The sequence below is a fragment of the Kitasatospora sp. NPDC089913 genome (genome assembly GCF_044748625.1).
In the GTDB taxonomy this organism is placed as follows: Bacteria; Actinomycetota; Actinomycetes; order Streptomycetales; family Streptomycetaceae; genus Kitasatospora.
Window position 1 is genome coordinate 1 of sequence record NZ_JBIVGI010000041.1, and the last position, 57,671, is coordinate 57,671.

Consider the following 57,671-nt stretch of genomic DNA (forward strand, 5'->3'; position numbering starts at 1 on the left):
CCGCTCGCCCGTCCGGGGGGGGGGGGGGGGCCGCCCCGGCGCGGGGGGGGGGCGGGGCCCCGGGCCCCCCCCCCCCCCGGCCGGCGGGGCGGGGGGGGGGGGCCCCGCCCCGCCGCCCCCGCCACGTCAGCACGAAAGCACGTCACCGCGTCACCGCGTCACCGCGTCACCGCGTCACCGCGAGGCAGTACGCCGGATCGGTGTCCAGCAGCACCCGGTGGGTGCCCTCCGCCTTGACCACGCCGCCGTCCAGGACGAGCACCCGGTCGGCGGCGTCCAGCAGCGCCGGACTGCTGGTGATCACCACGGTGGTCCGGCCCCGCCGCAGCGCCGCCAGCCGGCGGGCGACGAGCTGCTCGGTGACGGCGTCCACCGCCGTCGTCGGGTCCCGCAGCACGAGCACCTCGGTGTCGGCGGCCAGCGCCCGGGCCAGGGACAGCCGTTGGCGCTGGCCCCCGGAGAGGTTGGAGCCGCGGTCGCGGACCTCGTAGTCGAGCCCCTGCCGGTGCAGGGCCACCACGTCGGTCAGCATCGACGCCTCGACCGCCTCGGGCACCGTCGTGCTCGTCCCGGACGGGTCGATGTTCGAACGGAGCGTGCCCGCGAAGATCTCCCCGTCGTAGGGATTGACCAGGAGGTGCGCGCGGAGCGACTCGACCGACAGCTGCGCGAACGGCCGGCCGCCGACCCGCACCTCCCCCTCGTAGGACTCCGGCGGGACGGCCAGGGCCAGCACCGCCGCCAGGTCGGCCGCCGCCCGCGGCTGGTAGGCCGTGATCGCGGTGAACTCGCCGGCCGGGACGTGGAACTTCACCCCCTGCAGGGCGCCGTACCGGACGCAGTCGATCTCCAGACCGCCGTCCGGCTCCGGACGCTCCTCCCCCGGCACCGTCACCGGCTCGGCCGACAGCACCAGGGCCATCCGCTCCGCCGAGGCCCGCGCCATCATCACGTACTTCGGCATGTCGGAGAACAGCCGCAACGGCTCCATGACGAACTGCGCCAGGCCGACCGCCATCACCAGCTCCCCGATGTCGATCTGCCCGTCGAAGGCCAGCCAGCCGGCCGTCAGGGTCACCGAGACCGCGAGGACGGCGTTCAGGCCCAGGGCGGTGCCCGCGTAGACGCCGTTCACCCGGGCCACCGTGACCGCCTGCTCCTTCGCCTCCGTGCTGACCCTCCGGTACGACCGGAACGCCGCGTGGTTGCCGCCGAAGCCGTGCAGCGGGCGGAGGCCGGTGATCAGGTCGGCGACCTTCGCCCCCGCCCGTGCCACCCGGGCCTGCTGCTCCTTGGTGCTGCTGCCGATGCGCCGGGACATCACGCTCAGCACCGAGAGGATGGCGACGGTGCCCACCACGACCAGCAGCCCGAGCCACAGGTTCGCCGTGCCCAGCGCGACCGCCGCGATCAGCACCGCGACCATGGAGCTGAGCAGCATCGGCACCACCTCGACGATGTCGGCCGTCTGGTCCGCGTCCTCGGTCGCGATGGTGAGCACCTCGCCGGACTTGAGGCCGGTGTCCCGGGCCACCGGCTGGAGGCCGCACTCGGCCACCCGCACCCGCCAGCGGTGCGCCTCGGTCGTGTTGGCCTTCTGCAGGACGCGCATGCCGAAGCGCCACGACAGGGACACCGTGGTGATGATCACCGCCAGCGCCCCGACCGCCAGGGCGAGCGACCCCGGGGAGCGGTCGCGCAGGGTGTGCTCGACGATCAGGCCGAGCGCGATCGGGAACGCCGTCTCACCGGCCTGGTAGAGGCCCATGAGGACGGTGCCGACGACCATGGCACGGGTGTTGCGGCGGACCGCCGTCCGGAGGATCGCGGATCCGGGACGGCGGGACCGCCGGTTGTCAGGAGTTTTCATCGATGTGGCGCGCAATCGCTTCCGGGGTTCGCAGGGTGAAGAGATCACGGATGGTGATCACAGGGCCGAACTCCCGGCGCAGGAGTCCGGCCAGACGTACGGCCAGCATGGAGTGTCCCCCGAGGGAGAGGAAGTCACCCACCGCGCTGACCTCCTCGTCGTCGAGGTCGAGGGTCTCCGCGAAGTAGCCGCAGACCGTGCTCTCGGTCCCGGTCCGCGGGCCGCGCTCGCCCGCCGTGGTCAGCGCCCCCAGCGGCCGGGGTTCGGGCAGGGCCCTGGTGTCGGCCTTGCCGTTCACGGTGAGCGGGATCCGGTCCACCCGGGCGTAGTGCGTCGGCCGCAGGAAGTCCGGCAGTGCGGCACCCACCTCGGCGGCGACCGTCGCCAGGTCGGAGCCGTCCAACAGCACCAGGTAGGCGGCGAGCCGATGGGCGCCGTCGACGTTCGGGTCCGGCTGGGCGACGGCGGCGGCGAACCGGACCGCCGGGTGCGCCTCGAAGGCGGCCTCCACCTCGCCCGGCTCCACCCGGTGGCCGCGGATCTTGACCTGCTGGTCGGTGCGGCCGAGGTAGCTCAGGTTGCCGTCGGGCCGCCGCAGGACGAGGTCGCCGGTGCGGTACATCCGCTCGCCGGGCGCGCCGAACGGGCAGGCGACGAAGCGGTGCGCGGTCTGGCCCGGCAGACCCAGGTAACCCCGGGCGATGCCGACGCCCGCGACGTGGAGCTCCCCGGGCACGCCGTCGGGCACCGGGCGCAGCCACGGGTCGAGCACGTACACGTCGGTGTTGTCGATGGCCACGCCCACCACCGGGTCCTGGCAGTCGAAGGTGCCGACGCCCAGGGTGTTGATGGTGTACTCGGTGGGGCCGTAGAGGTTGTAGCCGACCGTGCCCGGCGTCTCGGCGAGCCGCCGCCACAGGGTCGGGGTGACGGCCTCGCCGCCGAGCAGGACGAGCGCCGGGCGGCGCTCCGGATGGTCGAGCAGGCCCTCGGCCAGCAGTTGCTGCGCATAGGTCGGGGTCACGTTCACCACGTCGATCGCGTGCTGGTGGCAGTACTCGACCAGGGCGGGCGCGTCGCGGCGGAGCTCCTCGTCGCAGATGTGCACCTCGTGGCCGTCGGCGAGCCACAGCAGCTCCTCCCACGACATGTCGAAGGCGAACGACACGGTGTGGGCGATCCGGAAGGTCCGGTGGCCGTGCTCGGCCAGGACCGGGGCGAAGATCCGGCGCTGGTGGTTGATCAGCATGTTGGTGAGGCCCGCGTACTCGGTCACCACGCCCTTGGGCTTCCCGGTCGAGCCCGAGGTGTGGATGGTGTAGGCGGGGTGGCGCAGGCGCCGCGGGTCGTCCGGTGCGAAGGTCGTGAACGGCGCGGCGGGCGGCAGCGGGCGGTCCAGTTCGACCAGGTCGGCGTGCCCGCCGGCCAGCCTCGGTGCCACCGCGCTCACGGTGAGGACCACGTCGGGGCGGACGTCCGCGAGGATCGCGGCGATCCGCTCGTCCGGGTGGTCCAGCTCCAGCGGTACGTACGCGGCCCCGGTGCGCAGCACCGCGAACAGGGCGGTGATCGAGTCCAGGGAGCGCGGGAGCGCCAGCCCGACCGTGCGGCCGGGGCCGATCCCGCGCCCGGCCAGGACGCCGGCCAGGGCGCGGCTGCGGTCCCTGAGCTCGCCGAAGGTCGTGCTCGCGCCGTGCGAGACGAGGGCGGTCCGCTCCGGGGCGCGGTCCGCCGCGAGGTCGAAGCGGTCGACCACGGTGTCCGTGCCGATGTCGGTGCGCACGCCGGGCACGGGGACCGGTCCGAGGCCCGGCAGGGCGCCCACCGGCCCGGTCGCGTCGGCGAGGTCGGCGAGCACCCGCAGGTAGTCGTCGAGGAGGCGGTCCTCCGCGGCACTGTCGCCGTGGCGGTGCTCCAGCTTGACGGTGAGCCGGTCGCCGGGGGTGACGACCCAGGTGAACGGGTAGTGGGTGGAGTCGTCGGCCTTGACCTCGGTGATGCCGTGGCGGGTGTTCATCTCGGTGAAGGCGTCCGGGTCCAGGAAGTTCTGGAGCACGAAGAGGTTGTCGAACAGGGTGTCGTGGCCGCCGGCGCGCTGGATCTCGCCGAGCCCGAGGTGCTCGTGCTCCATCGCCTCGACCCTGGCCCGCTGGACGGCGGACAGGTACGCCCCGACGGTGTCGCCGGGCCGGGCGCGGGTCCACATCGGCACGGTGTTGAGCAGCACGCCGACGACCTCGGACAGGCCCTCGCCCTCCCGGCCGGAGACGGTGACGCCGAACACCGCGTCGGCGCGGCCGGTGCGGGCGCCGAGGAGCAGCCCGAAGGCCGCGGTGAGGACGGTGTTCAGGGTGACGCCGTGGGCCTTGGCCGCCGTTCGCAGGAGGTCCGAGCGCTCGGCGGAGAGGGTGCGCAGCAGCACGGGCGGCAGACCGTCGGTGAGGGCGGGTGCCGGTCCGGCGAGCAGGGTGGGACCGGGGAGGCCGGCGAGGTGCTCCGCCCAGAAGCGTTCGGCGCCGGTCCGGTCGCGGGCGGCGAGGGCCCGGGCGCAGTCCTCGAAGGCGGGCACGGCGGGTCGGGTGTCGGGCCGCTGCCCGGCGAGCACGGCCTCGTAGGCGGCGAACAGGTCGCGCAGCACGATCTCGCGCGACCAGCCGTCCCACAGCAGCAGGTGGTAGCTGAGGAGCAGTCCGTCGCGTCCGCCGGGCAGCCGGACCACGGTGAGCCGGAGCAGCGGCGGTTCGGCCGGGTCGAAGCCGGTGCCGCGGTCCCGGGCCCGGAGGTCGTCCACCTCCGCCTCGGTGGTCAGCTCGACGGTGCGGATGCCGACCCGACCGCCGGTGCCGAGCAGCTGGACCGGGTTGCCGTCCTCGTCGGTGGTGAAGCCCGCGCCGACGACGGGGTGGCGGGCGGTCACCGCGGCCACGGCCTCGGTGAGGGCGTCGGGGTCGAGGCGCCGCTCGAAGCGGAACCAGCTCTGCGCGACGTAGTGTCCGGCCGGGCCGGCCAGCTGGGCCTGGAAGTACAGTCCCCGCTGGAGCGGGGTGACCGGTGCCGTGCGCCCGGCCGTGCGGGCGGCTTCGGCGACGGCCGTCAGGGCCCGCAGCCAGTGGCCGGTGATCGCGTCGGGGATCTCCTCGGCGAGGGTGAAGGCGGCGTGCAGGGCGCCGGTGCCGGCGTCGGTCCAGGCGTTGACCTCCACCGCGTAGGGGCTGTCGCCCTCGTCGCCGGTGACGGGCAGGGCCTCGGACTCGTCGCCCCGGCCGAGGTAGTTGAAGAGCACCTGCGGTCGGGCGGTCAGCAGCGGTGCGGTCTGCGGGTTGAGGTACCGCAGCCGGCCGTAGCCGAGGTGCCCGGCCTCGTCGGGCTGCCGTTCGGTCAGCTCGCGGGCGGCGGCGACGGGGTCGGTGTGCGGGCCGAGCCGGACCGGGGCGACGGCGGTGAACCAGCCGACGGTGCGGGAGTAGTCGTGGTGCTCCAGCAACGGGACCCGGCCGTGCCGCTCGAGGTCGACCGCGAGGTCGGTGGGCTCGGGCTGGACGGCGGTCAGCGCGGTCCGCAGGGCGCCGCAGAGCAGTTCGGTGAGGCCGAGGCCGAGGGCGGCGGGCGCGGTGCGGGTGACCGGGTCGCCGAGGTCGGGCGGGAGCACCACGGTGCGCTCGCGCCGTCGGCCGGGGGGTGCGGGCAGCAGCGGGGGTGCCTGGAGGGTGTCGGCCCAGCGGCCGAGGTCGCCGGTGTCGGCGGCGGCCCGCAGGGTCAGCGCCGCGGCGTACTCGGCGTAGGAGGTGGTGGCCGGGGCGAGGGCCTCCCCGCGCAGGGCGGCGGCGAGGTCGTCCAGCAGGATCAGCCAGGACACCGCGTCGACCGCGAGGTGGTGGACGGTGACCACCACCGTCCCGGTCGGGGCGAGCCGGGTGAACACGACGACCTCCCCCGCCTCGGGGTCGAGCCGGTCGGCGGCCGCGTCGGCCGCGGCCGCGGGGTCGTCGGTGTCGGCGGTGACGACGGTGGCCGGGCGGGCCGGACCGGTGCGCAGGGTCCACACGCCGTGCCCGGTGTCGAGCCGCAGTCGCAGCACGGGGTGGGCGGCCAGGACCTCGGTCGCGGCGCGTTCGAGGTCGGCGAGGGTGGTGCCGCCGGGCGGCCGCAGGGCCCGGGCCTGGGCGAAGCGGGCGAGGGGGCCGCCGAGTTCGCGCCGGCGCAGCACGATCGGCGTGGGCGGCACCGGCCCGGCCCCGTCGGAGGCGGCCACGAGGACGGCGGAGGGGGCCGGGACGGGGGCGGACGCGGGCGCGGAGGCGCCCGGGAGCCCGGCGAGCGCCCGCGGCGTCCGGTGCAGGAACACGTCCCGGGGCGCGATCCGCAGGCCCAGCGCGCGGGCCCGGTTGATCACGGTGATGGCGACGATGCTGTCGCCGCCGGCCCGGAAGAAGTCGGTGTCCGCGTCCGCGCCGGGGAGCTTCAGGACCTCGGCGAAGATACCGACGAGCGAGGGCAGCACGGAGCCGCCGGCCACCACGACGGCTTCCGCCCCGGCCTCCGCGACGGCCTCAGGGGCGTCGTCCCGCGCCGCCCGGGCGACGAGGGCCGCCCGGTCCAGCTTGCCGTTGACGGTCAGCGGCAGGGCGTCGACCGTCAGGAACCGGCCCGGCACCATGTGTGCGGGCAGCCTGGCCGCGAGTCGCGCGGCCGGGTCGGCGGGTGCCCGGCCGACGAGGTGCGCGACCAGGTGGTCCCCGCTGTCCGCGACGGTGACGGCGGCGTCGACCACCCCGTCGAGGTCGCGGAGCGCCGCCTCCACCTCGCCGGGTTCGATCCGGAACCCCTTCAGCTGGACCTGGTCGTCGGCGCGGCCGACGAACTCCAGCTCGCCGTCGAGCCTTCGGCGGGCCAGGTCGCCGGTGTGGTACATCCGGGAGCCGTCGCCGGTGAACGGGTCCGCCACGAACCGGCCCGCGGTGAGGCCGGGCCGTCCCAGGTAGCCCAGGGAGACCTGGTCGCCCGCCACGTAGACGGCGCCGGTCCGGCCCGGCGGCACCGGCCGCAGCCGCTCGTCCAGCAGATGGGTGACCAGGCCCGGGATCGGGCCGCCGATCGGGCTGACCGGACCGTCGGGGCCGAAGTCCTCGTCGGTCAGCACCCGGTGGGTGACATGGACGGTGGTCTCGGTGATGCCGTACATGTTGACCAGCTCGGGCGAGGCGGTGCCGTGCCGCCCGACCCAGCCGCGCAGCCGCCCGAGGTCCACCGCCTCGCCGCCGAGGACGACCAGGCGCAGGGCGGGCAGGGGCGCGCCGGAGTGCCGGTCGGCCTCGACGAACCGGTGGAAGGCGGAGGGGGTCTGGTTGAGCACGGTCACCCCGCGCTCGCGGACCAGCCGGTGGAAGTCCACCGGGGAGCGGGTCAGCGCGTAGTCGGGCACCAGCAGTTCGGCGCCGTGCAGCAGCGCGCCCCACAGCTCCCAGACCGCGAAGTCGAAGGAGTAGGAGTGGAACTGCACCCAGACGTCGTCCGGCCCGAAGCCCATGGCCGGCCGGGTGTTGGCGAGCAGCGCCACCACGGCGGAGTGCGGGACCACGACACCCTTGGGGCGGCCGGTGGAGCCGGAGGTGTGGATGACGTACGCGGGGTCGTGCGGGCCGGGCAGGGGGGCGGGGCTCCCGTCGCCCTGCGGCAGCTCCTCGCCCCGCACCAGGACCGCGGCCGGGACGCCGGCACGCTCCAGCAGGGCGGTGAAGCGCTCCCGCTGCTCCGGGTCGACGAGGACGACCTGCGGGGCGGCGTCGGCGAGCACGTACGCCAGTCGCTCGTCCGGGTAGGCGGTGTCCAGCGGTACGTAGGCGCCACCCGCGCCGACGATCGCGACCAGCGCGACCACCTGTTCCACCGAGCGCGGCAGGGCGACCGCCGCCGACCGGCCCGGCCGGACCCCGGCCGCGCGCAGCCCGGCCGCCAACTCGTCCTTGGCCCGGGCCAGTTCACCGTAGGTCAGCGACCGGGTGGCGCCGTCGAGCGCGCACTGGGTGACGGCGGTGGCGCCCGGGTCCCGACGGGCCGCGGCGTCGAACAGCTCGCCGAGGGTGACCGGGGGGACCGGTGCCGGGCGCGGCTCCCCGGTCGGCACCAGCGCGCCCACCGGGGCGTCCGGGCGGGTGAGCAGGCCGGTGAGGGTGCGGGTGAACCGGTCCAGGATGTCCCGGGCGCCGGCCTCCCCCAGCAGCTCCCGGTCGTGGATGAGGGTGAAGCGCGTGCGCCCGTCGGGCGAGCGCTCGACCACCAGCGTCAGCGGGTAGTGCGGCGCGCCTTCGTTGGCCACGCCGGTGAGGACCAGGGTGTCGCCGGGCCGGCGCAGGGCGGCGGTGTCGGTCGCCACGTCGAACACCACCAGGGTGTCGAACAGGGAGCCGTGGCCGGCCAGCCGGGAGGTCCTGGCCAGCGAGACGTGCTGGTGCGGAAGGACGGCGCCCTGGTGTTCGCGCACCGAGGCGAGCAGTTCGCCGGCGGTGGTGCCGGCGTTCCACCGGGCCCGCACGGGGACGGTGTTGATGAACAGGCCGACCATCTCCGCGATGCCCGGCAGCTCGGCGTCGCGGCCGGAGACGGTGGAACCGAGGACCACGTCCGCGGAGTGCAGGATCCCGCCCAGGGTCAGCGCCCAGGCGCTGTGCACGGCCGCGCTCGGCGTCGCGCCGGCGGACCGGGCGGCCGCGTCGAGGTCGTCCGCCGCCGCCGAGGTGTCGGCGAACCGGCCGGAGGAGGTGTGCCCCTCGGCGACCAGCGAGGGGCCGGGCAGGTCGGCGAGTTCGGCGCGCCACACCCGGTCGCTCTCCGCGGTGTCGAGTGCGGCGAGCCGGGCGACCCAGTCGGTGAAGCCGCCGACCGGGTAGGCCGCCCCCGGGGCGTGGTACTCGGCGAGCAGCGCGCGGAGCATCGGCGGCACGGACCAGCCGTCGGCCAGGATGTGGTGCACGGTCTGCACCAGGACGTGCCGGCCGGGCTCCCGGTCCCGGAACAGCGTGTACCGCATCAGCGGGCCCGCGGCCAGGTCGAAGCCGGCCCTGCGGTCCAGCTCGGCGAGGGAGCGCAGTTCCTCGTCGGTGATGCCGGGCCGGTCGAGTGTGGTGAACGGGACCGCCGCCCCGCTCTCCAGGACGGAGACCACCCGCCCGTCGGCGAGGGCGGTGAAGCGCGCGGCCAGGTTCGGGTACAGGGTGAGCAGCCGGGTGGCCGCGGCCGCGAGCCGGTCGGCGTCGAGCTCCCCCTCCAGGGTGAGCAGCTGCTGTTCGACGTAGCTGCCCGCGGAGTCGTCGTCGAAGACCGAGTGGAAGTACAGCCCTTCCTGCAGCGGGGTCAGGGGCAGGACGTCGTCCAGGGCGGGGCCGTCCAGGGCGTCGACGTCGGCCTGGGTCAGCCGCACCAGCGGGAAGTCGCTCGGCGAGTGGCCGCCCCGGTCGAGGGCGGCGATCCCGGCGAGGGCGGTCCGGAAGCGACCGCCCAGCGCCTCCACGTCCTCGTCGGTGAACATCCCCTCGGGCCAGGAGACGGTGGTGACCAGCCGGTACCCGCCGGACTCGGCCGGTTCGGCGATCGCGTTGAACTCCAGGGCGCGGGGCAGCCGCATGCCCGGGTCGCGCCGCTCCCCGAGCTGGCCGGTCGGCCCCGCGAGCTGCCAGTCGCCGGCGGCGCCCGCCTCGAAGCGGCCGAGGTAGTTGAACAGGACCTGCGGTGCGGGGGCGGCGAAGGCGGCACCGTGCAGGTGGCGCAGCGCGCCGTAGGAGAGGCCGTTGCGCGGGACGCGGGCGAGGTCCTCCTTGACCGCCTTGAGGGCCGCGGCGAGGTAATCGGGCGCGGTGAAGTCCTCGGCGGGGCCGGGGTCCACGGTCACCGGGAACAGTGTGGTGAACCAGCCGACGGTCCGGGAGAGGTCCGGCTCGGTCCCGGCGGCGCCCGCCAGGTGGCGGGCCTCGCGCCCGTGGCCCTCCAGCTCGATGTGCGCGAAGGTCTGTCGCCCGCCCCGGTCGCGGCGCCAGCCGGCGAGGGCGACGGCGAGCGCGGTCAGCAGGACGTCGTTGACGCCGGCGTGGAACCGCGCCGGGACCTCGCCCAGCAGCGGGCCGGTGAGCCCGGGACCGACCGTGAAGGTCCGCCGGCGTTCCCGCGCGACCGTGTCGTCCGCGGCGAGCGGCCGCCGGCCCAGTGGCGCGTCCGGCCCGGGCAGGGGGCGTTCGTAGTGGGCGCGGTCGGCGTCGAAGTCCGCGCCCTCCAGCAGTTGCGTCCAGCGACGGAACGAGGTGCCGACCGCGGGCAGGTCGACCGGCTCGCCCGCGGTGTACCGGCGCCAGGCGGTGGCGAGGTCCTCCCGCAGGACGTGCCAGGACACGCCGTCGATCACCACGTGGTGGACGACGAGGACGAGTTGGCGGGCCTCCCGGCGCCAGACGGCCCGCAGCATCACGCCGCGGTCCGGGTCCAGCCGCGCGGCGGCGAGGGCCGCGCACGCGTCCGGCGGCAGGTCGCTCTCCTCCCAGCCGACCGCCGTCGCACCGGCTGTCGCGGCCGCCCCCGCTGCGACCCCCGCTGCCGCCTCCGGTGCCGTCTCCGGGACCTCGAAGCCCCAGGGCCCGCCCCGGACGAGCCGGGCGCGCAGCATGTCGTGCCGGGCCACGACGGCGGTGAGCACGGCGTCCAGGGCGGCGGCGGTCAGTCCGGCCGGCGTGGTCAGCACGACCGACTGGACGAAGCCGTCGACCGCGTCGGTGGTCCCGCCGAGCCACCGCAGGACGGGCGATCCGGTGACGGCGCCGGTGGCGACGTCCTGGTGGTCCGCCGGGGTCGTCTCCTCGCGGCTCGCCACCGCCGCGAGGGCGCCCAGCACGCTGTTGGCGAAGAGCTGACGCGCGGTGACGTGCAGGCCCGCCCGGCGCAGCGCGGTCAGCAGCGAGATCGCCAGGATACTGTCCCCGCCGAGCCGGAAGAAGTCCTGGTCGACGCCGACGTGCTCCAGCCGCAGCACCTCCGCCGCGGCCGCGCACACGGCGCGTTCGTCGTCGGTGACGGGCCGGGCCGCGGAGACCGCTCCCAGGTCGGGCTCGGGCAGGGCGCGCCGGTCCAGCTTGCCGTTGGGGGTGAGGGGGAACTCCGGCAGCACGACGACGTGGGCGGGCACCATGTACTCCACCAGGTGCCCGGTGGCCCACTGCCGGACCTCCTCGGCCCGCAGATCCTCCCGGCCGGCGGCCGGGATCACGTACCCGACCAGGTAGGTGCCGCCCGCGCTGTTCTTCTTCGCGACGACGCAGGTGTGCCGCACCCCGGGGTGCTCGGCGAGGCCGACCTCGACGTCCTCCAGTTCGAGCCGCATGCCGCGGACCTTGACCTGGTTGTCGGCGCGGCCGAGGAAGTCCAGCGAGCCGTCCGGGGCGAACCGCGCGAGGTCGCCGGTCCGGTAGAGCCGTGACCCGTCGTCCGCGAAGGGGTTGGCGACGAACCGGGCGGCGGTGAGTGCGGGCGCGCCGACGTAGCCGCGGCCCAGCAGGAAGCCGCCCACGTAGAGTTCGCCGCCGACGCCGACCGGGACCGGGCGCAGCTCGTCGTCCAGGACGTACAGCTGGGTGTTGGGGTTGGCGCGGCCGATGGAGGTCGACAGGCGTTCCGCCTCGCCCCGGTAGACGACGTGGGAGACGCCGATCGTGGTCTCGGCCGGACCGTAGCCGTGGTACATCGGGATCCCGAGCCGGGTGCGGAACCGCTCGTACAGCTCGGGGGTGAGCACCTCGCCGCCGCACCAGACGTGGCGCAGGCTGTCGAGGCGCGCGGTGTCGCCGGCGATCTCCAGGAGGACGTCCAGCATCGACGACACCAGGTAGGTGAAGGTGACGTGCTGCTCGGCGATCACCTCCAGCATGTGGTGCGGGTCGCGCTCGCCGCCCGGCTTCAGGACCACCAGCCGGGCGCCGCACACCAGGGGCAGGAAGATCTCGTTGACGGAGATGTCGAAGGAGAGCGGCGCCTTGAAGAGGGAGGCGTCGTCGTGGCCGAAGCCCAGGATCTCGTGGACCTGCCACAGCAGGCGCTCGCTGATCGCCTCGTGACGGATCATCGCGCCCTTGGGCCGTCCGGTCGAGCCGGAGGTGAAGATCACATAGGCGAGCGAGTCGCCGCGGACGGTGACCCCCGGGTCCTGGACGGGGTGGTCGCCGTAGCGCCAGTCGTCGAGGTCCACCGCGAGGGCGTCCGGTTCGGCGGGGTCCGGCCGGCCCGCGCGGTCCAGCTGGACGGCGATCCGGGCGTCGGCGATCACGACGGCGCGGCGCTCTGCGGGCCAGCGCGGGTCGAGGGGGACGAACGCGCACCCGGCCCGGAGCACGGCCAGCAGGCCGATCACCATCTCGGCGGAGCGGTCGAGGGAGATGCCGACGGTCTGCTCGGCGGTCAGTCCGCGGGCGAGCAGGTGGTGGGCGAGCTGGGCGGAGAGTTCGGACGCCTGACGGTAGGTCAGCGACCGGTGCTCGTCGACGAGGGCGACGGCGTCCGGCCCGAGCCGGGCCTGCTCGAGGAAGAGTTCCACCACGGTCGGCCGGACCCGGTCGGCCGCGGTGTCGTTCCACGCGGTCAGGGCCGCGAGCCGCTCGGCCGCGCCGGACGGGCCGATGGTGCCGACGGGCCGGTCGGGGAAGTCCGCCAGGTCGTCGAGCGCGCGCTGCGCCTCGTGCGCCGGGACGCCTTCGGGCACGGTGATCCGGATGCCGTCCGGGGCGGCCTCGCCGACGCTCCAGCCGGGGGGCGGGCCGCCGCCGTCGGCGACCCAGCCGAGGACGTCCGCGAACCGGGTGCCGGGGGCCAGGTCGAGACCCTCGGGGCCCCGGCCGGTCGCCCAGTAGGACAGGCCGACGGCCACCGCCTCGGCCATGGTCCGGTCGGACCAGTCGCCCGAACGCCGGCGCAGGCCGGCCAGACGGGCGGGAGAGAACAGTACGGGACGAGCACTCGGTTCCGTCATCAACGACTCACCCTCCCCGGGAACTTAGGTCAGCCTAACCTAACCGAGCCTCATCCGGCTGTCTCCCCTCCAGGCCAGCCAGAGATCCGCGTAACGGCCGCCCAGGGCCACCAGTTCCTCGTGGGTGCCCTGCTCCACGACCCGCCCCGCGTCCAGCACGGCGATCCGGTCGGCCGCCATCGCCTGGGTCAGCCGGTGGGCCACGAACAGCGTGGTCCGCCCCGCGCAGGCGGCCCGGACCGCCCGCTCCAGCTCGGCCGCGCCCTCGCTGCCGGCCTCCGCGGTCGACTCGTCGAGCACCACCACCGGCGCCCGGCCCAGCACCAGCCGGGCCAGCGCCACCTGCGCGACCTTGGTGCCGTCCAGCCGCTCGCCGCCCTCCCCCACCGGTGTGGCCGGCCCCTCCGGCAGGGCCTCGACCCACTCGGCGGCACCCACCGTGCGCAGCGCCTCGGCCAGTTCGGCGTCGGTGGCCGTCGGCGCCGCCAGCCGCAGGTCCTCGGCCAGCGGGCCGGAGAACACGTGGGTCTCCTGGGTGAGCACGCTCACCAGCGCCCGCGCCGCGACCTCGTCCAGGTCGGCGAGATCGCTCGACCCGATCCGCACCGATCCGGCCTGCGGGGTCTCGATCCCGGCGACCAGGGCGGCCAGCGTCGACTTGCCCGCGCCCGTCGCCCCCACCAGTGCCAGCGAACCCCCCGCCGGAACGGTCAGACTGACGTCCCGCAGGACCGGTTCCTCCGCGCCGGGATAGCGGAAGGTCAGCCCCTCCACCGTCACCGGGCACGCAACCACACCCCGGGGGGCCGCCTCCGGGTGGCCCACCAGCCGCTCCGCCTCGGACTCGGTCAGCACTCCGACCAGCCGGGTCAGGCTCGCGCCCGACTTCTGCGCCTCGTCGAAGGTGAACATGATGGCGCCCAGCGGCGTGAACAGACGGTGGAACACCAGCGGGGCCGCCGACACGTCGCCCAGGCCGGCCGACCCCGTCTCCAGCAGGACGTAGCCCACCAGGAGGATCAGGACCAGTCCGATGAACTCGGCCCGGTTCTCCCGGCCGACGAACCGGCCGAACAGCCGGAACACCTCGATCCCGTGGTCCCGCACCCGCCGCGAGTCGGTGGCGACCTTCTCCCGGAACGCCTCCTCCAGCCGGTACGCCCGCACCGTGCCGATGCCGTTCAGCCCGCTGATCAGCGCCTGCGCGCGGTCGGCCTGGGCGGCCCGCTGCTTGCGGTAGAGCGGGGCGGACCGGGGCAGGTACCAGCGCAGCGCCAGCCCGTAGGCGGGCAGCGCGCAGGCGCCCGCCAGGCCGAGCCGCCAGTCCAGCCCGAACATGCCGATCGTGGCCACGGCGACCAGCACACCCGCGGAGAACACGGTGGGGATGGCCGCCCGGATGCCCCTGGACAGGACGGCGACGTCGTCGCCCACCCGGGAGAGGACGTCACCCCGGCCCACCTGCTCCACCCGGCCGACCGGCATGCCCAGCACGGCCCGGACGGCGCCCTCCCGCAGGTGGGCGAGCAGTTCCGCGCCGAGCCGCCCGATCAGGTAGGTGGAGGCCGCGGTGGCCGCCGCGCCGAGCAGCGCGGAGACCACCATCAGGACCCCGGTGCCCAGCAGGGCCGAGCGCGGCTCGCCCCCGACCACCCCGTCGACCACCCGGCCGAGCAGGAGCACCGGGAGCATCTGGAGCGCCGCGCCGGCCACCGTGCTGAGCACGGTGGCCGCCGTCAGCCACGGGGTCTCGCGGCAGCGGGAGAGGACCCACCGGGCCGCCTCCCGGCCGCTCGTGGTGCGCAGGACGGTGGCGGCGGCCGGAGCGACGCGCTCCTCCGTGGTGGTCACACCCGGGTCCTTCCTCCGGACGGGGGACCGGCCGGCCCGGGGCGGATCACCCCTGGCCGACCGACTTGACGAGCTCGTCGATGGCGTACGGCAGGGAGAGCAGGGTGGCCTGGGACATCGCGGCGCCGACCGCGGGGCCCTCGCTGTCCAGCAGGTAGGACACCTTGCCGGCCTTGGTCACCTTGAGGTTGGCGAAGAGGTCGAACTTCTTCAGCGCGTCGGTGTCGGCCTTGTCGTTGATGACGAAGACCCGATCGACGTCGATCAGGTCCATCCGCTCCGGGGAGAGCTGGGTGGAGAAGTCCTTGCCCGCGATCCTGTCGATCTCGGTCTGGCCCTTGAAGCCCATGCCGGACAGCAGCTGGCCCCGCACGTCGGTGGTGGTGAAGGGGGTCACCGAGTCCTTGTACCACGACAGCGAGACGGCGGTCTGGTTGGCGAACTCCGGGTGCGCCGTCTTGACCGCGGCGAGCTTGTCCTGGATGCCCTGGACCAGCTTCTTGCCCTCGTCGGCCCGGCCGAGCGCGTTGGCGATGTGCAGGGCGTTGTCCTGCCACGGAGCGCTGAACGGCTCCTTCTCGGCCTTGGTGCGGCCGACCGTCGGGGCGATCTTCGAGAGCTTGTCGTAGGCGGCCTGGTCGATCTCGGAGTAGACCGCGACGATCAGGTCGGGCCGCAGGGCGGCGATCTTCTCGAAGTTGGGGCCGGCGTCGCCGTTGTTGAGGACGACCTCGGGCTTGGCATCGCCCCACTGGGCCTTCACCCACGGCCACTGGGTGTTGATGTCGGGGCTCTGGCCCGCCGGGTTCGGGTACTGGTCGACCATGCCGACCGGCTTGATGCCGAAGGCCAGCACGGCCTGGTCGTCCGTGTAGCCGACGGTGACGACCCGCTTGGGGGCCTTGTCGACCTTCGTGGATCCGAACGCGTGCTCCACCGTCACCGGGAACGAACCCGCCGAAGTGCCGTTGGCGGCACTGTCGTTGGTGGACTTGCCGGTCGCGTCGGACCCGCACCCCGCGAGCAGGCCCGCACCGAGCGCCGCGGCGGCCACCGTCGCCGCCAGCCGCTGCCGGCGCCCGGTACGCGTCGAACGCGGCGTTCTGTCGAGGAGCATGCGAAATCCCTTGCTGTCGTACCGTCAGCCGAAGTCCCCTCAGCGGGGAGGCAAACGCTATCCCTGGTTTGTGAGGTAAGCCTAGCCTAAGTCGCGCTTTCTACGTCCCGTTTCATCCCGCTCCGGACGTGCGTCCGGCCGATCGGCACGATGAGCGGCCGGTCCCCCACCGGATCGTCGATCACCTCGGCCCGCAGGCCGAACGCCTCGTGCAGCAGCTCTGGAGTCACCACGTCGCGCGGGTGACCCTGCGCCAGCACCGCGCCCGCCTTCATGACGATCAGGTTGTCGCTGTACCGGGCGGCCAGATTGAGGTCGTGCAGCACCATCACCACGGTGCACCCCGACTCGTGCAGGTCGTCCACCAGGTCGAGCACGTCGATCGCGTGCGCCAGGTCCAGATAGGTGGTGGGTTCGTCGAGCAGCAGCAGATCGGTGCCCTGGGCGAGGGTCATCGAGATCCAGACCCGCTGCCGCTGGCCCCCGGAGAGCGAATCGACCGGGCGGTGGGCCAGGTCGGCCACCCCGGTCATGGCCAGGGCGCCCTCCACCACCGAGGCGTCGTCGGAGGACCACTGCCGCAGCCAGCTCTGGTGCGGGTGCCGCCCCCGGGCGACCAGGTCCGCCACCGTCAGGCCCTCCGGGGCGACCGGCGACTGCGGCAGCAGGCCGAGCTTCTTCGCCACGTCCCTGGTCCTCAGCGTGGCGATGTCCTCGCCGTCCAGCACCACCGCTCCCCGGCTCGGCCTGAGCAGTCGTGACAGGGTGCGCAGCAGGGTGGACTTGCCGCAGCCGTTCGGGCCGATGATGGTGGTCACCACCCCGGTGGGGATCGCAACGTCCAGCGAGTCGATCACGGTCCGTTCGCCGTACCCGACGCTGACGCCCCGGGCCGCGAGCCGCGGGACCTTCGCGGCGCCGGTCCCGGTCCCGGTCCCGGGACCGGCTTCGGTCGTTCTTCCGGGGTGGCTCCCGGTGATGGAGTCGGCGACCATGGCTCCCCCTCAGTTTAGGCTTACCTTACTTTCTTATCACCTAACGGCGGTTCGCCCGAACCAGGAGGTACACCAGGAAGGGGCCGCCGATCGCGGCGGTGACCACGCCGACCGGCAGGGTCACCGGCAGCGCCGTCCGGGCCACCAGGTCCGACCCGATCAGCAGCAACGCCCCCACCGCGCCGGACGCCACCAGCGGCGGCGTCGGGTACCTGGTCAGACGCATCGCCACCTGCGGCGCCACCATGGCGACGAAGGGGACCGGACCGGCCGCGCTCACCGCGAACCCGGCCAGCAGCACCGCGCACAGCAGCAGCACCGCCCGCACCCGGGTGTGCCGGACGCCCAGGCCCGCGGCCACGTCGTCGCCGAAGTGCATCGGCTTGAACTGGAAGGCGGCGCCGGTCACCACGGCCAGCACGGCCAGCACGCCCCAGAGCGCCGTCCCGACCTCGTCCCAGGAACGGTTGTCCAGCGACCCGACCAGCCACGCCTGGGCCCTGGCCACGTCCCTGATGTCGGCGGTGGCCAGCAGCCAGGTCGTCAGCGCCTCCATCACCGCGCTCACCGAGATGCCGATCAGGATGAGCCGGAAGCCGTCCACCCCGCGGCGCCAGGCCAGGAAGTACACCAGCAGTCCGGTGCCGAGGCCGCCCAGGAGGGACGCCCCGGAGAGGCCGACCGAGCTGACGACCGCGGCGGCCGAGCCGCCCGACACCGTCACCAGGAACACCGCGACCGCGCTCGCCCCGCCGGTGATCCCCAGGATGTCCGGGCTGGCCAGGGGATTGCGGGCGATCGACTGGGTCAGTGCCCCGGACACTCCCAGGGCGACCCCGACGACCAGGCCGGCCATCGCCCGCGGCAGCCGCAGGTCCATGATCACGAACTGGTCGACCCGCTCGCCCCCGCCGAAGAGGGTGGCGACCACCTGCGGCAGGCCGATGGGGAAGTCCCCCAGGGCGATGGACAGGCAGAACAGGAGGAAGGTCGCCGCCGCCAGCAGCAGCGTGACCAGCACGACCCAGGGCCGCCAGACGAAGGACATGCCGCCGAAGCGCACACCCGGAGCCACGGCCGGCTTCACCACTGTCACGTTCATGCGCTCCTGAACTTTCCTCGCCACACCAGGACCGCGAAGAACGGGGCGCCCAGCAGGGCGACCAGCACGCCGGCGTCCAGTTCGCCCGGCCGGACCACCACGCGCCCCACGATGTCGCACACCAGCAGGACCACCGCGCCGAGCAGTCCCGCGTACGGCACCAGCCAGCGGTAGTCGGGTCCGGCGAGGTACCTCGCCACGTGCGCCACCATCAGGCCGAGGAACGCGATCGGACCGCAGGCCGCGGTGGCCGCGCCCGCCATCAGGGTGATGGCGACGATGCCGACCGTCCTGATCAGGGTGATGTTCACCCCGAGGCCCCGGGCCACGTCGTCCCCGAGGTTGAGCAGGTTGACGGAGGGCAGCACGGCCAGGGCCATGACCAGGCCGACCACGATGAACGGTGTCACCGGCCAGACGACCCGGAACGGGACGCCGGCCAGCGAGCCGGTGTTCCAGAACCGCAGGGCGTTCAGGGCCGTCTTGTCCGACAGCGCGATCGCGGTGGTCATCGCCGCGAGGAACACCGCGACCCCCTGGCCCGCCAGGGCGAGCGTCAGCGGATTCCCGGCGCCCCGGCCGATGCTCGACAGCCCGAACACGACCGCCCCGGCCAGCCCGGCACCGAGGAAGGCGAACCAGACGTACTGGGCCGGGTCGGTGAGGCCGAACAGCGAGATCGCCGACACCACCGCGAAGGAGGCGCCGGTGTTCACCCCCAGCAGGCCGGTGTCCGCGATCGGGTTGCGGGTGAACCCCTGGATCAGCGCCCCGCCGACGCCCAGGGCGATGCCCGCCAGGACCGCGAGCACCGTCCTGGGCAGCCGCACGGTCCGCACGATCAGCCGGATCTCGGTGGCCCGCTGGTCCGGGTCCGGCCCGGCGAACAGTCCGTGCCACACCTCGGCCGGACTCAACGCCCGCGCACCGACGGCGACCGAGACCACCGCGGCGACCAGGAGGAGCGCGGCGACCGCCACCAGCCCGGTGATCCGCCGCCGACGGGCCGCCGCGGCCGCGGTCGGCACCGGGCCTCCGGCCGTCGTCGTGGCCGGGGCCGGGCGGGGCCTCCCTGGTCTGCCGGCGGGCTGGCCGTCGGGGCGACGGCTGGTGCCGAGGGGCACGGGCGTTCCTCTCTCCTGCGTGGTGCTCACACACCGCCGCCGTGCCGTGCGGTGCGACGGCACGGCAGCGGACGGCGGCGGGTGCGGTGGTGCGGTGGTGCTGAGCCTAGGCGGTCGGCTGGCGGACCCCGGCCTCCTCGCTGACGGGCGGGACCTCGACCGGTCCGGCCGCGCGGCCGCGGTCGACGATCGAGTCCAGGATCTCGCCGACCCGGACCGCCGTGTTGGACAGCAGGGAGGAGGTGATGCCGTGGGTGTGCTCCGTGCCGCCCTGGAGGTAGATGCCGCAACGGAGTCCGGGGTCGGTCGCCACCCGGTAGTCGCGCTCGACCCGGACCCGGCCCAGCTCGTCGCGCTGGCACCGGTCGGCGACCGCGCCGAGGACCCCCAGGCCGTCGGCCGGCAGGTATCCGGTGGCGCAGACGACGACATCGGCCTCCAGCGCGGCCGCCTCGCCGGTGACCAGGTTCTCGACGGTCGCGCGGACCGCACCGGGTATCTCCTCGGCGGCCGTGAGGCGCGAGACGTTCAGGAAGCGCAGCCGCTCCGTACCCAGCACCTTCTCCTGGTACGCCTGCCGGTAGAGGTCGTCGATGAGGTCGATGTCCACCACGGAGTAGTTGGTGTTCCCGTGGTAGTCCATCAGCCGGCGCTTCACCTCCTCCGGTGCGGTGAAGTACGCGTCGACGGCCTCCGGGTCGAAGATCCGGTTGGCGAAGCTGCTGTCGTCCGCCGGGCTGTAGCCGTAGCGGGAGAACACCGCGCAGACCTCCGCGGCCGGGAAGCGGCGGTGCAGGTAGGCGACCGCCTCGGCGGCGCTCTGGCCGGCGCCGACCACGACGAAGCGGCCGGGCTCGGTGCCGTCGAGGGCGCCGATGTTGCGCAGCAGGTCGGAGTTGTGCCAGACCCGCTCGCCCCGCTCGACGCCCTCGGGCATGACCGGGCGCAGCCCGGTGCCGATGACGAGGTTGCGCGCGCGGTGGACCACGGTCTCGTCGCCGGACCGGGCCGTGACGTCCAGGTACTCCACCACGCCGTCGCGCAGGACGGGTTCGACGGAGACGACCCGGTGGCCGTAGGAGACCATGTCGTCGACCTTCGCCGCGGCCCACTCGAAGTAGTCGTGGAACTCGACCCGGAGCGGGAAGAGGTTCTTGTGGTTGACGAAGTCGATCAGGCGGCCTCTGCTCTGCAGGTAGCAGAGGAAGCTGTACTCGCTCGCCGGGTTCCGGAGCGTCACCAGGTCCTTGAGGAAGGACACCTGCATCGTCGCGTCGTCGATGAGCATGCCCCGGTGCCAGCCGAAGCCGGGTTGCTGCTCGAAGAAGTGCGCGGTGACGGCCTGGTGCCTCCCGACGCGCTCGTTGTGCTCGCTCAGCGCGATCGCCATGGCGACGTTCGACGGCCCGAAGCCGATACCGATCAGGTCGTGGATCAGTGCTGCGTCGCCGGGAAGGGCCCGAGGCATGTCACTCCCATTCGTGCGCCGGTTTGAACTTAGGCAAGGCTAACCTGATCAATCTTGAGTGTCGACCGGGCGGACGGTCAAATCCTTCGCCGCCGGTCAACTCCGCCTCGGAGGGGAGCCGTTGCACGGTTAGGTAAGCCTTGCTTTACTTTCCGTGTCAGTTCGCCAGCCCGAGGAGGAACGCTGATGCGGGTCGTCATGTTCGGTTATCAGACCTGGGGCCACCGCACCCTGAAGGCGCTCCTGGAATCCGAGCACGACGTCGTGCTGGTGGTGACGCACCCCCGGAGCGAGCACGCCTACGAGAAGATCTGGAGCGACTCGGTCGCCGACCTCGCCGAGGAGCACGGCGTCCCGGTCCTGATCCGCAACCGCCCGGACGACGACGAGCTGCTGCGGCACCTGGAGGAGGCCGCCCCGGACATCATCGTCGCCAACAACTGGCGGACCTGGATCCCGCCCCGGATCTACACCCTGCCGAAGCACGGCACCCTCAACATCCACGACTCGCTGCTGCCCAAGTACGCCGGTTTCTCGCCGCTGATCTGGGCCCTCGTCAACGGCGAGTCCGAGGTCGGCGTCACCGCGCACCTGATGGACGAGGTGCTCGACGCCGGCGACATCGTGCGGCAGGAGGCGGTCGCCGTCGGTCCGACCGACACCGCCACCGACCTGTTCCACCGGACGGTCGAGCTGATCGCCCCCGTCACCATCGGCGCCCTCGACCTGATCGCCGGCGGCCGCACGGACTTCACCAAGCAGGACCGCTCGCAGGCCAGCTTCTTCCACAAGCGGGCGGAGGAGGACATCCGGATCGACTGGGGCTGGCCCGCCGACGTGCTGGAACGCCTGGTCCGCGCCCAGTCCGCCCCCTATCCGGCGGCCTTCACCTTCCACCGGGGCAGGCGCCTGGAGATCCTCGCCGCCGTCGTCTCCGAGGGCCGCTACGGCGGCACCCCCGGCCGGATCTTCTACCGCGAGGGCGAGGGCGTGGTGATCGTCGCGGGCGCCGACGCCCGCACCGGCCGCAACCACGGCCTGGCCGTCACCCGGGTCCGCACCGAGGACGGCCGGGAGCTGGCGGCCACCGAGTACTTCACCGCGATGGGCGGCTACCTCACCGCCCGGCCCTGACCACCGGCGGGCCCCGGGGCCCCGCGCCGCGCGGGCGGTGCGGGGCCCCGCCGTCAGGGCCGCCGTCAGGGCCGCCGCCGGAACCGCGGTCGGGCCCGCCGCGAGGACCGGTGCCAGGACCGGTGCCAGGACCGCGGTCAGGCCCGCCGCGCGGGCGGCCTCCGCACCGGCCGCAGACCGAAGTGCTCGGCGTCCAGGTGCTCGGAGAGCAGCGCGAGAATGTCCGCGAGCCGCTCCCGGTCCGCCGTCGAGAGCGGGGCGAGCACGTCGTCGTCGACGGCCGCCAGCTCCACGTCGACGGCGGCCGCGACCTCGCGGCCCGTGCGGGTCAGCCTGGTCAGCGTCCGGCGGCGGTCCGCCTCGTCGCGGGCGCAGGTGACATGACCGGCGGCCACGAGGTCCCCGACCACCCGGGCCACGTCGGCCGAGGACAGCCCGAGCCGCTCGGCCAGTTCGGCCTTGGAGAGGCCGGGCGTGTCCCCCAGGGCGCAGAGCACCATCACGTGCCAGAGCTTGAGCCCGCGGCCCGCCGCCTCCTCCGCGAGGAGCCGCCGGGCGGCCCGGCCGACGAGCGCCATCAGGAAACTGCTGCGGGCCAGCAGGCCCGGTGGACCCTCCCGCCCGATGTGCGAGCAGCCGGCCGGCGCGGCGGACCCGCGGGAGCGGGCCGGGCGTCCGGGGGCGCCCTCGGGCGCGGTCGCGCCGGAGGCGCGCTGTGCGCCGGGCATACGGTTCGTCATGGAACGTGCCTCCCCTGTCGATCGATCGTGCGTCGTCGCACCGCACAGGCCGGTGACCGACCCTCGGTGTCCCCCCGATCGCGTCTTCGATTTAGGATAGCCTTACCTAAGTTGACAGTGAAGGCGGTGCTCCGCCCGACCTCCCGGGGGACTGTGGCGTGCTACCCGCCCGACCGAAGACCCGACCCGCCGCCCACCCGCCGGGCGGCCCCGCCGAACGGACCACCACCCGGCCGCCGCGGCCCGACCGGCACCGCGCCGCCCGGTGGCGCGCGGCGGGACTCTGCGCGGCCCTGCTGCTGCTCCTCCTGATCACCGTGCTCAGCGTGTCGGTGGGCGCGCGCTCGATCCCCTTCGGCACCGTCCTGCGCGGCCTGTTCTCACCGGACGGCACCGAGAACGCGGTCATCGTCCAGGACTACCGGCTCACCCGTACCCTGCTCGGACTCGCCGTCGGCGCGGGCCTCGGGCTCGCCGGCGCCCTGATGCAGGCGCTGACCCGCAATCCGCTCGCCGACCCCGGACTGCTGGGCATCGAGTCCGGCGCGTCCGCCGCCGTGGTGGCCGCGATCGGCTTCCTCCACGTCACCAGCCCGAGCGGCTACGTCTGGTTCGCCATGGCGGGCTCCGCGCTGACCGCGGCGGCCGTCCACACCCTCGGCACGGCCGGGCGCGGCGCGCCCTCGCCGATCCGGCTGGTCCTCGCCGGAACCGCCGTCAACGCCTCGCTGATCGCCGGGATCTCCACCCTGACCTTCCTCGACCGGGACTCCTTCGCCGCGCTGCGGATCTGGTCGGTCGGCACCCTCGCCGGCCGCGGCGACGACGTCCTGGTGCAGGTCCTACCGTTCCTGCTGGTCGGCGTGGTGCTGGCGCTGGCACTGGCCGGCCCGCTGAACGCGCTGGCGCTCGGCGACGAACTGGGCAGCGCGCTCGGCGCCCGGCCGGTCCGCACCCGGGTGCTGGTCGCCGTCGCGGTGGCGCTGCTCTGCGGGGCGGCCACCGCGGCGGTCGGGCCCGTCGGCTTCGTCGGCCTGATCGTGCCGCACGCCGTCCGGCTGGTCACCGGGCCGGACCAGCGCTGGCTGCTCGGCTACTGCCTGGTGCTCTCCCCCGCGCTGCTCCTCGGCGCCGACGTGCTCGGCCGGCTGCTGGTGCGCCCGGACGAACTGGCGGTCGGCATCGTCACCGCCGCCCTCGGCGCCCCCGTGCTCGTCGTCCTGGTCCGCCGCCGGAAGGTGCCCCAGCTGTGACGTCCCGTCCGGAGGACCTCGCCCTCCCCCTCCCCCCGTTGTCCGCCGCGCCGGGCGCGATCGACCCGGGCGCGATCGACCCGGCCGGGCTCGTCCCGGGTCTGCGGATCCGCCTCGGCCCGCTGCGCCTTCGGGTCGCCCGGCGCCCGCTGGCCACCGGTCTCGGCCTGCTCGCGGCCCTGCTCGTGGTGGGCGTCGCCGCGCTGGGGACGGGCGACTTCCAGGTCTCCCCCGCCGATGTGCTCCGGACCCTGGCCGGCCACGGCACCGGCACCACCGACTTCGTGGTGAACGATCTGCGACTGCCCCGGCTGGCGCTCGGCACCGTGGTCGGCGCCGCGCTGGGGCTCAGTGGCGCGGTGTTCCAGAGCCTGGCCCGCAACCCCCTCGGCAGCCCGGACCTGATCGGCTTCGAGACCGGTGCGGCGACCGGCGCCCTGCTCCAGATCCTGGTCCTGGGCGGAGGCCCGTTCGCGGTCGCGCTGGGCGCCGTGGGCGGCGGCTTCGCCACCGCGCTGGTCGTCTACCTGCTGGCGTACCGGCGCGGGGTGCAGGGCTACCGGCTGATCGTGGTCGGCATCGCCGCCGGCGCGCTGCTCAGCTCGGTGAACGCCTATCTGATGACGGAGGCCTCGATCGACGAGGCACAGGCGGCGGCGGTGTGGCTGACCGGCTCGCTGAACGGCCGGGGCTGGGAGCAGTTCGCCCCGGCCGCGGCGGCGGTCGGACTGCTCCTCCCCGCCGTGCTGCTGATGGGCCGCCACCTGCGGCTGATGGAGTCCGGCGACGACAGTGCCAAGGCGCTGGGCGTCCCGGTGGAACGCTCCCGCGCGCTGCTGGTGGTGTGCGCGGTCCTGCTGGCGGCGGTCGCCACCGCGAGCGCCGGGCCGGTCTCCTTCGTGGCACTGGCCGCGCCGCAGCTGGCCCGGAGGCTGTCCGGCGCGGCCGGGGTGAGCCTGCTGCCGTCGGCGCTGATGGGCGCGGTGCTGCTGTGCGCGGCGGACCTCGCGGCGCAGCGGGTGCTGGCGCCGGTCCAGCTCCCGGTGGGCATCATGACGGCGGCGATCGGCGGGCTGTACCTGGTCTGGCTGCTCTCGCACGAATGGCGGTCGGGCCGGCGCTGACCGGGCGCCGGGCGGGGGCGGAGAACGGGCGGGGCGGGGAACGAGCGGGGGCGGGGACGACGGCGGGGCCCGTCCGGAGCGGTCCGGACGGGCCCCGACGCACGGCCCGCGGTTCAGCCGGCGGCCGCCTCCTCCTCGTCGTCCTCGTCCGGCTCGTGGTGGTCGAGGTTGACGGTCCCGCGCTTCCAGTAGCCGTCGACGTCGGTGATGTCGCGGTCGAAGCCCAGCGCCCGCAGGTGCCGCCGGATCGGCCTCAACTCGCCCGCCTCGCCCGCGATCCAGACGTAGGGCACGCCGGGCGGGTGCTCCAGGTCGCGGATCGCGGTGTACAGCCGGTCGCTGTCGCCGTGGGCGCGGCCGTCGCGGTGCAGCCAGACGATGTCGGCGTTCGCGCGGGTCTCCAGGTGGTGCTCCTCGGCCGCGTCGTCGACGAGCACGAAGACCTTGGCCACCGCGCCCTCGGGCAGGATCTCCAGGTACCGGGCGACGCCGGGCAGCCCGGTCTCGTCGCAGCCGAGCAGGTACCAGTCGAAGTCCAGGTCGGCCAGCACGGAGCCGCGCGGCCCGGCCAGGCCGAGCTTCTGCCCCGGCGCGGCCTGCTCGGCCCAGACGGAGGCGACACCGCTGCCGTGCAGCACGAAGTCGAGGTCCAGCTCGCCGGCCTCGCGGTCGAAGCGCCGGGTGGTGTAGTCGCGGGAGATCGGGTACGGCGGGGAGTCGGGGAAGATCAGGCCCTCGTCGTCGTCCCCCAGCAGGGGCAGCACCGGCTCGGTCTCGCCGGGCGCCGGGAAGAAGGCCTTCACGTGGTCGGCGGGCGCCTGGTCGACGAAGCCGGCCAGTTCGGGTCCGCCGAGGGTGACCCGGACCATCCGGGGCGTGATCCGGGTGACCCGGAGGACCTCCAGGGTCCGCAGCGCGAGGTCGTGGTAGACGGTCTTGATCCGGTGGGCGTTGTCGCTCATGGGTGTCCTCGTTTCGGGCCGGGGGAAGCACGGAGCCCCCCGGGAAGTGCGGCCGGACGGCGGCAGCCGGTCCGGCGGTACGGCGGCGCGGCGCCCGGCGGGGCCCGGGCGGCGCGGCGACCGCTCACACCCCCTCCGCCAGCGCGCGCTGCACCAAGGGACCGATCCGGTCCAGGGCGGGAGGGTCCATCAGCTCGTCGTGGGAGACGTCGAGGACGTGCTCCACCAGCCGGCCGCGCAGGTACCCGGGCCAGACCAGGCCCGGGGCGTCCCCGGGGGCGGTGGTGCGGGCCGCCGTGACGAACAGGGCGTCACCCGTCCACTCCGGGGTGCGGCTTCGCGCCAGCAGCCGCACGCAGTGGAGGTTGGTGTCGACCACGGCCTCCAACAGCTCGCGGTCGAAGCCGGCGAGGAGACCCCGGCTGTCGCGGACCGCGGCGATCGCCCGCTCCCGGTCGACGGCGCCCCCGGCTCCCTCCCCCTCGTCCCCGCCCGCCGGGGCGATCCCGGCGACACCGAGCAGGAAGCCGCTCTCCTCCTCGGCGAGGCGCTCGCGGAACGCCGGGTCGTCGGCGAACGCCCAGTCCTCGGTCTCCGGCGGGTAGGCGTCCAGCAGTCCGAGGAAGGCCACCTCCTCGCCGTCCCGCTGGAGCAGCGCGGCCATGGTGTGCGCGACCGTGCCGCCGAAGGAGTAGCCCAGCAGGTGGTACGGGCCGTGCGGACGGACCGCGCGCAGCTCGGCGAGGTAGAGCTCGGCGAGCCCGCGGACGTCGTCGACGTCCGGGAGTTCGCCCCGCAGACCGGGCGACTGGAGGCCGTAGAGCGGGCGCTCCGGGTCGAGGTGGCGCAGCAGCCCGGCGTACTGCCAGCTGAAGCCCGAGGCCGGGTGGACGCAGAACAGCGGTGGCAGCGATCCCCGTTCGCGCAGCGGCAGCAGGGTGCGCAGCGCGTCGGCGCGGGCGTCGGTGCCGATCCGGGCGGCGGCCTCGGCCACGGTCGGCGCCGTCATCAGGGTCGCCACCTGGACCGGGGTGTTGAGTTCGGCGCGGATCCGGCCGGCCAGGCGCATGGCGAGCAGGGAGTGGCCGCCGAGTTCGAAGAAGTTGTCGTCGACGCCGACGGCGGGCAGGCCCAGCACCTCGGCGAAGAGCCGGCAGAGCAGTTCCTCGCGGGTGTCGGCGGGCGGGCGCCCGGCCGGGCCGGCGGCGGGCGGGGCGGGCAGCGCCGCCCGGTCGAGCTTGCCGTTGACGGTGAGCGGCAGCGCGGGGAGGGTGACGAAGGCGGCCGGCACCAGGTACTCGGGCAGGGTGGCGGCGAGCCCGGCGCGCAGTTCGGCCGGCCCGGCCGGGTGCCCGGGCACGGGCACCGTGTAGGCGACGAGGCGGTGCCCGGCCGGGCCGGGCCGGGCGACGACGGCGGCGGCGGCCACCGCGTCCAGGGCCAGCAGCGCCGACTCGACCTCGCCCGGCTCGACCCGGAAGCCGCGGATCTTCACCTGCTGGTCGGTGCGGCCGAGGTAGTCGATCGGGCCGTCCGGGCGGCGGCGCACCAGGTCCCCGGTGCGGTACATCCGGCCGCCGGGCGGGCCGTACGGGTCGGCGACGAAGCGGGCGGCGGTCGGTCCGGGTCGGTCGTGGTAGCCGCGGGCCAGGCCGTCGCCGGACAGGTACAGCTCGCCGGGGGTCCCGTCCGGCACCGGGCGCAGCGCGTGGTCGAGCACCAGGGCGCGGGTGTTCATGATCGGGCGTCCGACGGTGGCGGTGCGGCTCTCGTCCACACCGCTGCCGAGTGCGTTGATGGTGTACTCGGTCGGGCCGTAGAGGTTGTAGCCGGTGGTGCCGTCGGTCCGGGCCAGCAGCTGCCAGAGCGACTCGGGGACGGCCTCGCCGCCGAGCAGCACCAGCAGCGGCCGGTGCCGGCCGGAATCGAGCAGTCCGGCCTCGACCAGCTGCTGGGCGTAGGAGGGCGTGACGTTGAGGACGTCGATCCGCTCGCGCCGGTAGTGCTCGACCAGGGCCTGCGGGTCGAGCCGGAGCCGCTCGTCGATCACGTGCACCTCGTGCCCGTCGACCAGCCAGAACAGCTCCTCCCAGGACATGTCGAAGGCGAAGGAGACGGTGTGCGCGATGCGCAGCCGGCGGCCGTCGGCGCGTTCCTCGACCGGGGCGAAGATCCTGGCCCGGTGGTTGACCAGCATGGTGGTCAGGCCGCGGTGCGGGACGACGACGCCCTTGGGGCGGCCGGTGGAGCCGGAGGTGTGGATGACGTACGCCGGGTGGTCGAGGTGCCGGGGGCCGGGCAGGTCGGCGGCGGTGACCGGGGCCGGGTCGGCGGGGCCGGGCGGACCGGCCGGGTCGTCCAGCAGCAGCCGGTGGGTGCCGGGGTCCTCCGGCAGCCGGTCCGCGACGGCGGCGACGGTGACCAGGCAGCACGGGCGGACGTCCTCGACCATCGCGGCCAGCCGCTCGTCCGGGTGGTCGAGGTCCAGCGGCAGGTAGGCGGCGCCGCTGCGCAGCACGGCGAACAGCGCGGCGACGTAGTCGGCCGACCGCGGCAGGGCGAGCGCGACCACGGCCTCGGGTCCGGCGCCGCGGGCGAGCAGGGCCCGGGCGAGCCGGTCGGCGCGGCGGTCGAGTTCGGCGTAGCTCAACCGCTCGCCGCCGCAGACCAGGGCGGTGGCGTCGGGAGTGCGGGCGGCCCGCTCGGCGAGCAGCCGGTCGACGGTGGTGGCGGGGACGGGGTGGCCGGTGTCGTCGCCGAGGGCGAGCAGCCGGGCCCGCTCCCCGGGCGGGGTGAGGGCGAGGCGGCCGACCGGGCGGGCGGCGGCGTCCGGCAGGGCGCGCACCAGGGCTTCGAGCCGGTCGGCGACGGCCGCGGCGGTGGCGTCGTCGATCAGGTCGGGGCGGTGGGCGAGGCTGAGTTCGACGGCGCGGTCGGGCGTGACGGCGAGGGTCAGCGGGTAGTGGGTGCCGTCGACGCTGTGGGTCCAGCCGATGGCGTGCCGGGCGACGGCCGCCTCCCGGGCGGCGTCGTCGAGCGGGGTGTTGCGGAAGACGTAGAGGGTGTCGAAGAGCCGGCCGAAGCCGCTGAGCCGCTGGACGCTGCCGAGTCCGGCCTGGTGGTGCGGGAGCATCGCGGCGTGCTCGCGCTGGGTGCGGACCAGGAAGTCGCGGACCGGTTCGCCCGGCCGGACGGTGACCCGGAACGGCAGGGTGTTCATGAACATCCCGATCATCGTGTCCGCGGCGGGGAGCTCCGGCGGCCGCCCGGAGACGGTGGCGCCGAAGACCACGTCGTCCGATCCGGTGAGGCCCGCCAGGGTGAGCGCCCAGGCGGCGCTGAGCACCGTGTTGAGGGTGACGCCGCAGGAGCGGGCGAAGGCGCGCAGGGCGTCGGCGGCCGGTTCGTCCAGCAGGACGGTGCGGACCCGCGCGATCACGGGCTGCCGGGCCGGGTCCTCGGGGGCGACCAGGGTGGCCGCGGGCAGGCCGGCCAGGTGGTCGCGCCAGGCCTCGGCCGACGCCGCGCGGTCGGTGGCGGCGAGGTGCTGGAGGAACTCCCGGTAGGGGGTGGCGGGCGGCAGCGCGTCCTCGTCGCCGCCGTGCTGGTAGAGCGCGAACAGCTCCTCGAAGAACAGCGACTCCGACCAGCCGTCGGTGAGGATGTGGTGCTGCGTCACGCAGAGCACGTACCGCTGGGGGCCGAACCGGAACAGGGTGACCCGCAGCAGCGGCGGGTCGGCCAGGTCGAACCGGGTCGCGGCGTCGGCGTGCGAGAACTCCTCCAGGGCGCGGTCCTGGGCGGCCCGGTCGAGGTGGGCGAGGTCGACCTCGTGCCAGGGCAGCGACCAGCGGCCGGGGACCACCTGCACCGGCTCGTCCAGGCCCTCGTGCCGGAACCCGGCGCGCAGGTTGGGGTGGCGGCGCAGCAGGGCCTCGACGGCGGCCCGCAGCGCGGCGGCGTCGACCGGGTGCAGCAGCTCGACGAAGTTCTGCATCAGGTAGACGTCGAGGGCACGGTCGTCGTAGACGGCGTGGAAGTACAGGCCCTCCTGGAGCGGGGAGAGCGGCAGGACGTCCGCGGCTCCGGGGCACTGCTCCTCGGCCCGGCGGCGGGTCTCCGCGGGCAGCAGGGCGGCCGCGGCGGCGGTCCGTCCGGGTGCGGGCGCGGTGGCGGCGCCGGCCAGCCGGGCGGGGGTGCGGTGCTCGAAGACGGCGCGCGGGGTGAGGACCAGCTGCTCCTTGCGGAGCCTGGAGACCAGCTGGATCGAGGTGATGGAGTCGCCGCCGAGGGCGAAGAAGTCGTCGTCCACGCCTGCCGCGGTGAGGCCGAGGAGGTCGGCGAAGGCCCGGCAGACCGCGTCCTCGGCGGGGGTGCGCGGGGGCGCGGACCGGGCGTCGCCGGACAGCGCGGGCACGGGCAGCGCGGCCCGGTCGAGCTTGCCGTTGACGGTGAGCGGCAGCCGGTCGACGGTCACCAGGGCGGCGGGCACCAGGTGGTCGGGCAGCTTCCCGGCCAGGACGCGGCGGGTGGCGGCCGGGTCGGCGGGGCCGGTGAGGTAGCCGACCAGGCGCCGGACGCCGGGGGTGTCCTCGCGGACCACGACCGCGGCGGTGGCGACGCCCGGCAGGGCGGTGAGGGCGGCCTCGATCTCACCGGGTTCGATCCGGTGGCCGCGGATCTTGACCTGCTCGTCGGCGCGGCCGAGGTACTCCAGGCGGCCGTCGGGCAGACGGCGCACCAGGTCGCCGGTGCGGTACATCCGGCCGCCGGGCGGGCCGCAGGGGTCGGCGAGGAAGCGCTCGGCGGTGAGTCCGGGGCGGCCCAGGTAGCCGCGGGCCAGGCCGGTGCCGGCGAGGTACAGCTCGCCGGGTGCCCCGTCGGGCGCCGGCCGCAGGGCGTGGTCGAGCACCAGGGCGGTGGCGCCGGACAGGGGGGCGCCGATCAGTGGCCCCACGCTGTCGGCGAGGTCGGCGGCCAGGGCGTCGACGGTGAACTCGGTCGGGCCGTACAGGTTGACGGCGCGAAGGCCCTCGCAGGCCCGGACGGCGGCCCACTGCGCGGGCGGCACCGCCTCCCCGCCGAGCAGCAGCAGCGCGGGGCGGTGTTGGCCGTCGGCGAGCAGGCCCCACTCGAGCAGTTGCCGGGCCTGGGTGGGGGTGACGTCGAGGGTGTCGATGCGGTGGCGGCGCACGTAGTCGACGGCGAACTCGGGGTCGCGGCGCTCGTGTTCGTCCAGCAGGTGCATTTCGTGGCCGGCGAGCAGCCAGAACAGCTGCTCCCAGGCGGTGTCGAAGGAGAACGAGGCGGTGTGCAGGGCCCGGACCCGGCGGCCGGCGGTGCGTGCGGCGGGGTCGATCAGGGCGGCGCGGTGGTGGGCGAAGAGGTTGGCGAGGCCGCGGTGGGTGAGGACGACGCCCTTGGGGCGGCCGGTGGAGCCGGAGGTGTGGATGACGTAGGCGGGGTGCTCGGGGCCGGGCCGCCGGACCGCCGGTGCGCCCTCGACGCCGTCACCGTCGCCGACGTCGGCCTTGCCCGCGACGGTCTCGCCCTCGACGGTCCGGCCCGAGGGGTCGAGCAGCAGCGGGGCGGCCGCGCCCGCGGGAAGCCGGGCGGCCGCGGCGGCGGTGGTGACCACGCACGCGGGCCGGACGTCCTCGAGCATCGCGGCGAGCCGCTCGTCGGGGTGGTCGAGGTCCAGCGGCAGGTAGGCGGCACCGGCCCGCAGCACGCCGAGCAGCGCCACGACCGCGGCCTCGGTGCGCGGCAGGGCGAGGGCGACGACCGCTTCGGGCCCGATCCCGCGGGCCGCCAGCCGCCGGGCGAGGGCGGCCGAGCGGCGCTCCAGCTCGGCGGAGGAGGTCCGGCGGCCGCCGCAGACCAGGGCGGTGGCCCCGGGCGCGGTGGCGGCGTGGGCCGTGAACCGGTCGGTGACGGGGCCCTCGTACGGGGCCGGAGCGGGGCCCCGGCCCCGGGCCGCCGCGCGGGCGTGCTCGGCGGCGGTCACCGTGCGCAGGGCGCCGACCGGCCGGTCGGGGCCGGCGGTGACCTGGGCCAGCAGCTCGGCCAGCCGTTCGCCGATCAGCTCCACCCGGTCCGCCGTGAACAGGTCCGGCCGGTACTCGAGTTCCAGCACGGCGGCGCGCTCCAGCGTCACCGCGAGGGTGAGCGGGTAGTGGGTGGCGTCGCGGGCGGTCACGCCGGTGACCGTCGCGCCGCCGGCCAGGGCGGGCCGGGCGGACGGGTCCACCGGGTAGTTCTCGATCACCAGCAGGGTGTCGAAGAGCTCGCCGCCGCCGGCCTGCTTCTGGATCGCCTGGAGCCCCAGGTGCTGGTGGGCCAGCAGGCCGTTCTGCTCGGCGCGGAAGCGGCGGACCAGCTCCGCGAACGACTCCTGCGGACGGCTGTCGACCCGGACCGGCACGGTGGTGATGAACAGTCCGATCATCGTGTCCGCGCCGGGCAGGTCCTCGGGCCGGCCGGAGACGGTGAGACCGAAGACGGTGTCCCGGCGCCCGGTCAGCGAACCGAGCAGCAGGCCCCAGGCGCACTGCAGCACGGTGCTGGGGGTGGTGCCGAGCCGGCGGGCGGTGGCGTGCAGGGCGGCGGTGGCCTCCTCGCCCAGCCGGACGGCGTGCCGGGCCGGGCGCACCGGCCGCCGGGCCGGGTCCGGGGCGGCGAGCAGGGTGGGGCCGTCGGTGCCGGCCAGCGCGGTGCGCCAGGCGGCCTCGGCGGCGGCCCGGTCCCGGCCGGCGAGCCGACGCAGGTGGTCCCGGTAGGGGCGGACGTCGGGCAGGCCCCGCGGGTCGCCGTCCCGGTCGTACAGCGCCAGCAGCTCGCGCACCAGCAGCGGCATCGACCAGCCGTCGACCAGGATGTGGTGCACGGTCACCACGAGCCGGTGCTCGCGGTCGGTCAGCCGGGCCAGTGCCAGCCGCAGCAGCGGCGGGCGGTGCAGCACGAACCGCTCGGCCAGCTCGGCCCGTTCGAGGCCGCGCAGGGCGGCGCCGGTGGGGTCGGCGGCGTGGGCGGCCCGCAGGTCGTGCGGGCGGACGGCGAGGTCCACCTCGGCGGGGACGAACTGGACGGGCTGCGGCATGTTCTCGTACCAGAAGCCGGCCCGCAGGTTGGCGTGGCGGCCCAGCAGGGCCCGGGCGGCGGCGGTGAGCCGGTCCGGGTCGACCGGCCCGTCGAGGGCGACGGTCAGCTGGACGGTGTAGACGTCCGGGGCCCGCTCGTCGTAGGAGGACAGGAACAGCATGCCTTCCTGCAGGGGCGACAGCGGCAGCATGTCCTGGAGTCGGGCCTCGGTCATCGCTGGTCCTTCCACATCTGTTCGAGCAGGGTGATCTGGTCCTGACCGAGCGTGAGCAGGTCGAGGTCCGAGGGGGTGCGGCCGCCGGCCGAGGTGGTGGCGGCCCAGGCGGCGAGGCCGTCCAGGGCGGCGCTCCAGGCGTCGGCGAGGGCGCGGGCGCGTTCCGGCGGCAGGCTCCCGGCGGCGGTGATCCACCGTGCGGCGAGCCGCGGGCCGTCGGGGCCGGGGTCGATCCGGGCGACGATCTCCAGCGGGTGCGAGAGCGGGGTGCGCGGGTCGGCGCCGTCGTCCAGCGCGCCGGCCTCGGGGGCGGGGCCCCACGGGGTGCCGGGGGCGACGGTGCGTCGGCCGAGGTAGTTCCAGAGCACCTCGGGGCCGGCCGCGGGGTCGAAGCGGCGTGCGGTGGCGGGGTTGGCGTGCCGCAGCAGTCCGGCGCCGATGCCGCCGCCGGGAACGCGCCGCAGCTGTTCCTTGACCTCCTTGAGGGCCCGGCCGGCGTCCTCGCCGCCGGCCAGGGCCGCGGCCGCGTCGACCGCCCCGGGGTCGAGGCGGACCGGGTACAGGCTGGTGAGCCAGCCGACGGTGCGGGAGAGGTCGGCGCCGGGCAGCAGGTCCACCTCCCTGCCGTGGCCCTCCAGCTCGACCGGCAGCCCGCCGTCCGCGGCGTCCGGTGCGAGGCTCGCGGCGGCCAGGGCGAGGGCGGTGAGCAGGACGTCGTTGACCGTGCCGTGCACGGCCGCGGGCACGGTGTCCAGCAGCGGCGCGGTGCGTTCCGCCGTCAGCGTGACGGTGAACGAGCGGGCGGTGCCGACGGTGTCCAGCCCGGCGTCCAGCGGCCGGGAGCCGAGCGGGCGGCGGGCGTCCCCGGCGCGTTGCCAGTGGTCGAGTTCGGCGGTCCGGCGGGGGCTGTGCGCCTCCGCGAGCAGGTGCGTGGTCCAGGTCCGCAGCGAGGTGGGGACGGGTGGCAGCAGGGGCGGGCGGCCGGCCGCGGCGTCCTGGCAGCCGGTGCGGAGGTCGTCGAGCAGGATGCCCCAGGAGACCTCGTCGACCGCGAGGTGGTGGACGGCGAGCAGCAGCCGCCCGGAGCGGTCGGGGCCGGGGTCGAAGTGGACGGCCGCCAGGAGCAGGCCCTCGGCGGGGAGCAGCCGGCCGACGGCCGCGGCGGACTCGGCGGCGAGCAGGTCGGGCGGCACGGCACCGCCCGGGTCGTCGACGGGCAGGATCCGCAGCCGGTCGGCGGCGGTGACCGCGCCGGGAGCGAGCGCCTCGACCGCCCAGACGCCCGGCGCGGGCCGGTGCAGGCGCTGACGCAGCCCCAGGTGGTGGTCCAGCAGGGCCTGGAGGGCGGTGGTCAGGTGCTCGGGCCGCAGGCCCGGCGGCAGGGTCAGCAGCCGGGTCTGGGCGATCCGGTCGACGGGGCCGCCGCGGGCGGCCAGCCAGTGGGCGATCGGCGGGAGCGGGAGGGCGCCGGGGCCGTCGTCGGCGGGGGTGCGGCGGGCGGGGGCCTCGGCGGAGGCCGGGACGGCGGCTCCGGCCAGCCCGGCGGGGGTGGGTGCCTCGAACACCTGGCGGGCGGTCAGGGTGAGCCCGGCCCTCCTCGCCAGGGAGACCAGCCGGATCGCGACCAGACTGTCCCCGCCGAGTTCGAAGAAGTCGGCGCCCGGGTCGACCGCGGGCAGGCCGAGCGCCTCGGCCATCAGGGCGGCCAGCCGGGCGGCGGGATCGGTGCCCGGGCCGTCGGCGCCCGGGTCGTCGGCCGGCCCGTCGGCGCCCGGGTCGTCGGCCGGGGCGGCGGTGCCCGGGCCGTCGGCCGGGGCGGCGGTGCCGACCGGGGCCTCGGGGGCCGGCGGTGCGGGCAGGGCGCGCCGGTCGAGCTTGCCGTTGACCGACAGCGGCAGCGCGTCCAGCAGCAGGACCGGTGCCGGCACCATGTAGCCGGGCAGCCGCTCGGCGGCGAGCCGGCGCAGCTCCCGCCGGTCCGGGGCGGCGCCCGGCCCCGGCACCGCGTAGCCGACCAGGAGGGTGCCGCCGTGCGCGCTGCGGTGCACGGCGGCGGCCGCCGCGGCGACCCCGGGCAGCGAGGCCAGGACCGCTTCCACCTCGCCCAGTTCGATCCGCAGGCCGCGGATCTTGACCTGGTCGTCGGCCCGCCCCCGGTAGTGCAGCCGGCCGTCGGCGGTGCGCCGGGCGAGGTCGCCGGTGCGGTACATCCGGGTGCCGGGCAGGCCGTACGGGTCCGCCACGAAGCGCTCGGCGGTCAGGCCGGGACGGCCCAGGTAGCCCCGGGCGAGCTGCACCCCGGTCAGGTAGAGCTCGCCGGGGACGCCGGGCGGGACCGGCCGCAGCCGGGCGTCCAGCACCCGCACCCCGGTGTTGCGCACCGGCGCGCCGATCGGGACGCCCTCCGGAGCGGTGCCGTCGGGCCGGTAGTGCTCGGCGGTGACGTCGACGGCGGCCTCGGTGGGGCCGTAGAGGTTCTCCAGTGCCACTTCGCGGGGGCCGCAGGCGGTGCGGAAGCGTTCGGCCAGCTCGCCGCCCAGCGCCTCGCCGCTGCAGAACACCCGGCGCAGCGAGGGGAGTCCGGCGGGCGACCGCTCGGTCAGGAAGGCGGCCAGCATCGACGGCACGAAGTGGGCGACGCTCACCCGGTGGCGGCGGACCAGCTCGGCGAGGTAGCCCGGGTCCCGGTGCCCGTCGGGCCGGGCGACGACCACGGGGACACCAGCGGCGAAGGGCCAGAAGAGCTCCCAGACCGAGACGTCGAAGCCGGCGGGGGTCTTGTGCAGCACCCGGTCGCCGGGGCCGAGCGGATAGTCGTCCTGCATCCAGCGCAGCCGGTTGACGACGGCCGCGTGGGTGATCTGGACGCCCTTGGGGAGCCCGGTCGAGCCGGAGGTGAAGATGACGTACGCGGGGTGGTCCGGGTGCAGCGGGGCGGTGCGCTCGGCGTCGGTGACAGGTCCGGCGGGGCGGGCCAGCAGCGCCTCCTCGGTGGCGGCGGTGCCCAGCAGCAGTGCCGGGGGCGCCCCGTCGGGCAGTCGGCCGGCCGACCCGGGCTCGGTGAGGACGCAGACCGGGCGGGCGGTGTCCAGCAGGTGGCGCAGGCGGGCGGGCGGGTGGTCGAGGTCCAGCGGCAGGTAGGCGCCGCCGGCCCGGACCACCGCGTGCACGGCGACGAGCAGGTCCGCGGAGCGCGGCAGGGCCACCGCGACCACGCTCTCCGGGCCCACCCCGCGCGCGATCAGCAGCCTGGCCAGCCGGTCGGCCCGGTCGTCGAACCGGGCCCGGGTGAGCACGGTGTCGTCGGTGAGGACCGCGGTGGCGGCACCCGGGTCGGCGGGCGCTCCGGCGGCCACCAGCGCGACCAGGTCGGCCGGGTCGCCGGGGGCGTCGGGCCGGTCGGTGGAGCGCGGACCGTACAGGGCGAGCGCGTGTTCCCCGGCGGCCATCGGGTCGAGTCCGGAGACCGGCCGGGACGGGTCGGCGACGACCTGCTCGGCGAGGCGGACCAGCCGGGCGGCGAGGGCCCGGGCGGTGTCCCCGTCGAAGCGGTCCAGGCTGTGGCGGATGCCGCCGTCCAGCCGTCCGCTGCCGTCCGGGGCCGGTCCGACGGCCACCTCCAGGTCGACCTTGGCCCCACCGGTGTCGACGAGTACCTCGCGGGCGGCGGCGCCGAACAGGGTGTCCGGCAGCGGGGCGGCCGAGTGGAAGGTCAGCATGGTCTGGAACAGCGGGTGCCGTCCGGCCGCTCGGGCCGGGGCGACGGCGCGCACGACCTGGTCGAACGGCAGGTCCGCGTGGTCGAAGGCGTCGAGGTCGGCGTCGCGCAGCCGTTCCAGCAGCGCGGCGAAGTCCGGGTCGCCGGACAGGTCCGCGCGCAGCACCACGGTGTTGAGGTGGTGGCCGACCTGTCCCTCCAGGGCGCTCTCGCCGCGGGCCGAGACGGGGGTGCCGACCACGACGTCCTCGCCGGCGCCGTGGCGGTGCAGCAGGACGGCGAGGAGGGCGTGCACCGCCGTGAAGACGGTCGCGCCGTGCTCGCGGGCGAGCGCGGTGAGCCCGGTGGCGAGCTCCGCGGACAGCTCGAAGCGGGCGACCGCCCCGCGGTGGGTCGGCCGTGCCGGGCGCGGCCGGTCGGCGGGAAGCGCCGATTCCTCGGGCAGACCGGCCAGCCGCTCGGTCCAGAAGGCGCGGTCCCGCTCCGCCGTTCCGGTCAGGACCTCGCCCTGCCAGCGGGCGAAGTCGGCGTACTGGACCGGAAGCGGGGCGAAGCGCGGGGCGCGGCCCGCCCGCCGCGCGGTGTGGGCGAGGTCGAGGTCGGCGAGCAGCGGTCCGGCCGACTCCTCGTCCGCGGCCAGGTGGTGCAGGGTCAGCAGCAGCACGTGGTCGTGCTCGGCGATCCGGACCAGGTGGGCCCGCACCGGCGGTGCGGACTCCAGGTCGAACGGCGGGGCGAGCAGCTCGCGCAGGGTGGCGTCGAGCCCGCCCGGGCCGACCGGCCGGACGACCAGCGGCACCCGCTGTCCACCGGGCTCCAGGACGTGCTGGTACGGCTCGCCGTCGTGCTCGCGGACCACGGTGCGCAGGCTCTCGTGCCGGTCGACCACGTCGCCGACCGCCTCGGCCAGCGCCCCGGGGTCCAGTGGCCCGGTCAGCCGGACGGCGACCGGCACGTGGTAGGCGGCGCCGGTGTCCTGGACCCGGTGGGCGAGCCACAGGCCGTGCTGGCCGGGAGCGAGGGGCACCCGTGCGGGCCGGGGCCCGGCCGCCAGGGCGGGGCGGGAGCGCCCGGCGCGGTCGGCGAGCCGGGCGGCCAGCGCGGCCGGGGTGCGGGCCTCGAAGACGTCGCGGACGGCGGCGTCGGTGCGCAGCGCGGTACGCAGCCGTCCGGCCAGCCGCGCCGCGAGCAGCGAGTGGCCGCCGAGCGCGAAGAAGTCGTCGTCGGGCCCGGCCTCCGCGAGGCCGAGGACCTGGGCGAAGGCGCCGCGGACCAGGTCCTCCCGGGCGCCGCGCGGCGGCCGGGCGGTGCCGGCGCCGAGGGCGGGGGCGCTCGGGGCGGGGAGGGCGGCCCGGTCGAGCTTGCCGGCGACCGTCGTCGGGAGCGCGGGCAGCACCACCAGCGCGGCGGGCACCAGGTACTCGGGCAGTTCCTCGGCGAGCGCGCGGCGCAGCTGCCCGGGGTCGGCGGTCCCGGTAACGTAGCCGACCAGGCGGGGGTGTCCGGGGGTGTCCTCGCGGACGAGGACGGCCGCGGCGGTGACCCCGTCCCGGCGCAGCAGCGCCGCCTCCACCTCGCCGGGCTCGATCCGGAATCCGCGCAGCTTGACCTGCTGGTCGCCGCGGCCGAGGTACTCGACCGGGCCGTCGGCACGACGGCGGACCAGGTCGCCGGTGCGGTACATCCGGGTGCCGGGCGGGCCGTACGGGTCGGCCACGAAGCGCTCGGCCGTCAGGCCCGGGCGGCCGAGGTAGCCGAGGGCCAGCTGGACCCCGGCGAGGTACAGCTCGCCGGGGACCCCCGGGGGCACCGGCCGCAGCCGGGTGTCGAGGACGTGGATCCGGGTGTTGTCGAGCGGTCCGCCGATGACCGGGGAGGCCGCGTCGGTGACGTCCGCGACCAGGGCGTCCACGGTGAACTCGGTAGGGCCGTAGTAGTTGACGGTCCGGACGCCGGAGTGCTCGCGCAGCCGGGTCCAGAGCGGCGGCGGTACGGCCTCGCCGCCGAGGAGCAGCACCGACGGCTGCCGGTCGCCGTCGAGCAGGCCGCTGTCCAGCAGTTGCAGCGCGTAGGAGGGGGTGACGTCGAGGGCGTCGATCCGGTGGTCCGCGCAGTACGCCACCACGGCGTCGGCGTCGCGGCGGTCGTGCTCGTCCAGCAGGTGCAGTTCGTGGCCGGCGACCATCCAGAGCAGCTGCTCCCAGGAGGAGTCGAAGGAGAAGGAGGCGGTGTGCAGGGCGCGGATCCGGCGGCCGAGGTGTTCGGCGGTCGGCCGGTAGAGCGTGCGGTCGTGGTCGTGGAACAGGTTGTCGAGCCCGCCGTGGGTGAGCACGACGCCCTTCGGGACGCCGGTGGAGCCGGAGGTGTGGATGACGTAGGCGGGGGCGGCCGGGTGCGGGACGGTCAGGACCGGGCGGGGACGGCCCGCGGCGAGCGCCCGGGCGGTGTCCGGCGCGTCGAGGGCGACGGCGGTGGTGCCGGGGGGCAGCAGGGCGGCGGTCGCGGCGGTGCACAGGACGGTGGCCGGGCGGGCGTCGGCCAGCATCGCGGCGATCCGGGCCGGCGGCAGGTCGAGGTCGATCGGCAGGAAGGCACCGCCGGTACGCAGCACCGCCAGCAGTGCGGCGACCGCGTCGGCGGTCCGGGGCAGCAGCAGTGCGGTGACCGCGCCGGGGCCGCCGCCGCGGGTGAGCAGCAGCCGGGCGATCCGGTCGGCCCGGTCGTCCAGGGCGGCGAAGCCGGTCCGCTCGGTGCCCGCCACGACGGCGGGCTCGTCGGGGGTGGCGGCGACGCGGGCCGCGAACTCCTCGGTGACGGTGGTGGGCGGCCGCACCCGGGCGGTGTCGTGGGAGCGCTCCAGCTGCCGGGCCTCGGCGGTGGAGAGCAGGTCGAGCGCGCCGACCGGGAGGTCGGGGGCGGCGACCGCCCGGGCGACCAGCCGCACCAGCCGGTCGGCGAAGCCGCGGACGGTGGCCCGGTCGAACAGGTCGGTGGCGTAGCGGATGCCGCCGAGCAGGCCGGAGCCGTCCGGGGCGGGCCGCAGCACCACGTCGAGGTCGAACTTGGCGGACCCGGGGTCGACGGGCAGCTCGGAGGTGCTCAGGCCGAACAGTCGCCCGGTGTCGGGCCCGGCCTCCTCCAGGGCGACCATGGTCTGGAAGAGCGGCTGGCGGCCGAGCAGCCGCTCCGGGTTGAGCTCCTCCACCAGCCGTTCGAAGGGGAGGTCGGCGTGGTCGAGGGCGGCCAGGTCGGTGGCGCGCACGCGGTCCAGCAGCTCGGCGAACGTCGGGTCGCCGGACAGGTCGGCGCGCAGCACCAGGGTGTTGACGAAGAAACCGACCAGTCCGTCCAGCGCGGGCTCCCCGCCGCGGCCGGCGACCGGCGTGCCCAGCGGCACGTCCTCGCCCGCGCCCAGCCGGTGCAGCAGCGCCGCCACCGCCGCGTGCACGGCCATGAACGGCGTGGCCCCGCGGTCGGCGGCGAGCCGGAACAGTGCCCCGGCCTCGGGCGCGGGTACCCGGAACTCGACGGTGTCGCCGTGTCCGCCGGGGACGGCGGGGCGGGGGCGGTCGGTGGGCAGCGCGATCTCCTCGGGCAGCCCGGCCAGCGCGCCGCGCCAGTACGCCAGCGCGGCCGAGGTGTCCAGCCGCTCCTGCCAGAGCGCGAAGTCCGCGTACTGGACCGGGAGTTCACTGACGGCCGGGGCCTTCCCGGCCAGCCGCGCGGCGTAGCAGGACTGCAGGTCGGCGACCAGCGGGGCGCGCGAGGCCTCGTCCCCCGCGATGTGGTGCAGGGCGAGCACGAGCGCCTGGTCACCGTCCGCGGCGCGCAGCAGGGTCACCCGCAGCGGCGGCTCGGCGGTGAGGTCGAAGGGGCGGGCGGCGGCGGCCCGGGCGGTGTCGGCGAGGGCCGCCGCGGAGGGCACGTCGCGGACCACGAGCGGCGCCGCGGCGGCGGCCTCGGCCGGGGTCAGCACCCGCTGGTACGGGACGCCGCCGTCCTCGCCGAAGACGGTGCGCAGGCTTTCGTGGCGGGCCGTCACGTCCTGCACGGCGAGCGCGAGCGCGGCGGCGTCGAGGCCGCCGTGCGCGGCGTGGACGCGCAGCGCGAACGGCAGCAGGTAGGTGGGCCCCGGACCCTCCAGCTGCTCCAGGAACCACAGCCTGCGCTGGTTGGCGGAGAGCGGCAGCGGTTCCGGGCGCGGGCCCGCGGTGAGGGCCGGCCGTTCGGTGACCGCGCGGTCCGCCAGCCGGGCGGCCAGCGCGGCCGGCGTCGGCGCCTCGAACACGTCGCGGACCGTGACGGCGACGGTGAGCACCGTCCGCAGGCGTCCGGCGGCGCGGGCGGCGAGCAGGGAGTGGCCGCCCAGCTCGAAGAAGCCGTCCTCGGCGCCGACGTCCGCCAGGCCCAGCACCTCCCCGAACACCGCGCACACCGCCCGCTCCCCCGCCGTCCCCGGCCTCCGGCCACCGGCCGAGACGCGTTCCGGGGCGGGCAGCGCCCGGCGGTCCGTCTTGCCGTTCGCCGTCAACGGCAGCGCCTCCAGAGCCACCACCGCGCTCGGCACCATGTGCTCCGGAAGAACCGCACCGACCGCGCGCCGCAGTTCCTCGGCGTCCGGCAGCTCCTGGCCGGCGGCCGGGGTCGCATAACCGACCAGCCGACCGCCCGGCACGTCCGCCAGCACCACCGCGACCGCCCGGCCCACACCGGGGACGGCGGACAGTGCCGACTCCACCTCCCCCAGCTCGATCCGGAACCCCCGCAGCTTCACCTGCTCGTCCACCCGGCCGACGAACCGCAGCGTGCCGTCGGCGGCCCGGCGCACCACGTCCCCCGTCCGGTACATCCGGGTCCCGGGCGGGCCGTAGGGGTCGGCGACGAAGCGTTCGGCGGTCAGCTCCGGCCGGTTGAGGTACCCCTGTGCCAGCTGGACGCCCGCGAGGTAGAGCTCGCCGGGGACGCCTACCGGGACCGGTCGCAGCCCGGCGTCCAGGACGTGCGCGCGGGTGCCGGCCAGCGGGCGGCCGATCGAGGGTGTGCCGCGGTGGCCGGCGGACAGCTCGGCGGCCGTGGCCCAGACGGTCACCTCGGTCGGGCCGTAGACATTGCTCACCCGCCCGCAGAACCGAGCCATCCGCTCCGCCAGCCCGCCCGACAACGCCTCGCCACCGACCAGGGCATGCACCCCGGACCAGGTGTCCGCGCCGGTCGTGGGCCCGGCGAGCAGTTCCTCCCACAGGCTCGGCGTCGCCTGGACGACCGCCGGACGGGTCCGGGCCACCAGCGCGGTCAGCGCCTCCGGATCACGCACGGTGTCCCGATCGGCCAGGACCACCGTCGCACCCGCCACCAGCGGCCCGAACAGCTCCAGCCCCGCGATGTCGAAGGACACCGTCGTCACCGCCACCCACGCGTCCCCCGGCCCGAGCGCCAACCGCTCACCCATCACCGCGAGGAACGCCCCCAAGGCACCGTGCGGCACCACCACACCCTTCGGCCGACCCGTCGACCCCGACGTGTGGATCACATATGCGGCCGCCTCCGGATCGGCAGCGGGAGCGGTGAACGGCTCGGCGCGACCGAGTTCGGCGATCACCTCCGGGTCGTCCAGCAGCAGCACCGGAACCCCCTCCGGCACCGACCCCACCGTCTCCCCCACCGCCACCACACACACCGGCGACACATCCCCCAACATCAACCCCAACCGCTCCACCGGAAAACCGGGATCCAACGGCACATACCCCGCCCCCGACCGCAACACCGCCAACAACCCCACCACCAGATCCACCGACCGCGGCAACAACACCCCCACCCACCGCCCGGGCCCCGCCCCCAACCCCACCAACACCGACGCCAACCGACCCGACCGCACCCCCAACTCCCCGAACGAAAGCTCCACTTCACCCGACCGAACCGCCACCCCACCCGGCACCGAACCCACCCACACATCCACCCCACCCACCACCGAACCCCCACCCGACAACACCGCCACCGGGGACTCGTCGGCGTACGCGGCACGGTCGGACGGCAGCAGGACGTCCAGGTCCCCGATCCGGGCCGCCGGGTCGGCCGTCACCTGGGCCAGCAGCCGCAGCAGCCGGTCGGCCAGGGCCTCGGCGGTGCTCCGGTCGAACAGGTCCGCCGAGAAGAACAGCCGCAGGTCGAGGTCGTCCCGGTGGGCCGTGTCCGCGAAGGTGAACTCCAGGTCGAAGCGGGCGGTGCCGGGGTCGACCTGCTCCGTCCGGGCCTGGAGGCCGAAGAGTTCGGAGGTGTCGAGGGTGACGGTGCTGTGCGAGACGAGGGTCTGGAACAGCGGGTGGCGGCCGAGTGCCCGGGCCGGGTTGACGGCCTCGACGGCCCGCGCGAAGGGGAGGTCGGCGTGGTCGAGGGCGGCCAGGTCGGCGGCGCGCACGCGGTCCAGCAGCTCGGCGAACGTCGGATCGCCGGACAGGTCGGCGCGCAGCACCAGGGTGTTGACGAAGAAACCGACCAGTCCGTCCAGCGCGGGCTCCCCGCCCCGGCCGGCGACCGGCGTGCCCAGCGGCACGTCCTCGCCCGCGCCCAGCCGGTGCAGCAGCGCCGCCACCGCCGCGTGGGCCACCATGAAGACGCTGCTGCGGCTGGAGCGGGCCAGCTCGAGCATCCCGGCCGACAGTTCCCCGGGCAGCCGGCGGGTCACCAGGCCGCCGTGTCCGCCGGGGACGGCGGGGCGGGGACGGTCGGTGGGCAGCGCGATCTCCTCGGGCAGCCCGGTCAGCGCGCCGCGCCAGTACGCCAGCGCGGCCGAGGTGTCCAGCCGTTCCTGCCAGAGCGCGAAGTCCGCGTACTGGACCGGGAGTCCGGCCGGCTCCGGGACCTCTCCGGCGAGCCGGGCGGCGTAGCAGGCCTGGAGGTCGGCGAGCAGCGGCCCACGGGAGGCCTCGTCGCCCGCGATGTGGTGCAGGGCGAGCACGAGCGCCTGCTCACCCTCGGCGGCGCGCAGCAGGGTGACTTGCAGCGGCGGCTCGGCGGTCACGTCGAAGGGGTGGGCCAGTGCCTCGGCCACCGCCGCGTCCAGCCGTTCGGCGGGCACGTCGCGGACCACCAGCGGGGCCGCGGCGGCGGCCTCGGCCGGGGTCAGCACCCGCTGGTACGGGAGGCCCTCGTCGGCGCCGAACACGGTGCGCAGGCTCTCGTGCCGCGCCAGCACGTCACCGACGGCCAGGGCCAGCGCGGCGGTGTCGGGAGCGGCGGTGAGCCGGGCGACGAAGGGGATCGTGTAGGTCGCGCTCGGTCCTTCGACCTGGTACTGGAACCACAGGCCGCGCTGGTTGGCGGAGAGCGGCAGCGGTTCCGGGCGCGGGCCCGCGGTGAGGGCCGGCCGTTCGGTGACCGCGCGGTCCGCCAGCCGGGCGGCCAGCGCGGCCGGCGTCGGCGCCTCGAACACGTCCCGAATGGCCACGTCGACACCCAGCCGCCCGCGCAGGCGTCCGGCGGCGCGGGCGGCGAGCAGGGAGTGGCCGCCCAGCTCGAAGAAGCCGTCCTCCGCCCCGACGTCCGCCAGGCCCAGCACCTCCCCGAACACCGTGCACACCGCCCGCTCCGCCGCCGTCCCCGGCCTCCGGCCACCGGCCGAGGCCCGGTCCGGGGCGGGCAGCGCCCGGCGGTCGGTCTTGCCGTTCGCCGTCAACGGCAGCGCCTCCAGAGCCACCACCGCACTCGGCACCATGTACTCCGGAAGAACCTCGCCCACCGCACTCCGCACCACCTCTCCTTCCGGCAGACCCCGGCCGGCGGCCGGGGTCACATAGCCCACCAGCCGGCCACCGGGCACGTCCGCCAGGACCACCGCGACGGCCCGGCCCACGCCGGGGACGGCGGACAGCGCGGACTCCACCTCCCCCAGCTCGATCCGGAACCCCCGCAGCTTCACCTGCTCGTCCACCCGGCCCAGGAACTCCAGGCCCCCGTCGGCGGCGCGGCGCACCACGTCCCCCGTCCGGTACATCCGGGCACCGGGTCCGTCGAACGGCGAGGCCACGAAGCGGCCCGCCGTCTGGCCGGGGCGGTTCAGGTAGCCGTGCGCCAACTGGACGCCCGAAAGGTAGAGTTCACCGGCGATTCCGACGGGCACCGGCTGCAGCGCGGGGTCCAGGACCAGGGCCCGCACCCCGGGCAGCGGGGCGCCGATGCCGGGGGTGCCGCGGTGGCCGGCGGACAGTTCGGCCACCGTGGCCCAGACGGTCACCTCGGTCGGGCCGTAGACATTGCTCACCCGCCCGCAGAGCCGCGCCATCCGCTCCGCCAGCCCGCCCGACAGGGCCTCGCCACCGACCAGGGCATGCACTCCCGACCAGACCGGGGCACTGACGGGCTCGGCGAGCAGTTCCTCCCACAGGCTCGGCGTCGCCTGGACGACCGCCGGACGGGTCCGGGCCACCAGCGCGGTCAGCGCCTGCGGATCACGCACCGTGTCCCGGTCCGCCAGGACCACCGTCGCGCCCGACACCAGCGGCCCGAACAACTCCAGCCCCGCGATGTCGAACGACACCGTCGTCACCGCCACCCACGCATCCCCCGGCCCCAACCCGAGCCGCTCACCCATCACCGCGAGGAACGCCCCCAACGCACCGTGCGACACCACCACACCCTTCGGCCGACCCGTCGACCCCGACGTGTGGATCACATAGGCGGCCGACGCCTCGTCGTACTCGCGCTCCTCCAAGGGCTCGGCCTCCGCCACCCGGGCCACCGTCTCCGGGTCGTCCAGCCGCAGCACCGGAACCCCCTCCGGCACCACCCCCACCGTCTCCCCCACCGCCACCACACACACCGGCACCGCATCCCCCAACATCAACCCCAACCGCTCCACCGGAAAACCGGGATCCAACGGCACATACCCAGCCCCCGACCGCAACACCGCCAACAACCCCACCACCAGATCCACCGACCGGGGCAACAACACCCCCACCCACCGCCCAGGACCCGCACCCAACCCCACCAACACCGACGCCAACCGCCCCGACCGATCCCCCAACTCCCCGAACGACAACTCCACTCCACCCGACCGCACCGCCACCCCACCCGGCACCGAACCCACCCACCGATCCACCCCACCCACCACAGAACCCCAACCCGGCAACACCGCGACAGGGTCCGGGCCGAGGGTCTCCAGCAGACCGTCCGCGGTGAGCAGCGGGAGCCGCCCGACCGGCAGCTCCGGCCGGACGCCGCCCGCCAGGGCGCCCAGCAGGGTGTGGAACTCCTGCCCGCGGGAGATCAGTTGCTCCATCGTGTAGGCACACGGGTTGCCGTCCAGCTCGAACCGCAGCCGGCTGCCGCCGTCCAGGTACACGGAGAGCGTGAGGTCCTCCACCGGCCCGGCCGCGAGGTTGCGCGGGGTGCCGAAGGAGCCGTCGAAGTCGAAGTGGTAGTCGAAGGCCTTGATGTTCACCATCGGCCCGAACACCGCGTGCCGGCGCCCCGACGGGTCGAGTTCGCGCCGGATCCCCTCGGCGCGGTGGCGCTGGTGACGGCGCAGGTCGCGTCCCGCGTGCACGACCCGTCCGACCAGCTCGCCGAAGGCCGTACCGGGGGCGACGGCCACCCGCAGCGGCAGCACGTTCACCTTCATGGCGGGCACGGCGAGGGCCACCGAACCCAGCCTGGTCATCGCCGGGACGGCCAGCAGGACGTCACGCGCGCCGGTCGTCCGGTGGAGGTAGCCGGCGAAGGCCGCGAGGGCGACATCCGCCCAGGTGGCGCGGAGCTCGTGGGCGAGGGCGAGGAGGGCGGCGGTCTGCGGCTCGGTGAGCGAGGCGCCGGTGCGCAGGAACTCCGCGGCGGCCGGGTGGCCGGCGCCGGCCACCGGGACGGGCTCCGGACAGCCGGCCAGCTGCCCGGTCCAGTAGGCGCGGTCGGCCGCGGAGCGCTCGGACTCCCGGTACTCGGCCTCCTCGGCGAGCAGGTCGGCGAGCCGTACGCCGGGCGCGGCGGGCGGCTCCTCGCCGCGGGCCGAGGCCGTGTACAGCTCGGCCGTACGGCGCGTCAGCAGGGTCATCGCGTAGGCGTCCAGCGCGATGTGGTGGACGCGCTGGTACCACAGGACGCGGTCCTCCCCGAGGGTGAGCAGCGCGAAGCCGAAGAGCCGGTCGGCGGCCAGGTCGACCGGCCGGGCGAGGTCGGCGCGCATCAGGGCCAGCGCGGCGGCCCGCGGGTCGGCTTCGCCGCTCAGGTCGGTCCGCGGCAGCACCCAGCCGGCCGGGGCCGCGGGTTCCTGGTACGGAGTGCCGTCCTCCTCGCCGAACCGCATGCCGAGCGCCTCGGTCTCGTCCACGGCGTGTCGCAGCGCCGCTTCCAGCAGGTCCTGGTCGACCGGTCCGTTGATCTCGACGTACTGCCCGACGTTGTAGGCGGTGCTGCCGGGTTCGAGTCGCTGGCCGTACCAGACACCGGACTGGGCATCGGTCAGCGGCAGGCGGCTCTGCGGACGGTCGTTCATGACGGGGATCTCTCCTGGATCTGGTGCGAGCGGGGGGCGGACGGCCCGGCCGGGGAAGCGGCCGGGCCGGCGCCGGGTCAGAGCGACGTGAGGACCTGCTCCAGCTGGTCGAGGATCCGGACGGCCTCGGGGTAGCGGCTGGTGAAGAACGCCGGGACCGGGTGGACCTGGCCGTTCCTGGCCGCCTTGAGGTTCTTCCAGTTGGCCTGGCCGAGCAGTTCGGTGGTCTCGGCCGAGGGCTTCCCGCCCTCCTCGTCGCCGTCGACGAGGATCACGTCGGCGGACTCCAGCTTGCCGATCTCCTCGAAGGAGAGGTCGGCCCAGGCGTCGGTGAAGGTGACGCCCGGCAGGGTGGCGAACCTGGCGCCCGCGTCCTTGACCACCAGGCCGAGCCAGGACTTGCCGTCGTAGGCGGAGAACTTGCCGGGCTCACCGGAGTTGACGATCGCCCAGTCGGTCCTGGCCAGCTTCTCGGCATAGGTCGCCTTCAGCCTGGCGGCCTTGTCCTCGTACTGCTTCTTCACCGCGAGTCCGGCCTCCGGGTGCCCGGCGGCGTCGGTGACCTTCAGTGAGGTGGGCAGGAGTTCGTCCGGGTTGCCGATGCCGAAGGAGACCACCGGGGCGATCGGCCTGAGCTTGTCGATCTGGAACTGAACCCGCTTCGGGGCGGAGATGACGATCAGATCGGGCCTGAGCGAGGCGATCTTCTCGAAGTTCAGCTCGTTGCCCTCGCCGACCAGCGGGATCTCCTTGACCTTGGCCTTCTGCTCGGCGGAGAGCGCCGCGTCGTCGATCGAGGTGACGCCGACCATCGGGATGCCCGCGTCCAGGAGCCAGGCGGCGGCGTAGGAGAGCCCGACGATCCGCTTCGGGTCGGCCGGCACGGTGATGTCGCCGTCCGGGGTCTTCACCACGCGCGTGGTGCCCGCGGTGCCCCCGGCCGGGGACGCGGCGCCGCTGCCGCCCTCGGAGGTGGTGGAGCAGGCGGCGGTGAGGACGACGAGCGCGGCGGCGAGGAACGCGGCGATCGCGGCGCGCGGGCGGCCCGTCCGTGGTCCGGCGCCGGCCGGTCCTCGCTGCGCGGCTGTGGTGTGACTGGTCACCTGGGGTGCCTTTCGGTTCTTCGGTTTCTTCGACGGGCCGCGGCCTGCGGGGAGGCGGGCCGCGGCCCGGGTCCCGACGGACGGACGACGGTGCGGCCGGGTCGGGAGATCGGGGGTGGGCTCAGGAGGTCGCGGGCGCGGCGGCGGCGGAGGGGGCAGTGGTGGGAGGGGCCGTGGCGGCGCTGTCCTTGTCCGTCTCCGGGTCCGCATCCGGGTCCGTCTTCAGGTCCGCCTTCGGGTCCGCCTTCGGGTCCGCTTCCGAGTCGTCGGCCGCTTCCTCGTCCTCGTCCTCGTCGGGCAGGGTGGCGTTGCGCAGGCCCGGGACGGTCAGCGCGACGGCGACGGCGGCCAGGGCGCAGATCACGCCGTTGATCACCGCGGCGCCCCCGGGGCTGAACCAGCGGGCGAGCAGCGCGACTTCGGCCTCGCCGCCGATCTCCCCGGTGGTCCCCTGGGCGGTCACGAAGCCGGACATCCGCCCGCGCAGCCGGTCCGGGGTGTGGTGCTGGAGCAGCGCGTAGTCGAGGATGGCCGCCACCGTGCCGGCCGCGCCGGCGACCGCGAGGGCGAGGAAGGCCGGAACCACGGAGGGACTGAGGCCGAAGCCGACGATCGCGAGACCCGACACCAGCACCGCGCCGATCAGCACCGCGCCGGGCCGTCGGCTGCGGCCGATCCAGCCGCTGGTCGCCGAGGTCAGCACCGCGCCCACGGCCGGAGCGCTGTAGAGCAGGCCGAGCATGACCGTGCCACCGCCGTAGCGGACGTCGACGAGTTCGGGAAGCAGTACCACCGGGACCCCGAACAGCGAAGTGGCGCCGCCGAGCAGCAGCAGACCACCGACCACCCGGTGGCGCAGTGCGTACCGGACGGCTCCCAGCAGCGAGTTGTCGGCCCCGGAGCGAGGCCCCTCGGCTCCGCCCCCGGCGCCGGCGCCCCGGTCATCCCGGGCCTCGGCGGGCTCGTCCTCCTCGGGCTCCTCGAAGACCGGCGGCAGCGGACGGAGCCGGGTGACCAGCAGGGTGGTGACCGCGGTGGTGGCGGCGGTGACGGCGAACGCGGTCCCCGGCCCCGCGGCGGCGAGCAGCATGCCGCCGAGGAAGGGCGCCACCACGGAGCCGATCTCGGTGGTCAGGGCGAGCAGCGCGCCGGCGGCGGGCAGTTGGTCCCGGCGCACCAGGGTCGGGGCGACGGCCATCAGGGCGGTGATGCTGACGCCGGAGGCGAGGCCGTCCCAGGCCACCCAGGGGAAGACCGCCCAGAGCTTCGGGGAGTCCTGGTAGGCGTTGACGGCGAGACCGGCGAAGGCGAGCGTGGCGGCGGCCCGGGCCGACACGATCAGCATGCGGCGGTCGTGCCGGTCGGCGAGCACACCGCCGACGAGGGAGCCGATGAGCACGCTGACGCTCATCACCATGCCGACGGCGGCCACCGTCAGGGTCGAACCGCTGAGGTCGTACACCTGCGAGGCCAGGGCGACGGTCGCGACGCCGAGGCCGAACAGGGAGACGGTGCGGGCGATGAACACGGCCCGGAAGTCGCGGCTCGCGCGCAGCGGCTCGATGTCGATCAACAGATCGCGCAGGGACACTCGGGGGCTCCTGGGGAGAGAGGCTGCCGGTCGCGGGCGCGCCGACGGGGCCGGGTGGGACGGGCGTTCCCGGCCGGGGGCGGGAAGGGAATAGGCAGGGACGGAAGGCGGCAGGCGGAGTGCTAGCGGCTCGGCGGCCGGACCGGAACGTCCGGGGTTGCGAGCCCGGTGGCCGCCTCGCTGTCGCCCGGCCCGCCGCCCCGGCCCGCACCGGCGGCGCTCGGCACCACAGCGCTCGGCACGGCAGCACGCGGTACGGCAGCACGCGGTACGGCAGCACGCGGTACGACGGCCCGCAGCAGCGGCCCGGTCATCACGGTGGTGATCAGGGCCATCAGCACGATCACGGTGTAGCCGCGTTCGCTCAGCACCCCCGCCGACAGGCCCACCGAGGCGACGACCACCTCGATCGCACCGCGGCAGTTGAGCCCGACGGCCACGGCCAGCCCCTGCCGGGACGGGAGGCCGGCGAGCCGGGCCCCGCCGTACGCGCCGGCGATCTTGCAGCCGACGGCGACGGCGAGATAGCCGGCCGCCCAGAGCAGGGTGCCCGGGCCCCCGAGGGCGGTGAGGTCCATCCGGAGTCCGGCGACCGCGAAGAACACGGGGGCCAGCACGGTCAGGGTGACCGGCTCCAGTTGGGCGCGCAGCCGCGACCGGTGGTGGGGCGATCGGCCGATCAGCACTCCGGCGGCGAAGGCGCCGAGCAGTCCGTCCGACCCGGCCGCCTGGGCCGCGACGGCGAGCAGCAGTACCAGGACGACGGCGGTGAGCAGTTCACCGTGTCCGCCGGCTCCGGTGGCACCCGCGGTCCCCGTGGCACCGTCCCCGGCCGGAGTCCCCCTGCGCGGCAGCCTGGTCAGGACCGCGTCGACCAGCCGGGGGCCGGCCAGCAGGACGGCGGCGGTCAGCAGGACCAGTCCGGCCAGCGGGGCGGCCAGCGCCCCGATCCCGGCGGAGGGCCCGGAGGCGACCGTCACAGCGGCCAGCGCCAGCCAGCCCAGTGCGTCGGAGGCCAGCGCGACGGCGAGGATCATACGACCGAAGTCGGCCTGCATGAAGCCGAGTTCGGACAGGATCCGGGCCACGACCGGGATCGAGGAGATGCTCAGCGAGACGGCGACCAGCAGGACGAAGGCCGCGTCGCCGGCCCGCGCACCGGCGAACGACGCGGGCAGCGCGAGCGCCAGGGCGAGGCCTGCCGCGAAGGGCAGCAGCACCGCCCCGGCGCCGATCAGCAGCGTGGGCCGACCGAGCCGCCGCACCGCGTTCAGGTCGGTGTCCAGGCCGGTGAGCAGCAGCAGGAACGCCGCTCCGAGCCAGGCGACGGCGTTCAACGGTGCTCCGAGCAGACGCTCCTGAGGGATCATCAGCCGTGCGCCGTCCGACCAGAGCAGGCCGAGGACGGACGGGCCGAGCAGAACGCCGGCGAGCAGGTGTCCGATCACGGCGGGCTGGCCGAGCCGCCGGACCCCGGCCCCGGCCGCGTGCGCCAGCGCCGTGATCGCCAACAGCTGTACCAGCAGCGCCCATTGGGCGTGCTCGCCGAGGGAGGGGAAGCCCACCGGTCCGCCGACCTGCCTTTCTGTTCTCGTGGGACGGACTCCGCCTGCGGGGCGGGTCCCTGGGGTCGGCCGTCCCCGGCCGCCGGGCGCGGAGCCGCCCGACAGCCGGGGCCGCGTCCGGCCGGGGTGGTGCGACCGGCCGGAGCGGTGCGTTCCGCCGGAGTTGTCCGACCGGCCGGAGCGGTGTCCGGTCCGGCCGGTGCGGTCAGCCGGTGGCGGGCTCGACCCAGGACAGGCCGTCCGGGCCCGGCACCAGCCCGCCTTCCAGCAGCGGGGACTCCTTGGTCCCGGTGCCGAGCACTCCGCGCCGCTGGATGTCGTTCATCTCCTGCATGACGTCGCCGACGACCTTGGCGCCGAACAGGTGGTCCATCCGCTCACCGGACTCGGTCTGCATGGAGCCGGTGGCGGCGACGGCGTCGGCGAGCGACTTCGAGGAGGAGGCGAACCGTTCGGCCAGCTCGGCCGGACCGGTCAGCGCCCGCTCGCGGGAGGCGACCCCGCCGACCAGGGTGACGAAGGCCTCCAGGTCGGTGGAGTCGAAGGCGGTGACCTTCTTGGCCTTCCAGAAGTAGTTCTCCTCGTTGCCCTGCATGTCGTAGAAGGCGCTCAGGAACTCGTAGAACACCGCGTACTCGCGCCGGTAGCGGCCCTCGAACTCCTCGAAGGCCCGCTGCTCCGTCAGGTCGCCCGCCAGCACGCTGTTGATCGAGCGCGCGGCCAGCAGGCCGGCGTAGGTGGCGAGGTGGACGCCGGTGGAGAAGACCGGGTCGATGAAGCAGGCCGCGTCGCCGACCAGGGCCATGCCCGGCCGCCAGAAGCGGGTGTTGGCGTACGAGTAGTCCTTGCGGACCCGGAGTTCGCCGTAGGTGCCCTCGGTGACCCTGGTGGCCTCGGAGAGGTAGTCACGGACGATGTCGCAGCGGTCGACGAAGCCGAGAAGTGCCTTCTCCTGCTCCTGCTGCGTGCCCTGGATCTCGGGGGCCTTCGCCCGGCTCACGACGGCGCCGACGCTGGTGAGCGTCTCGCTGAGCGGGATGTACCAGATCCAGCCCTCGTCGAAGGCGGCGCAGAGGATGTTGCCCCGGTCGGCTCCCGGCAGGCGCTTGCCGCCCTCGAAGTAGCCGAACAGCGCGAGGTTCTTGAAGAACTCGGAGTAGACCCGCTCCCCTCCGGCGTGCCTGCTGATCCGCGTCCTGTTCCCCGAGGCGTCGATCACCCAGCGCGCCGTGGCCTCGTGCCGGCGGCCGTCCGGGCCGGTCCAGCGCACCCCGCTCACCCGCTCGCCGTCCTCCAGCACCTCCCCGACCGCGCAGTTCTCGCGCACGTCGACGCCGTGCTTGGCGGCGTTGCGCAGCAGGATGTCGTCGAACTTCATCCGCTCGACCTGGTACGCGTACGAGGTGGGCCCGGAGAGCTCGGGGGCGAGCGCGAAGAGGAAGTTCCACGGCACGGGGTTGGTTCCCCAGCGGAAGCTGCCGCCCCGCTTGACCATGAATCCGGCCCGCTCCATGTCGTCCTGGACGCCGAGCAGGCGACAGATGCCGTGCACCGTGGCGGGCAGCAGCGATTCCCCGATCTGGTAGCGCGGGAAGGTCTCCTTCTCCAGCAGGAGGACCCGGTGTCCGTGCTTGGCGACGAGGGTGGCGGCGGTCGAGCCACCGGGGCCGCCGCCGACCACGACGACGTCGAACTCCTCGTGCAGCGTGGGCTGTTCGGCAGTACTCAAGAGTGTTTCCTTCTGGGCGGTGGGACGGGGGCGGTCACTTGTCGCGGAGCAGTTCCCACCAGCGGGTGAGGGTGGCCCGGCCGGCCAGGTCGACGAAGGTGACGTCGGTCCCCGTCTCGTCGCGCCACTGCTGGACGAGGGTCATCAGCCGGATGGAGTCCATGCCCTGCTCGAGCAGGAGCTCGTCGTCCTCGAGGTCGCCGGGGTCGACCCGCAGGACGTCGGCCACGTCCTGCCGTATGCGGTCCAGGCTCAGCCTCGGGGCGGGATTCTCGGCCATCGACAGCCGTCCTCTCTTCGGTCTGCGAGCGACTTCGGGGCACGGCGGCGGTCCGGTGATCACGGCACGTCCGGCGCGGCCCGACTTTCCCGATGTCAGTAAGGTTAGCCTTACCTAAGTTGGTTCGCGGCACTCCCGTCAAGCCCCCTCCCGGCGGGAACCGGCAGGCCGGGCCGGTCCCGGACGGGCCGTCAACTCGGCCGCGAAGGAGGCGGAAGGCGGCACCAGCGGGGAGCGAAGGCCGGGATTCCGGCCCGGCGGCGACGAGGCGGGCCCATGGCGGTGGCGCCGGCCGGAGGGGCGGGACGGGCAGGTCCGTGACGGACGCCACAGGCGGGCCGCGGGGAACGCGGCGAACGGACACGCCACAGGCGGGCCGCGGGAAACCTCGGGAACGAACACGCCACGGACGGGCGCACCCGGCAGCGGGCACGGCGAAGCCGCCGGGCGCGCGGCGATCACGCCACCACGCGCCCGGCGGCTCCACTCCCCCACCCCCGCAACCCCTCGCCGCACGGCGCCACCGCGGGCGGGGACAGATCAGGGGCGGTCCGGCCCCGAGGGCAGGCCGAAGCCCGGCCCCGCCGTCGGGCGGGGCCGGGCCGGCTTCCGGGCCAGGGTCAGGAACGCAGCTCCAGCGTGCAGCACTTGACGCTGCCACCGGCGTACAGCAGTTCGGTGAGGTCGACGCCGATCGGCTCGAACCCCCGCTCGCGCAGCCTCCGCTGGAGGCCGGTAGCAGCGGCCGGGAGCAGCACGTGACGGCCGTCCGAGAGCGCGTTCAGCCCGAACACCACGGCGTCCTCCTCGTCCGCGAGGATCGCGTCGGGGAAGAGCTCGCGCAGCACCGCCCGGCTGCCCGCACTGAACGCGGGCGGGTAGTACATGACTTCGTCGTCCGACAGCACGGCCAGCGCGGTGTCGAGATGGTAGAAGCGCGGGTCCACCAGCGTCAGCCCGATGACCGGGACCCCGAAGAACTCCTGTGCCTCCGCGTGCGACCGCCGGTCGGTCCGGAAGCCCGACCCGGCGAGGATCCGGCGGCCCACCACCAGGTAGTCGCCCTCGCCCTCGTTGATGTGCTCGGGCCAGTGCAGCTCCCGATAGCCGTTCCCGGCGAACCAGTCGAGGTAGGCGGGCCCTTCGGCGGTCCGCTCGACGTGCCGGAAGCGGGCTCCCAGCACCTTCCCGTCCAGGACGGTGGCCCCGTTGGCCGCGAAGACCATGTCGGGCAGGCCCGGCGCCGGTTCGATCACCTCCACCGTGTGGCCGAGGCTCTGGTACAGCTCCCGCAGGGCGGTCCACTGGGCGAGGGCGAGGCCGGGGTCGACCGGCTTGCCGGGGTCCATCCAGGGGTTGATCGAGTAGGTGACGTCGAAGTGCAGCGGCTCGCACATCAGGAAGCGGCGCGGCGTCGCGACGCGGACGCGGTGCGCACCGGCGGCCTTGACGAGCGGGGTGGGGATCGTGTCCGTTGCAGGCATGTAGACCTCCGGTGAGACTCGACTGGTTCTGTGCACGGCACAGGGGGAAGCCGGGCCGAGGGGATCGCCCTCGGCACCGGGCCGGGGAACGGCTCGCGCGCGAGCCGGCGAGCGGTCGGGCGGGACGGCGAGGGAGCGGTCGAACAGGAGAGCGGCGAGCGTGAGAACGGGAGAGCCGGGGTGCGGGGTGGCGCATCGGCGGTACCGGGATCACTCCGGCCCGCCCCTTCGGGAACGCTCCAACGTAGTTAGGTTAACCTTACCTTACTAACTCTCGTGCGCACCCGGTCCCCTGTGGACCCGTCACCGGAAGTGGAGCTGCCGTGCCCCCCGCACCGACCACCACCGCCCCGACCGCCGACACCCCCTCCGCCGCCGGGGGGCGGCTGCGCGCGGAGAAGGTGACGCTGCGGTACGGCGAACGCGCCATCGCCACCGAACTCTCGGTCGCGGTGCCGGACGATTCGTTCACCGTGGTCGTCGGCCCGAACGCCTGCGGCAAGTCGACCCTGCTCCGGGCCTTCGCCCGCCTGCTCAAGCCGGCGGCCGGCCGGATCCTGCTCGACGGCGAACAGATCCGCTCACTGCCCGCCAGACAGCTCGCGCGCCGGCTGGGCCTGCTCCCGCAGAGCTCCACCGCCCCCGACGGCATCACGGTCGCGGACCTGGTGGCCCGCGGCCGCCATCCGCACCAGGGCCTGTTCCGGCAGTGGTCGGCGGAGGACGACCGCGTCGTCGCCGAGGCCATGGCGGCCACCGACGTCGGCGCCCTCGCCGGCCGCTACGTCGACGAGCTGTCGGGCGGTCAGCGCCAGCGTGTCTGGCTCGCCATGGCCATCGCCCAGCAGACCCCGCTGCTCCTGCTGGACGAGCCGACCACCTACCTCGACATCGCCCACCAGGTCGAGGTGCTCGACCTGTGCGCGCGACTGCACGGGGAGCAGGGGCGGACGCTGGTCGCGGTGCTGCACGACCTCAACCAGGCCGCGCGGTACGCCACCCACCTGATCGCCCTGCGCGACGGCGTGGTGGTCGCCGAAGGGGCACCCCGGGAGATCGTCACGGCCGATCTGGTCGAGCGCGTCTTCGACCTGCCCTGCCAGGTGATCGAGGACCCGCAGACCGGCACCCCCCTGGTCGTCCCGCTCGCCCCGGCCCGCCGCGCCACCGCCCGCTGACCTCCGCCCCGGGGTACGAACGCCGGCCGACCGGTCGTGGCCGGAGGCCCGACCGGACGGGACCTGATGCCCGACCGGACGGCGCCGGCTACCGGGTGCGGAGTGCCACGCCGTCGACCAGGAGGCGCAGCCCCAGTTCGAAGCCCCGGTCGTCGAGCTCCGTCGCGCCGCTCCCGTCGGCGTAGGCGCCGTCGAGGGCGTCCGCGAGGGCCGGATAGTCGGGCCGGTAGCCGGCCGGCTCCCGGGTGAACCCGGCGCCGAAGGTCTCCAGGGCGGAGCCGAGGACGAGGAAGTCCAGGGCCGCGGCGACCTCGGCGGCGTCGGCCGGGCCGAGCCCGGCCCGGCCGAGGAGGGCGAGCAGCGCGTCGTAGCCGCGCAGGGCGTTGTCCGCCACGACCCGGCGGCGGGCGAGCAGGGAGACCGCGTTCGGGTGCCGGACGAACACGGCGCGGTAGCCGCGCGCGTAGGCGGCGAGGCCGGAGCGCCAGTCGGCGTCGGCCAGCGGCGCGTGGTCGATCTCGCTGTTGACCAGCTCGGAGACGGTGTCGACCAGCGCGTCCTTGCTCTCGATGTGGTTGTAGAGCGAGGCGGCCTTGACCCCGAGGCGTTCCGCCAGCGCCCGCATGGTGAGGCCGTCGGGACCCTCGTCGTCCACCACCTGGAGCGCCGCGCGCGCGATCCGCTCGCGGGTCAGCACTGCCCTGCTCGGTCGGCCCACCGAAAGATCCCCTCTTCCGCTCTTCCTGTTCAGAGGCTATCGTGCCGGATCAACAGCGGACGCTAACAAAGTTAGTTTTATCTGGAGGGCGCAGCACGTGGCCGAGAACACCCCGACCGACGACGACCGGCTGGCAGCACTCGGCTACCGGCAGGAGCTGAGACGCAGCCTGAACGTGCTCGGCAACATCTCCATGGGCTTCGCCGTCGTCTCCCCCGTCGTCGGGCTGTACGCGGCCGTCCAGGTCGGCATGAGCGTCGCGGGCGGGGCCTGGGTCTGGGCGCTGCCGCTGTGCCTGCTCGGACAGTGCCTGGTCGTCGCCGTCTACTCCGAGCTCGCCTCGCAGTGGCCGCTGGCCGGCGGCGCCTACCAGTGGAGCAAGCGCCTGGCCGGTCCGGCGGTCGCCTGGCTGAGCGGCTGGCTGTGGCAGTTCGCCGTGATGTTCGGCAACACCACCGTCGCCTATCTCGCCTCCCCCTGGCTGTTCGCGCTGTTCGGCGCCGTCCCCACGCCCGCCGAACAGGTGCTCGCCTCGGTCGGCTTCGTGCTGCTCTGCACCCTGGTCAACGCCTACGGCATCAACCTCCTGCGCCGCATCGTCGGCCTCGGGATCGCCGCCGAGGCGGTCGCCTCCGTCGTGGTCGGCCTCACCCTGCTGCTGTTCTTCCGGGAGCACGGCTTCGGCCTGCTCACCGACCTCCTGGACGCGCCGAAGGCCCTGGGCATCGGCGACACCGGTGCCGTGCTCGCGGCCGTGGCCGTGGCCGG

The 57,671-nt window shown here is 75.2% G+C and carries 24 protein-coding genes (1 of these 24 running past the window's edge); 5 read left to right on the plus strand and 19 right to left on the minus strand.

The genetic code is table 11. From position 1 onward, the window contains the following. Positions 1-166: 166 nt before the first annotated feature. From ACIPYS_RS36875 to ACIPYS_RS36910, 8 genes are all read right to left on the minus strand, one after another. Entirely contained in the window at positions 167-1,870 is a 1,704-nt protein-coding gene (locus ACIPYS_RS36875) for an ABC transporter ATP-binding protein (RefSeq protein WP_093858477.1), read from the minus strand. After that, complete coding sequence (locus ACIPYS_RS36880; RefSeq protein WP_400754522.1) at positions 1,857-12,869, minus strand: amino acid adenylation domain-containing protein; 11,013 nt, start codon at positions 12,867-12,869, stop codon at positions 1,857-1,859. Before ACIPYS_RS36880 ends, ACIPYS_RS36875 begins: the two co-directional genes overlap by 14 nt. Positions 12,870-12,908: 39 nt before the next feature. Next, complete coding sequence (locus ACIPYS_RS36885) at positions 12,909-14,720, minus strand: ABC transporter ATP-binding protein (RefSeq protein ID WP_093858479.1); 1,812 nt, start codon at positions 14,718-14,720, stop codon at positions 12,909-12,911. A 46-nt stretch (positions 14,721-14,766) separates the two neighbouring features. Further along, the gene (locus ACIPYS_RS36890; protein ID WP_400754526.1) at positions 14,767-15,837 is read right to left on the minus strand and encodes an iron-siderophore ABC transporter substrate-binding protein; all 1,071 of its coding nucleotides are present in this window, start codon (positions 15,835-15,837) and stop codon (positions 14,767-14,769) included. Positions 15,838-15,923: 86 nt separating this feature from the next. Further along, positions 15,924-16,832, minus strand: coding sequence for an ABC transporter ATP-binding protein (locus ACIPYS_RS36895; protein WP_400754529.1), 909 nt, complete (start codon positions 16,830-16,832; stop codon positions 15,924-15,926). A gap of 40 nt (positions 16,833-16,872) precedes the next feature. Further along, positions 16,873-17,934: a FecCD family ABC transporter permease gene (locus ACIPYS_RS36900; RefSeq protein ID WP_400754532.1), complete on the minus strand. Its 1,062-nt coding sequence runs from the start codon at positions 17,932-17,934 to the stop codon at positions 16,873-16,875. After that, the gene (locus tag ACIPYS_RS36905; RefSeq protein WP_400754534.1) at positions 17,931-18,962 is read right to left on the minus strand and encodes a FecCD family ABC transporter permease; all 1,032 of its coding nucleotides are present in this window, start codon (positions 18,960-18,962) and stop codon (positions 17,931-17,933) included. Before ACIPYS_RS36905 ends, ACIPYS_RS36900 begins: the two co-directional genes overlap by 4 nt. A 202-nt stretch (positions 18,963-19,164) precedes the next feature. Then, positions 19,165-20,526 (minus strand): lysine N(6)-hydroxylase/L-ornithine N(5)-oxygenase family protein, encoded by a 1,362-nt coding sequence (locus ACIPYS_RS36910; protein WP_400754537.1) that lies wholly within the window; start codon positions 20,524-20,526, stop codon positions 19,165-19,167. Between the two features lie 186 nt (positions 20,527-20,712). On the opposite strand from ACIPYS_RS36910, the gene ACIPYS_RS36915 reads away from it, so the two are divergent. Further along, on the plus strand, positions 20,713-21,660 hold the full coding sequence (locus ACIPYS_RS36915) for a methionyl-tRNA formyltransferase (RefSeq protein WP_400754540.1): 948 nt from the start codon (positions 20,713-20,715) through the stop codon (positions 21,658-21,660). 137 nt (positions 21,661-21,797) lie between these two features. Here ACIPYS_RS36915 and ACIPYS_RS36920 read toward each other — a convergent pair whose 3' ends face one another. After that, complete coding sequence (locus ACIPYS_RS36920) at positions 21,798-22,400, minus strand: MarR family winged helix-turn-helix transcriptional regulator (RefSeq protein WP_093858486.1); 603 nt, start codon at positions 22,398-22,400, stop codon at positions 21,798-21,800. Between the two features lie 158 nt (positions 22,401-22,558). Between ACIPYS_RS36920 and ACIPYS_RS36925 the strand changes: the two genes are divergently transcribed. Together ACIPYS_RS36925 and ACIPYS_RS36930 are read left to right on the plus strand one after the other, a co-directional pair. Continuing rightward, positions 22,559-23,653 carry an iron ABC transporter permease gene (locus ACIPYS_RS36925; RefSeq protein WP_093858487.1) on the plus strand — a complete coding sequence of 365 codons (1,095 nt, stop codon included), beginning with the start codon at positions 22,559-22,561 and terminating at the stop codon, positions 23,651-23,653. Further along, positions 23,650-24,777 (plus strand): FecCD family ABC transporter permease, encoded by a 1,128-nt coding sequence (locus ACIPYS_RS36930; protein ID WP_400754544.1) that lies wholly within the window; start codon positions 23,650-23,652, stop codon positions 24,775-24,777. The genes ACIPYS_RS36925 and ACIPYS_RS36930 overlap by 4 nt, the downstream gene beginning before the upstream one ends. Positions 24,778-24,890: 113 nt before the next feature. On the opposite strand, the gene ACIPYS_RS36935 is transcribed toward ACIPYS_RS36930, so the two are convergent. The 9 genes from ACIPYS_RS36935 to ddaH all read right to left on the minus strand — a co-directional run bounded on the left by ACIPYS_RS36935 (position 24,891) and on the right by ddaH (position 55,007). Then, positions 24,891-25,739, minus strand: a complete 849-nt coding sequence (locus ACIPYS_RS36935; protein WP_093858488.1) for a siderophore-interacting protein — start codon at positions 25,737-25,739, stop codon at positions 24,891-24,893. Between the two features lie 124 nt (positions 25,740-25,863). After that, positions 25,864-33,054, minus strand: coding sequence for an amino acid adenylation domain-containing protein (locus ACIPYS_RS36940; protein ID WP_400754547.1), 7,191 nt, complete (start codon positions 33,052-33,054; stop codon positions 25,864-25,866). Beyond that, the gene (locus ACIPYS_RS36945) at positions 33,051-47,255 is read right to left on the minus strand and encodes an amino acid adenylation domain-containing protein (RefSeq protein WP_400754550.1); all 14,205 of its coding nucleotides are present in this window, start codon (positions 47,253-47,255) and stop codon (positions 33,051-33,053) included. The genes ACIPYS_RS36940 and ACIPYS_RS36945 overlap by 4 nt, the downstream gene beginning before the upstream one ends. Before the next feature lie 77 nt (positions 47,256-47,332). Continuing rightward, positions 47,333-48,358, minus strand: coding sequence for an ABC transporter substrate-binding protein (locus ACIPYS_RS36950; RefSeq protein ID WP_400754553.1), 1,026 nt, complete (start codon positions 48,356-48,358; stop codon positions 47,333-47,335). A 121-nt stretch (positions 48,359-48,479) separates the two neighbouring features. Beyond that, positions 48,480-49,949: an MFS transporter gene (locus ACIPYS_RS36955; protein WP_400754556.1), complete on the minus strand. Its 1,470-nt coding sequence runs from the start codon at positions 49,947-49,949 to the stop codon at positions 48,480-48,482. 122 nt (positions 49,950-50,071) lie between these two features. Beyond that, positions 50,072-51,514 (minus strand): cation:proton antiporter, encoded by a 1,443-nt coding sequence (locus ACIPYS_RS36960; protein ID WP_400754559.1) that lies wholly within the window; start codon positions 51,512-51,514, stop codon positions 50,072-50,074. 205 nt (positions 51,515-51,719) lie between these two features. Next, positions 51,720-53,243, minus strand: a complete 1,524-nt coding sequence (locus tag ACIPYS_RS36965; RefSeq protein WP_197698701.1) for a tryptophan 7-halogenase — start codon at positions 53,241-53,243, stop codon at positions 51,720-51,722. A 34-nt stretch (positions 53,244-53,277) separates the two neighbouring features. Further along, a complete protein-coding gene (locus tag ACIPYS_RS36970; protein ID WP_093858495.1) occupies positions 53,278-53,523 on the minus strand; it encodes a phosphopantetheine-binding protein in 246 nt (81 codons plus the stop codon). Between the two features lie 620 nt (positions 53,524-54,143). Further along, positions 54,144-55,007 carry a dimethylargininase gene (gene ddaH, locus ACIPYS_RS36975; protein WP_093858496.1) on the minus strand — a complete coding sequence of 288 codons (864 nt, stop codon included), beginning with the start codon at positions 55,005-55,007 and terminating at the stop codon, positions 54,144-54,146. Between the two features lie 323 nt (positions 55,008-55,330). Between ddaH and ACIPYS_RS36980 the strand changes: the two genes are divergently transcribed. Further along, the gene (locus ACIPYS_RS36980; protein WP_400754564.1) at positions 55,331-56,185 is read left to right on the plus strand and encodes an ABC transporter ATP-binding protein; all 855 of its coding nucleotides are present in this window, start codon (positions 55,331-55,333) and stop codon (positions 56,183-56,185) included. Positions 56,186-56,273: 88 nt separating this feature from the next. Here the strand turns inward: ACIPYS_RS36980 and ACIPYS_RS36985 are convergent, their stop codons facing one another. Further along, complete coding sequence (locus ACIPYS_RS36985) at positions 56,274-56,903, minus strand: TetR/AcrR family transcriptional regulator (RefSeq protein WP_093858498.1); 630 nt, start codon at positions 56,901-56,903, stop codon at positions 56,274-56,276. A 97-nt stretch (positions 56,904-57,000) separates the two neighbouring features. Between ACIPYS_RS36985 and ACIPYS_RS36990 the strand changes: the two genes are divergently transcribed. Beyond that, positions 57,001-57,671: the start of an APC family permease gene (locus ACIPYS_RS36990; protein WP_400754568.1), read on the plus strand. It continues 826 nt past the right edge of the window; only the first 671 of its 1,497 coding nucleotides appear in the window; it begins with the start codon at positions 57,001-57,003; its stop codon lies beyond the right edge, outside the window.

Excerpts from the sequence above, each read along its gene's own strand:
- ACIPYS_RS36940 (WP_400754547.1), bottom strand. The coding sequence starts at position 33,054 with ATGACCGAGGCCCGACTCCAGGACATGCTGCCGCTGTCGCCCCTGCAG.
- ACIPYS_RS36890 (WP_400754526.1), bottom strand. The coding sequence starts at position 15,837 with ATGCTCCTCGACAGAACGCCGCGTTCGACGCGTACCGGGCGCCGGCAG.
- ACIPYS_RS36910 (WP_400754537.1), bottom strand. The coding sequence starts at position 20,526 with ATGCCTCGGGCCCTTCCCGGCGACGCAGCACTGATCCACGACCTGATC.
- ACIPYS_RS36895 (WP_400754529.1), bottom strand. The coding sequence starts at position 16,832 with ATGGTCGCCGACTCCATCACCGGGAGCCACCCCGGAAGAACGACCGAA.
- ACIPYS_RS36920 (WP_093858486.1), bottom strand. The coding sequence starts at position 22,400 with ATGACGAACCGTATGCCCGGCGCACAGCGCGCCTCCGGCGCGACCGCG.
- ACIPYS_RS36915 (WP_400754540.1), top strand. The coding sequence starts at position 20,713 with ATGCGGGTCGTCATGTTCGGTTATCAGACCTGGGGCCACCGCACCCTG.
- ACIPYS_RS36875 (WP_093858477.1), bottom strand. The coding sequence starts at position 1,870 with ATGAAAACTCCTGACAACCGGCGGTCCCGCCGTCCCGGATCCGCGATC.
- ACIPYS_RS36945 (WP_400754550.1), bottom strand. The coding sequence starts at position 47,255 with ATGAACGACCGTCCGCAGAGCCGCCTGCCGCTGACCGATGCCCAGTCC.
- ACIPYS_RS36880 (WP_400754522.1), bottom strand. The coding sequence starts at position 12,869 with ATGACGGAACCGAGTGCTCGTCCCGTACTGTTCTCTCCCGCCCGTCTG.
- ACIPYS_RS36900 (WP_400754532.1), bottom strand. The coding sequence starts at position 17,934 with ATGAACGTGACAGTGGTGAAGCCGGCCGTGGCTCCGGGTGTGCGCTTC.
- ACIPYS_RS36970 (WP_093858495.1), bottom strand. The coding sequence starts at position 53,523 with ATGGCCGAGAATCCCGCCCCGAGGCTGAGCCTGGACCGCATACGGCAG.
- ddaH (WP_093858496.1), bottom strand. The coding sequence starts at position 55,007 with ATGCCTGCAACGGACACGATCCCCACCCCGCTCGTCAAGGCCGCCGGT.
- ACIPYS_RS36935 (WP_093858488.1), bottom strand. The coding sequence starts at position 25,739 with ATGAGCGACAACGCCCACCGGATCAAGACCGTCTACCACGACCTCGCG.